The organism is Thermomonas flagellata (genome assembly GCF_022419185.1).
GTDB lineage: Bacteria > Pseudomonadota > Gammaproteobacteria > Xanthomonadales > Xanthomonadaceae > Thermomonas > Thermomonas flagellata.
This window is the reverse complement of record NZ_JAJOZK010000010.1, coordinates 56,539-111,431: the sequence shown is the minus strand read 5'-3', so window position 1 is coordinate 111,431 and position 54,893 is coordinate 56,539. Positions and strand designations below refer to the sequence as shown.

The 54,893-nt window shown below is 72.3% G+C and carries 51 protein-coding genes, 2 tRNA genes and 1 riboswitch (1 of these 54 running past the window's edge); of the genes, 37 read left to right on the top strand and 16 right to left on the bottom strand.

Going from position 1 to position 54,893, the window contains the following annotated elements:
* The first annotated feature begins 103 nt into the window (after window positions 1-103).
* The 4 genes from ML340_RS10330 to ML340_RS10315 all read left to right on the top strand — a co-directional run bounded on the left by ML340_RS10330 (window position 104) and on the right by ML340_RS10315 (window position 4,540).
* Window positions 104-1,906 (top strand): D-(-)-3-hydroxybutyrate oligomer hydrolase, encoded by a 1,803-nt coding sequence (locus tag ML340_RS10330; protein ID WP_240099337.1) that lies wholly within the window; start codon window positions 104-106, stop codon window positions 1,904-1,906.
* Window positions 1,907-1,973: 67 nt separating this feature from the next.
* On the top strand, window positions 1,974-3,026 hold the full coding sequence (gene phaE, locus ML340_RS10325; RefSeq protein ID WP_240099335.1) for a class III poly(R)-hydroxyalkanoic acid synthase subunit PhaE: 1,053 nt from the start codon (window positions 1,974-1,976) through the stop codon (window positions 3,024-3,026).
* The gene (phaC, locus tag ML340_RS10320; protein WP_240099333.1) at window positions 3,023-4,090 is read left to right on the top strand and encodes a class III poly(R)-hydroxyalkanoic acid synthase subunit PhaC; all 1,068 of its coding nucleotides are present in this window, start codon (window positions 3,023-3,025) and stop codon (window positions 4,088-4,090) included. Before phaE ends, phaC begins: the two co-directional genes overlap by 4 nt.
* A 6-nt stretch (window positions 4,091-4,096) precedes the next feature.
* Entirely contained in the window at window positions 4,097-4,540 is a 444-nt protein-coding gene (locus ML340_RS10315; RefSeq protein ID WP_240099331.1) for a hypothetical protein, read from the top strand.
* Window positions 4,541-4,812: 272 nt separating this feature from the next.
* Here the strand turns inward: ML340_RS10315 and ML340_RS10310 are convergent, their stop codons facing one another.
* A complete protein-coding gene (locus tag ML340_RS10310) occupies window positions 4,813-5,265 on the bottom strand; it encodes a c-type cytochrome (protein ID WP_240099329.1) in 453 nt (150 codons plus the stop codon).
* The gene (locus tag ML340_RS10305) at window positions 5,262-5,657 is read right to left on the bottom strand and encodes a c-type cytochrome (RefSeq protein ID WP_240099327.1); all 396 of its coding nucleotides are present in this window, start codon (window positions 5,655-5,657) and stop codon (window positions 5,262-5,264) included. The genes ML340_RS10310 and ML340_RS10305 overlap by 4 nt, the downstream gene beginning before the upstream one ends.
* Before the next feature lie 305 nt (window positions 5,658-5,962).
* Between ML340_RS10305 and ML340_RS10300 the strand changes: the two genes are divergently transcribed.
* The 4 genes from ML340_RS10300 to ML340_RS10285 all read left to right on the top strand — a co-directional run bounded on the left by ML340_RS10300 (window position 5,963) and on the right by ML340_RS10285 (window position 14,097).
* Complete coding sequence (locus tag ML340_RS10300; protein WP_240099359.1) at window positions 5,963-7,012, top strand: efflux RND transporter periplasmic adaptor subunit; 1,050 nt, start codon at window positions 5,963-5,965, stop codon at window positions 7,010-7,012.
* Entirely contained in the window at window positions 7,009-10,485 is a 3,477-nt protein-coding gene (locus ML340_RS10295) for an efflux RND transporter permease subunit (protein WP_240099325.1), read from the top strand. The genes ML340_RS10300 and ML340_RS10295 overlap by 4 nt, the downstream gene beginning before the upstream one ends.
* Window positions 10,482-13,550, top strand: a complete 3,069-nt coding sequence (locus ML340_RS10290) for an efflux RND transporter permease subunit (protein WP_240099323.1) — start codon at window positions 10,482-10,484, stop codon at window positions 13,548-13,550. Before ML340_RS10295 ends, ML340_RS10290 begins: the two co-directional genes overlap by 4 nt.
* 115 nt (window positions 13,551-13,665) lie before the next feature.
* A complete protein-coding gene (locus ML340_RS10285) occupies window positions 13,666-14,097 on the top strand; it encodes a DUF6326 family protein (RefSeq protein ID WP_240099321.1) in 432 nt (143 codons plus the stop codon).
* Between the two features lie 6 nt (window positions 14,098-14,103).
* On the opposite strand, the gene ML340_RS10280 is transcribed toward ML340_RS10285, so the two are convergent.
* The 5 genes from ML340_RS10280 to ykgO form a co-directional block, all read right to left on the bottom strand.
* The gene (locus tag ML340_RS10280) at window positions 14,104-15,318 is read right to left on the bottom strand and encodes a TraB/GumN family protein (protein ID WP_240099320.1); all 1,215 of its coding nucleotides are present in this window, start codon (window positions 15,316-15,318) and stop codon (window positions 14,104-14,106) included.
* Window positions 15,311-16,198 carry a carbon-nitrogen hydrolase gene (locus ML340_RS10275; protein WP_240099318.1) on the bottom strand — a complete coding sequence of 296 codons (888 nt, stop codon included), beginning with the start codon at window positions 16,196-16,198 and terminating at the stop codon, window positions 15,311-15,313. The genes ML340_RS10280 and ML340_RS10275 overlap by 8 nt, the downstream gene beginning before the upstream one ends.
* Window positions 16,198-17,229 (bottom strand): agmatine deiminase family protein, encoded by a 1,032-nt coding sequence (locus ML340_RS10270; RefSeq protein ID WP_240099316.1) that lies wholly within the window; start codon window positions 17,227-17,229, stop codon window positions 16,198-16,200. Before ML340_RS10270 ends, ML340_RS10275 begins: the two co-directional genes overlap by 1 nt.
* Before the next feature lie 3 nt (window positions 17,230-17,232).
* A complete protein-coding gene (locus tag ML340_RS10265) occupies window positions 17,233-17,574 on the bottom strand; it encodes a hypothetical protein (RefSeq protein ID WP_240099314.1) in 342 nt (113 codons plus the stop codon).
* 130 nt (window positions 17,575-17,704) lie between these two features.
* Window positions 17,705-17,830, bottom strand: coding sequence for a type B 50S ribosomal protein L36 (gene ykgO / locus ML340_RS10260; RefSeq protein ID WP_010342887.1), 126 nt, complete (start codon window positions 17,828-17,830; stop codon window positions 17,705-17,707).
* Between the two features lie 162 nt (window positions 17,831-17,992).
* Between ykgO and cmk the strand changes: the two genes are divergently transcribed.
* From cmk to galU, 7 genes are all read left to right on the top strand, one after another.
* The gene (cmk, locus tag ML340_RS10255) at window positions 17,993-18,688 is read left to right on the top strand and encodes a (d)CMP kinase (protein ID WP_240099312.1); all 696 of its coding nucleotides are present in this window, start codon (window positions 17,993-17,995) and stop codon (window positions 18,686-18,688) included.
* Window positions 18,689-18,849: 161 nt separating this feature from the next.
* On the top strand, window positions 18,850-20,550 hold the full coding sequence (gene rpsA, locus ML340_RS10250; protein ID WP_240099311.1) for a 30S ribosomal protein S1: 1,701 nt from the start codon (window positions 18,850-18,852) through the stop codon (window positions 20,548-20,550).
* A 72-nt stretch (window positions 20,551-20,622) separates the two neighbouring features.
* The gene (locus ML340_RS10245; protein WP_240099309.1) at window positions 20,623-20,925 is read left to right on the top strand and encodes an integration host factor subunit beta; all 303 of its coding nucleotides are present in this window, start codon (window positions 20,623-20,625) and stop codon (window positions 20,923-20,925) included.
* Window positions 20,926-21,010: 85 nt separating this feature from the next.
* Window positions 21,011-22,189: a lipopolysaccharide assembly protein LapB gene (gene lapB / locus ML340_RS10240; protein ID WP_240099307.1), complete on the top strand. Its 1,179-nt coding sequence runs from the start codon at window positions 21,011-21,013 to the stop codon at window positions 22,187-22,189.
* The gene (locus ML340_RS10235) at window positions 22,176-23,165 is read left to right on the top strand and encodes an MraY family glycosyltransferase (protein ID WP_240099305.1); all 990 of its coding nucleotides are present in this window, start codon (window positions 22,176-22,178) and stop codon (window positions 23,163-23,165) included. The genes lapB and ML340_RS10235 overlap by 14 nt, the downstream gene beginning before the upstream one ends.
* On the top strand, window positions 23,162-25,066 hold the full coding sequence (locus ML340_RS10230; RefSeq protein ID WP_240099303.1) for a polysaccharide biosynthesis protein: 1,905 nt from the start codon (window positions 23,162-23,164) through the stop codon (window positions 25,064-25,066). The genes ML340_RS10235 and ML340_RS10230 overlap by 4 nt, the downstream gene beginning before the upstream one ends.
* 27 nt (window positions 25,067-25,093) lie before the next feature.
* Window positions 25,094-26,005: a UTP--glucose-1-phosphate uridylyltransferase GalU gene (gene galU, locus ML340_RS10225; RefSeq protein WP_240099301.1), complete on the top strand. Its 912-nt coding sequence runs from the start codon at window positions 25,094-25,096 to the stop codon at window positions 26,003-26,005.
* Between the two features lie 200 nt (window positions 26,006-26,205).
* Here galU and ML340_RS10220 read toward each other — a convergent pair whose 3' ends face one another.
* The 3 genes from ML340_RS10220 to ML340_RS10210 are packed head-to-tail and all read right to left on the bottom strand — an operon-like array spanning window position 26,206 to window position 30,452.
* Window positions 26,206-27,411 (bottom strand): acetyl-CoA C-acyltransferase, encoded by a 1,206-nt coding sequence (locus ML340_RS10220; protein ID WP_240099300.1) that lies wholly within the window; start codon window positions 27,409-27,411, stop codon window positions 26,206-26,208.
* A 20-nt stretch (window positions 27,412-27,431) separates the two neighbouring features.
* Window positions 27,432-29,804 carry a 3-hydroxyacyl-CoA dehydrogenase/enoyl-CoA hydratase family protein gene (locus tag ML340_RS10215; protein ID WP_240099298.1) on the bottom strand — a complete coding sequence of 791 codons (2,373 nt, stop codon included), beginning with the start codon at window positions 29,802-29,804 and terminating at the stop codon, window positions 27,432-27,434.
* A 21-nt stretch (window positions 29,805-29,825) separates the two neighbouring features.
* Window positions 29,826-30,452, bottom strand: coding sequence for a TetR/AcrR family transcriptional regulator (locus ML340_RS10210; protein WP_240099296.1), 627 nt, complete (start codon window positions 30,450-30,452; stop codon window positions 29,826-29,828).
* Window positions 30,453-30,683: 231 nt separating this feature from the next.
* On the opposite strand from ML340_RS10210, the gene ndk reads away from it, so the two are divergent.
* From ndk to ML340_RS10160, 10 genes are all read left to right on the top strand, one after another.
* Window positions 30,684-31,109 carry a nucleoside-diphosphate kinase gene (gene ndk / locus ML340_RS10205; RefSeq protein WP_240099294.1) on the top strand — a complete coding sequence of 142 codons (426 nt, stop codon included), beginning with the start codon at window positions 30,684-30,686 and terminating at the stop codon, window positions 31,107-31,109.
* Window positions 31,110-31,116: 7 nt separating this feature from the next.
* Complete coding sequence (rlmN, locus tag ML340_RS10200) at window positions 31,117-32,376, top strand: dual-specificity RNA methyltransferase RlmN (RefSeq protein WP_240099292.1); 1,260 nt, start codon at window positions 31,117-31,119, stop codon at window positions 32,374-32,376.
* Window positions 32,366-33,181, top strand: a complete 816-nt coding sequence (locus tag ML340_RS10195) for a tetratricopeptide repeat protein (RefSeq protein WP_240099290.1) — start codon at window positions 32,366-32,368, stop codon at window positions 33,179-33,181. The genes rlmN and ML340_RS10195 overlap by 11 nt, the downstream gene beginning before the upstream one ends.
* Window positions 33,178-33,981 carry a helix-turn-helix domain-containing protein gene (locus ML340_RS10190; protein WP_240099288.1) on the top strand — a complete coding sequence of 268 codons (804 nt, stop codon included), beginning with the start codon at window positions 33,178-33,180 and terminating at the stop codon, window positions 33,979-33,981. Before ML340_RS10195 ends, ML340_RS10190 begins: the two co-directional genes overlap by 4 nt.
* A 75-nt stretch (window positions 33,982-34,056) precedes the next feature.
* A complete protein-coding gene (locus ML340_RS10185) occupies window positions 34,057-34,701 on the top strand; it encodes a YfgM family protein (protein ID WP_240099286.1) in 645 nt (214 codons plus the stop codon).
* Complete coding sequence (gene bamB, locus ML340_RS10180) at window positions 34,701-35,882, top strand: outer membrane protein assembly factor BamB (RefSeq protein WP_275672707.1); 1,182 nt, start codon at window positions 34,701-34,703, stop codon at window positions 35,880-35,882. Before ML340_RS10185 ends, bamB begins: the two co-directional genes overlap by 1 nt.
* Before the next feature lie 114 nt (window positions 35,883-35,996).
* Window positions 35,997-37,394, top strand: a complete 1,398-nt coding sequence (gene der / locus ML340_RS10175; RefSeq protein WP_240099284.1) for a ribosome biogenesis GTPase Der — start codon at window positions 35,997-35,999, stop codon at window positions 37,392-37,394.
* Between the two features lie 13 nt (window positions 37,395-37,407).
* Window positions 37,408-38,628, top strand: coding sequence for a molybdopterin molybdotransferase MoeA (locus ML340_RS10170; RefSeq protein WP_240099282.1), 1,221 nt, complete (start codon window positions 37,408-37,410; stop codon window positions 38,626-38,628).
* 33 nt (window positions 38,629-38,661) lie between these two features.
* Complete coding sequence (moeB, locus tag ML340_RS10165; RefSeq protein ID WP_240099280.1) at window positions 38,662-39,789, top strand: molybdopterin-synthase adenylyltransferase MoeB; 1,128 nt, start codon at window positions 38,662-38,664, stop codon at window positions 39,787-39,789.
* 10 nt (window positions 39,790-39,799) lie between these two features.
* Complete coding sequence (locus tag ML340_RS10160) at window positions 39,800-40,843, top strand: DUF2272 domain-containing protein (protein WP_240099278.1); 1,044 nt, start codon at window positions 39,800-39,802, stop codon at window positions 40,841-40,843.
* A gap of 22 nt (window positions 40,844-40,865) precedes the next feature.
* Here ML340_RS10160 and ML340_RS10155 read toward each other — a convergent pair whose 3' ends face one another.
* Window positions 40,866-41,069, bottom strand: coding sequence for a hypothetical protein (locus ML340_RS10155; RefSeq protein WP_240099276.1), 204 nt, complete (start codon window positions 41,067-41,069; stop codon window positions 40,866-40,868).
* 23 nt (window positions 41,070-41,092) lie between these two features.
* Window positions 41,093-41,401 carry a DUF1244 domain-containing protein gene (locus ML340_RS10150; RefSeq protein WP_240099274.1) on the bottom strand — a complete coding sequence of 103 codons (309 nt, stop codon included), beginning with the start codon at window positions 41,399-41,401 and terminating at the stop codon, window positions 41,093-41,095.
* Between the two features lie 74 nt (window positions 41,402-41,475).
* On the opposite strand from ML340_RS10150, the gene folD reads away from it, so the two are divergent.
* The 4 genes from folD (at window position 41,476) to tadA (ending at window position 46,235) form a co-directional block, all read left to right on the top strand.
* On the top strand, window positions 41,476-42,345 hold the full coding sequence (folD, locus tag ML340_RS10145; protein ID WP_240099273.1) for a bifunctional methylenetetrahydrofolate dehydrogenase/methenyltetrahydrofolate cyclohydrolase FolD: 870 nt from the start codon (window positions 41,476-41,478) through the stop codon (window positions 42,343-42,345).
* A gap of 74 nt (window positions 42,346-42,419) precedes the next feature.
* On the top strand, window positions 42,420-43,880 hold the full coding sequence (gene guaB, locus ML340_RS10140) for an IMP dehydrogenase (RefSeq protein ID WP_240099355.1): 1,461 nt from the start codon (window positions 42,420-42,422) through the stop codon (window positions 43,878-43,880).
* A 115-nt stretch (window positions 43,881-43,995) separates the two neighbouring features.
* Window positions 43,996-45,555: a glutamine-hydrolyzing GMP synthase gene (guaA, locus tag ML340_RS10135; RefSeq protein WP_240099271.1), complete on the top strand. Its 1,560-nt coding sequence runs from the start codon at window positions 43,996-43,998 to the stop codon at window positions 45,553-45,555.
* 203 nt (window positions 45,556-45,758) lie between these two features.
* Window positions 45,759-46,235 carry a tRNA adenosine(34) deaminase TadA gene (tadA, locus tag ML340_RS10130; protein ID WP_240099269.1) on the top strand — a complete coding sequence of 159 codons (477 nt, stop codon included), beginning with the start codon at window positions 45,759-45,761 and terminating at the stop codon, window positions 46,233-46,235.
* A gap of 26 nt (window positions 46,236-46,261) precedes the next feature.
* Here the strand turns inward: tadA and ML340_RS10125 are convergent, their stop codons facing one another.
* On the bottom strand, window positions 46,262-46,723 hold the full coding sequence (locus tag ML340_RS10125; protein ID WP_240099267.1) for a DUF2721 domain-containing protein: 462 nt from the start codon (window positions 46,721-46,723) through the stop codon (window positions 46,262-46,264).
* A 54-nt stretch (window positions 46,724-46,777) separates the two neighbouring features.
* On the opposite strand from ML340_RS10125, the gene orn reads away from it, so the two are divergent.
* Complete coding sequence (gene orn / locus ML340_RS10120) at window positions 46,778-47,347, top strand: oligoribonuclease (protein ID WP_240099265.1); 570 nt, start codon at window positions 46,778-46,780, stop codon at window positions 47,345-47,347.
* 14 nt (window positions 47,348-47,361) lie between these two features.
* Here the strand turns inward: orn and ML340_RS10115 are convergent, their stop codons facing one another.
* Window positions 47,362-48,342: a mechanosensitive ion channel family protein gene (locus tag ML340_RS10115; protein ID WP_240099263.1), complete on the bottom strand. Its 981-nt coding sequence runs from the start codon at window positions 48,340-48,342 to the stop codon at window positions 47,362-47,364.
* An 82-nt stretch (window positions 48,343-48,424) separates the two neighbouring features.
* The gene (gene ppsA, locus ML340_RS10110) at window positions 48,425-50,803 is read right to left on the bottom strand and encodes a phosphoenolpyruvate synthase (RefSeq protein ID WP_240099261.1); all 2,379 of its coding nucleotides are present in this window, start codon (window positions 50,801-50,803) and stop codon (window positions 48,425-48,427) included.
* An 85-nt stretch (window positions 50,804-50,888) separates the two neighbouring features.
* On the opposite strand from ppsA, the gene ppsR reads away from it, so the two are divergent.
* The 7 genes from ppsR to ML340_RS10075 all read left to right on the top strand — a co-directional run bounded on the left by ppsR (window position 50,889) and on the right by ML340_RS10075 (window position 54,304).
* Window positions 50,889-51,710 (top strand): posphoenolpyruvate synthetase regulatory kinase/phosphorylase PpsR, encoded by an 822-nt coding sequence (gene ppsR / locus ML340_RS10105; RefSeq protein ID WP_240099260.1) that lies wholly within the window; start codon window positions 50,889-50,891, stop codon window positions 51,708-51,710.
* Between the two features lie 93 nt (window positions 51,711-51,803).
* Complete coding sequence (locus ML340_RS10100) at window positions 51,804-52,277, top strand: DUF1249 domain-containing protein (RefSeq protein WP_240099258.1); 474 nt, start codon at window positions 51,804-51,806, stop codon at window positions 52,275-52,277.
* A 69-nt stretch (window positions 52,278-52,346) separates the two neighbouring features.
* Window positions 52,347-52,422: transfer RNA gene (locus ML340_RS10095), tRNA-Ala, on the top strand.
* Window positions 52,423-52,446: 24 nt separating this feature from the next.
* A tRNA-Glu gene (locus tag ML340_RS10090) sits at window positions 52,447-52,522 on the top strand.
* Window positions 52,523-52,693: 171 nt separating this feature from the next.
* Window positions 52,694-53,140, top strand: coding sequence for a DUF4124 domain-containing protein (locus tag ML340_RS10085; RefSeq protein ID WP_240099256.1), 447 nt, complete (start codon window positions 52,694-52,696; stop codon window positions 53,138-53,140).
* 314 nt (window positions 53,141-53,454) lie between these two features.
* Window positions 53,455-53,530: riboswitch (Fluoride riboswitch) on the top strand.
* Between the two features lie 56 nt (window positions 53,531-53,586).
* Complete coding sequence (gene crcB / locus ML340_RS10080; RefSeq protein WP_240099353.1) at window positions 53,587-53,964, top strand: fluoride efflux transporter CrcB; 378 nt, start codon at window positions 53,587-53,589, stop codon at window positions 53,962-53,964.
* Between the two features lie 19 nt (window positions 53,965-53,983).
* Window positions 53,984-54,304 carry a DUF190 domain-containing protein gene (locus ML340_RS10075; protein WP_240099254.1) on the top strand — a complete coding sequence of 107 codons (321 nt, stop codon included), beginning with the start codon at window positions 53,984-53,986 and terminating at the stop codon, window positions 54,302-54,304.
* Window positions 54,305-54,317: 13 nt separating this feature from the next.
* On the opposite strand, the gene ML340_RS10070 is transcribed toward ML340_RS10075, so the two are convergent.
* Window positions 54,318-54,893, bottom strand: partial view of a replication-associated recombination protein A gene (locus ML340_RS10070; RefSeq protein WP_240099252.1) — the final stretch only. 750 nt of this gene lie beyond the right edge of the window; only the last 576 of its 1,326 coding nucleotides appear in the window; its start codon lies beyond the right edge, outside the window — the gene reads right to left on this strand; its stop codon occupies window positions 54,318-54,320.

Sequence of the window (54,893 nt, the reverse complement as noted above, 5' to 3'; positions counted from 1 at the left end):
GGGGGTCGGCATACGCTAGCAGCCGCTGCTGGCCGCCGGCATGACCGCGCGCTGGTACCAAAGTACGATGCGGCCGAGCGCATCCCCGGCTAAGGTCCGCCGCATGCCCATTGCCAGCCCGCGCCCGTTGCTTGCCGCCGCCGCGCTGCTACTGGCCGGCTGCGCCGCGCTGCCGGCCGCGCGCGCGCCTTCCGCCCAGGAGCTTGCGATGTTCCAGCCGCTGCAGGCCAGCCTCCACCGCGACCACGACGACCTGCTCACCGCGGGGCTGGGCCTGGAGGGCCTGCGCAATCCGCTGCCGCCGGCGTTCGCGGACCCGGCGCATCCGACCGCGGCCGAGCTGCGCCGGCGCGCGATCTGGTCGAACTGGCGCGGGATCGCCGATCTCGCGCCGGGCGGCGGCTACGACGAGGTGTACGGCAGCACCGCGGCGGTGCCGGGGCGCGAGTTCAGCGCCTATGCCCGGCTGCCCGGCGCGACCCAGCCGCACCGGGTGCTGGTGCAACTGCCGGATCATTTCGATCCGCGCAAGCGCTGCGTGGTGGTGAGCGCGTCCTCGGGGTCGCGCGGCATCTACGGCGCGATCGCGGTGGCCGGGGCCTGGGGTCTGCCGCGCGGCTGCGCGGTGGCCTATACCGACAAGGGCGCCGGCAGCGACTATTTCGACCTGGATGCCGGGCAGGGCGTCGCGCTGGATGGCCGCGTTACCGCCGCGGGGGGCGATGCCGCGCTGGCCTTCACGCCGGAACCGGCCGCCGGCCACGGCGTGGCCTTCAAGCATGCGCACTCGCTGGACAATCCCGAGGCCGACTGGGGCCGCCACCTCAAGCAGGCGGCGCAGTTCGCGCTGGCAGTGCTGGATGCGCAGTACCCGCAGCAGGCGCCGTTCACCTTCGCCAACACCCGCGTGATCGCCGTCGGCATCTCCAACGGCGGCGGCGCGGTGCTACGCGCGGCGGAAGACCCGGAGCCGTGGCTGGACGCCGCGGTCGCCGGCGAGCCCAACGTCTACGTGGACGGCCACGGCGGCCGCGCGCTGTACGACTATGCGACCGAGGCCGCGTTGCTGATGCCGTGCGCGCTGCCGGCGCTGGGCCTGCCGCCGCTGCCGGGCGTGGAGGCGCGCTGTGCGGCGCTGGCCGCGGCCGGCCTCCTATCCGGCACCACCCTGCTGGCGCAGCAGCAGGATGCGCTGGCGCGCCTGCGCGCCGCCGGCTGGAGCGACGCCGCGCTGCGCGCCGGGGCCACCAGCACCGGCTTCGACCTGTGGCGCGCGGTGGCGGTGGCCTATGCCTCGGCCTACGGACGCTATCCGCACGGTGCGCATCCCTGCGGCTACCGCTACGCCGCGCTCGGCGCCGACCTCGCGCCGCGCCCGGCCACCGCCGCCGAGCGCGCCGCCTGGTGGGCCGATGCCAGCGGCATCCCGCCCGGGGCGGGCGTGGCCATCGTCGATCCGCAGCCGCCGGTCGATCTCGGCCTGACCGGCCTGCGCTGCCTGCGCGGGCTGTGGACGGGCGAGGGCGCGGACGCGCGGCGCGTGCGCCAGGGCATCGCCGACACCCGCGCCGCGCCGCCGCGCGCGGGCCTGCCGATGGTCGTTGTGCACGGCGAGGACGACGGGCTGATCCCGCCCGCGTTCTCCAGCGCGCCTTACGTGGCGATGGCGCGCGCCGCCGGGCGCGACGTGCGCCACTGGCAGGTCGCGCACGTGCAGCACTTCGATGCGTTCCTCGGCCTGCCGGGCCTGCGCGCGTTCTACGTGCCGCTGCTGCCCTATGTCTATGCGGCGCTGGACCGGGTCGACGCCGCGCTCGACGCGCGCGCGCCGCTGCCGGCGGATGCGCGCATCGCGCCGCGCCCGGCCGCGGTGCTCGACGCCGAGGCGCTGGCGATCCCGCGCTGAGCGCGGCGGCCGCGTCATGGCGGCGTCTCCCCCGCGTTGCTAGCATGCCGCCGACAGCGGAGGAGCCATGGCCCAGGACACGCAGGATTTCGCGGCGCTCGCACGCCGGTATTGGGAGGCGTGGGGCGAGGCCTTGCGCGGCGCGGCGCCGCCGGCGCCCACGGCCGGCGACGGATTTGCCGGCCTGCTGCAGCAGTGGCAGCGCCAGCTCGCCGGGCTCGGCTGGCAGGATCCGTTCGCCAGCACCGCGCACGCTGCGGCCCAGGGCGGGGACTGGCTGGCGCGCATGCAGCAGGTGGCCGCGCAGTTCGCCGGCCGCGATCCGGGCGCCGACGAGGTGGCCGCGGCTTGGCGGCGCGCGCTCGGCGATCCCATGCGCGAGCTGCTGCAAGGCATGCGCGGGCCCGGGCTGGCCGACTGGCAGGGCTGGAACGAGGCGCTGGCGCCGTGGCTGCAGGGCCTGGGCCGCGAGGCGCAGGCATGGCTGGCGCTGCCGGCGTTCGGCTTCACCCGCGAGCACCAGGAGCGGCTGCAGGCGCTGGCGCGCGCCCAGCTGCAGTGGCAGGACGCGCTGCGGGCCTGGCAGGGGCTGCTCGGGCAGGCTTCGGAGGACGCGTTCGCGCGGTTCGAGGCCAAGCTGCGCGAGCACGCGGCGCCCGGCCGCCAGCTGACCCGCGCGCGCGAGCTGTTCGACCTGTGGGTGGATGCCGCGGAGGAGGCCTATGCGCAGATGGCGCTCTCGCCCGAGTACCGCGACGCCTACGGCGCGCTGGTGAACGCGCAGATGGAGCTGCGCAGCCGCGCGCAGGCGATCGCGGAGGCGCAGGCCAACCTGCTCGGGCTGCCGACCCGCACCGAACTGGACGCCGCGCACCGCAAGATCGCCGAGTTGCAGCGCGCCGTGCGGGCGCTGCAGGCGCAGCGGGGGGAGGCGGCGACGCCCACCGCGGCACCGACTGCGTCATCTCGCCGTGCGCCATCCTCGCCGTCCGCGCAGGCCGAGCCTGCGCCGGCCAAGCCGCGCAAGGTGGCCAAGGCGGCCCCGGCGGCCAAGCCGAAGCGTCCGGCGCGGGCGCCTGTGCCCACCGCCTCCCGTCGCCGTCGGAGCCCGCGCGCATGACCGGCCCGCTCGCTATCACCCCCGAATCCCTGGCCGCCGAGGCGCTGCAGCTGCAGCGCAAGCTGCAGGCCGGGCTGTCCACCCTGCGCGACCTCGGCGACGTGCACGTGGGCGCGACCCCGCGAGTGCCGGTCTGGCGGTGCGACAAGACCGTGCTCTACCGCTACCGCGGCGAGCGGCCGCCGACCGCGCGGGTGCCGATCCTGATCGCGTACGCGCTGGTCAACCGCCCGTACATGGTGGACCTGCAGGAGGACCGCTCGCTGGTGAAGGGCCTGCTGGCGCGCGGCGAGGACGTCTACATCCTCGACTGGGGCTACCCGGACCGCTCCGACCGCTTCCTCACCCTCGAGGACTACGTCGAGCGCTACCTCGGCGGTGCCCTGGAGTACCTGTGCCGCGCGCACGGCCTGCCGGCGGTCAATCTGCTCGGCATCTGCCAGGGCGGGGTGTTCTCGCTGTGCCAGGCTGCGCTGCATCCGGAACGGGTGCAGAACCTGATCACCATGGTCACCCCGGTGGACTTCCACACCGCGGACAACATGCTGTCCAACTGGAACCGCCGGATCGACGTGGACCGGCTGGTCGACACCCTGGGCAACATCCCGGCCGACCTGATGAACCTGACCTACCTGATGCTCAAGCCGTGGCGGCTGTTCGCGCAGAAGTACGTCGGCCTGCTCGACCTGCTGGACGACCGCAAGGCGCTGCAGGACTTCCTGCGCATGGAGCAGTGGATCTTCGATTCGCCCGACCAGGCCGGCGAGGCGTTCCGCGAGTTCGACCGCCAGTTCTTCCAGGACAATGCGTTCGTCGCCGGCAGCGCCCGCATCGGCGAGGCCGCGGTCGACCTCGGCATGGTCGGCATGCCGGTGCTCAACATCTACGCCGAGCAGGACCACCTGGTGCCGCCGGACGCCTCGCGCGCGCTGCGCCGGCTGGTCGGCAGCGAGGACTACACCGAGCTGTCCTTCCCCGGTGGGCACATCGGCATCTACGTGTCCGGGCGCGCCCAGAGCCTGGTGCCGCAGACCATCCACGACTGGCTGGCCGCGCGCGGCTGAGGCGGCATGCGCCGGGCGCACGCGCCGCTGCGGCTGCTGGGCATGCTGTGGACGCTGCCCAACAGCCTGCTCGGGCTGCTGGCGGGGCTGGCGGCGCTGCCGTTCGGGGCGCGGCCCTACCTGCTGCGGCGCGAGCCCGCGCTGGCCTTCGCGCGCATGCCGTGGGGGCCGGGCGGGGCGCTGACCCTGGGCAACGTGATCCTGCACACCGGCGACGGCCTGGACGTGGCCTGCCGCACCTATGCCTGCCACGCCGGGCTGTCCGCGGATCCGCCGATCCGCCTGCGCGACCACGAGCGCGCGCACGTGTGGCAGGCGATGCTGCTGGGGCCGTTGTTCCTGCCGCTGTATTTCCTGTGCGGCGGCATCCACGTGCGCAACCGCTTCGAGCGCGCGGCCGACCGCTATGCCCTGACCGGCCGCGGCTGGTGGCCGTGGCCGCGCCCGTGAGCAGGGCGGACGCCGCCGGCGACAGGCCGACGTGCACAGAGATCCGGCCCGCCGTGCCGTGCCAGTCCGCCTGTTCGCGGGTTTAGCAAATCGCTAACCCGTCCCTAACTCATCCCTAATCCGAAGGCTGCCAGGGTACGCGCGTCCGGGAACAATTCCGCCGGACGGCGCGAAAATCGCCCGGACCTGGACCCGGCCGCCGACAGGCACCCGCCTGCGCGACCGGGTCTTTTCGCATGGGCCGGCGGTAGGCGGGCGATCGCCCCGCGCCGTCAGTTCGCGTCGTGCAGGTCGTGCAGCTTGCCCGGCACGCTGGCGAAGTAGGCGGCCACGTCGGCGATCTGCTGGTCGGTCAGGTTGGCCGCCTGGCTGGCCATGATCGCGGCATTGCCGCCGCTGCGCGCGCCGGAGCGGTAGGCGACCAGCGCGTGCGCGAGGTAGTCGGCGTACTGGCCGCCGAGCTTGGGGTAGGTGTCCACGATCGGCGCGTTGCCTTCCTCGCCGTGGCAGGAGGTGCAACTCGCGCCGCCCGCGCCCTGGGTCGCGATCAGCTTGCCGGCGGCGGCGTCGCCGGCCGGCAGGCCGGCGGAGGACGAGGTGTGCGGCGCGGCGGCCGCTTCGGCGGCGGCCTCGGCCGGGGTTTCGTGCTTGGCGCAGGCGGTCAGGGCCAGCAGGGCCGCGGCGAGGACGAGGGACTGACGGGTCTGGGTCATGGCGCGGCTCACTTGATGCTGGACAGGTAGGCGGCGATGTCGGCGATGTCCTGCTCGGAGAAGCTCTGCGCCTGCGCCTGCATGGTCGGGTGCTTGCGGTTGCCGCTGCGGTATTCGTTGAGCGCCGCGCTCAGGTAGGCCGCCGACTGCCCGCCGATCTTCGGTACGTGGTAGCTCGGATAGGCGTTCTTGTAGCCGGGGATGCCGTGGCAGCCCTTGCAGGTGTAGACCAGGCCCTTGCCGCGCATCGGGTCGCCCTTGAGTTCGCCGGGCGCGGCGTCGGCGGCGGGGGCGGCCTGCGCGTCCGTGGCCGGGGCAGCGGGGGCGGCGGCGTCCTGCGCGGTCACCGCGAACGCGGCGAGGGCCAGGCTGAGGCTGGCGGCGATCGGCAACAGTAGCTTCATGGATGAACGGTCCGTCCTGTCAGGGGCTTGAGGGGAGTGCCGCGAACGACACGCATTTGGCCGAGTATATCGGCCCCGTCCGCCGCTGCGGGAATCCACGCGTGCCGCGGGCGCGCGCGGCATCGGCGAGTCCAAGCATCGTCTGGCTGCGTAGCGGCATGACCTTCGGCGCATGTCGGGCGTCGGAGGCGGGTGACATACTTGACTACAACACCAATAAGGCTGCCCCCATGCCCTGCCACGCCGCCCTTCGCTCCGCTGTCCGCCCGCTCCACCGTTGGCCCTGGTTGACGCTGCCGCTGGCCATGGCGCTGGCGCTGGGTGCGTGCCAGGGCCGCCCCGGCACAGCGGAGGCCGGCGGCAAGCCGGGCGCGGCCGCCAAGGCCGCGGAGGCGGTGCCGGTGGAGGTGGCGCGCGCCGAGCGCCGCCCGATCGCCGCCAGCTACGCCGGGACCGCGCCGCTGGAAGCGCAGGCGGAGGCCCAGGTCGTGGCCAAGACCTCCGGCATCGCGCTGCAGGTGCTGGCCGACGTCGGCGATCGCGTGCGCGCCGGGCAGCCGCTGGTGCGGATCGACCGCGACCGCGCCGCGCTGCAGGCGGCGCAGGCCGAGGCCCAGCTGCGCAAGCTGGAGGCCAACTACCGCCGCGCGACCCAGCTCGCGGCGCAGCAGCTGGTCAGCGCCAACGACCTCGACCAGCTCAAGTTCGACCTCGAGAACGCGCGCGCGGCCTACCGCCTGGCCACCCTCGAGCTGTCCTACGGCACCGTCACCGCGCCGATCGCGGGCGTGGTCGCCAGCCGCAGCATCAAGCCCGGCAACCTGGTGCAGATCAACACCCCGATCATGACCATCGTGGACACGAGCCGCCTGCAGGCCACCCTCAACGTGCCGGAGCGGGAACTGGAAGTGCTGCGCCCCGGCCAGGCGGTGCAGCTGCAGGTGGACGCGCTGCCCGGGCGCAGCTTCGCCGGCCGCATCGAGCGGGTCGCGCCGGTGGTGGACGCCGGCAGCGGCACCTTCCGGGTGGTAGTCGGCGTCGACGGCGAGGGGGAATTGCAGCCGGGCATGTTCGGCCGCATCCGGATCGAATACGACCGCCGCGCGGATGCGCTGGTGATCCCGCGCAGCGCGTTGCTGGACGATGGCGGCACGCCCGCGGTGTACGTGGTGGAGGGCGGCAAGGCGCGCCGGGTCGAACTGCAGACCGGCTACATCGACGGCCCGTGGGTGGAAGTGCGGCGCGGGCTGGCGCCCGGCGCGCAGGTGGTGGTCGCCGGCAAGTCCGCGCTGCGCGACGGCAGCCCGGTGCAGGTGATCGGCACCTCCGCCGCGCGCGCGCAGGGCGCACCATGAGCACGCCGCTGCCGCCGGTGTCCGGCCGCGGGTTCAGCCTGGTCGAATTCGCCACCCGCCGGCGGGTCACGGTGGCGATGTTCACCCTGACCCTGGTGCTGTTCGGCCTGATCGCGCTGTCCGAGCTCAAGGTCAACCTGCTGCCGGACCTCAGCTACCCGACCCTGACCGTGCGCACGGACTATCCCGGCGCCGCGCCGGCCGAGGTCGAGACCCTGATCACCAGGCCCGCTGAGGAGGCGCTCGGCGTGGTGAAGGGCCTGCGCCGGATGAAGTCGGTCTCGCGCGCCGGGCAGTCGGACGTGGTGCTCGAATTCGCCTGGGGCACCAACATGGACCAGGCCAGCCTGGACGTGCGCGACAAGATGGAGTCGCTGCAGTTCCCGCTGGACGCCAAGCCGCCGGTGCTGCTGCGCTTCAACCCCTCGACCCAGCCGATCATGCGCCTGGCGCTGTCGGCGCGCGCGGCGGCCGACGGCGAGGCCGCGATTCGCCAGCTGACCGAACTGCGCCGCTATGCCGAGGACGACCTCAAGCGCCGGCTGGAGCCGGTGGACGGGGTCGCGGCGGTCAAGGTCGGCGGCGGCCTCGAGGACGAGATCCAGGTCGATGTCGACCAGCGCAAGCTGGCGCAGTACGGGCTGTCGCTGGACAGCGTGGTGCAGCGGCTGCAGCAGGAGAACGTCAACGTGTCCGCCGGGCGCCTGGAGGAGGGCAGCCAGCGCTACCTGGTGCGCACGGTCAACCAGTTCGCCGGGATCGACGAGATCCGCAACCTGCTGCTGACCCCGCGCCCCGCGGCCAATGCCGGCAACAGTGCCGCCGACCAGGCGATGCGGCTGGCCGCCGCCAGCGGCGACGCGCGGGTGATGGCCGCGCTGGCGCAGGGCGGGCAGGACCAGGCGCAGGCCCCGGCGCAGGCGGTGCGCCTGCGCGACGTGGCCGAGGTACGCCAGGGCCACAAGGAGCGCGAGTCGATCATCCGCCTCGACGGCCGCGAGGCGGTGGAGCTGGCGATCTACAAGGAAGGCGACGCCAACACCGTGGCCACCGCCGACGCCCTGCAGAAGCGGCTGGCGCAGATCCGCGAGCGCCTGCCGCGCGACATGCAGCTGGACGTGATCGAGGACCAGTCGGTCTTCATCCGCCACGCGATCGCCGACGTCAAGCTGGACGCGCTGATCGGCGGCGTGCTGGCGGTGCTGGTGATCTTCCTGTTCCTGCGCGACGGCTGGAGCACCTTCGTGATCAGCCTGTCCTTGCCGGTGTCGATCGTCGCCACTTTCTTCTTCATGGGCCAGCTCGGGCTGTCGCTGAACGTGATGTCGCTCGGCGGCCTCGCGCTTGCGACCGGGCTGGTGGTGGACGACTCGATCGTGGTGCTCGAATCCATCGCCAAGGCGCGCGAGCGCGGCTTGGGCATCCTCGAGGCCGCGATCAGCGGCACCCGCGAGGTGAGCATGGCGGTGGTCGCCTCGACCCTGACCACGATCGCGGTGTTCCTGCCGCTGGTGTTCGTGCAGGGCATCGCCGGCCAGCTGTTCCGCGACCAGGCGCTGACGGTGGCGATCGCGATCGCGGTCTCGCTCTTGGTGGCGATGACCCTGATCCCGATGCTCAGCTCGCTCAAGGGGCGCGCGCCGCTGGCCTTCCCGGAGGAGCCGCCGCGCCCGCGCTGGCAGCCGACCCATGCCTGGCAGCGGCCCGCGGTCGCCGTCTGGCGCGGGCTGGGCGCGTTGCTGCGCTATGCCTTCTTCGGCCTGGTGTGGGCGCTGGTGCGCGCCTGGCGCCTGCTGGCCGCGCTGGTCGGGCCGGTGATGGGCAAGGCCAGCGACCTGGCGATGGCGCCCTACGCGCGCGCCGAGCGCGCCTACCTGCGCCTGCTGCCGAAGGCGCTGGCGCGGCCGGCGCCGGTGCTGGCGGTGGCGGGGCTCGCGTTCGCGGCGACCCTGGCGGCGCTGCCGCTGCTGGGCACCGACCTCATCCCGCAGCTGGCGCAGGACCGCTTCGAGATGACCGCGAAGCTCGCGCCCGGCACCCCGCTGGCGCGCACCGACGCGGTGCTGCGCGAGGTGCAGGCCGCGCATGCCAAGGATGCCGGGGTGCGCCTGCTGTACGGCGTGTCCGGCAGCGGCACCCGGCTGGATGCCAGCCCCAGCGAGAGCGGCGAGAACATCGGCCGCCTGACCGTGGTGATGCAGGACCGCAGCGCGGAGGCGCCGCTGACCGAGGCCCTGCGCCGCAGCGTGCAGCGCATCCCCGGGGTGCAGGTCGATTTCAGCCGGCCGGAGCTGTTCAGCCTGTCGCCGCCGCTGGAGATCGAGGTCGAGGGCAACGACCTCGACACCATTCGCGCCGCCGGCAGCAAGCTCGCCGCGCTGCTGCGCGCCAACCCGCACTACGCCGACGTCAAGTCCAGCGTGGAGCAGGGCTTCCCCGAGATCCAGATCCGCTTCGACCAAGAGCGCGCGGCCGCGCTCGGCCTGACCACCCGCCAGATTGCCGACGCCGTGGTCAACAAGGTGCGCGGCGAGGTCGCCACCCGCTACGGCGTGCGCGACCGCAAGATCGACGTGCTGGTACGCGCGCGCGCCGCCGACCGCGCCTCGCTGGAGGACATCCGCCGGCTGATCGTGAACCCCGGGCGCGGCGCGCCGGTCGAGCTGGCCGAGGTGGCCGACGTGGTCGCCACCACCGGCCCCAGCGAGATCCACCGCGCCGACCAGCGCCGGGTCGCGATCGTGTCCGCCAACCTGCGCGGTATCGACCTCGGCAGCGCGATCGCCGAGGTCGAGCGCATGGTCGCCCGCGACCCGCTCGGCACCGACATCGCGGTGCGCATCGGCGGCCAGGGCCAGGAGCTCGGCGAATCCCTGCGCTCGCTGCTGTTCGCGTTCGCGCTGGCGGTGTTCCTGGTCTACCTGGTGATGGCCTCGCAGTTCGAGTCGCTGCTGCATCCGTTCGTGATCCTGTTCACCATCCCGCTGGCGCTGGTCGGCGCGGTCGCGGCGCTGCTGCTGACGCGCTCGCCGGTGTCGGTGGTGGTGTTCATCGGCCTGATCCTGCTGGTCGGGCTGGTGGTCAAGAACGCGATCATCCTGATCGACAAGGTCAACCAGCTGCGCGAGGCGGGGATGCCCAAGCGCGAGGCGCTGGTGGAGGGCGCGCGCTCGCGCCTGCGCCCGATCATGATGACCACCCTGACCGCGGTGTTTGGCTTCCTGCCGCTGGCGCTGGCCTTCGGCGAGGGCGCGGAGGTGCGCAGCCCGATGGCGATCACCGTGATCGGTGGCCTGCTGGTGTCCACCCTGCTGACCCTGGTGGTGATCCCGGTGGTGTACGACCTGCTCGACCGCCGCTCCGACGCGGCCTATGCCGAGCGCGGCCGGCGCGCGCGGCGCGAGGCACAGGCGCTGGCGGAGGCGCTGGCGCACGAGGACGACCCGCTCGCGGGGGGCGCGCCGCGGCCATGAACATCACCGAACTGTCGATCCGCCGCCCGGTCACCACGGTGATGCTGTTCGTCTCGCTGGTGGTGATCGGGCTGATCGCCGCGTTCCGGCTGCCGCTGGAGGCCCAGCCGGAGGCCACCGCGCCCTTCATCTTCGTGCAGCTGCCCTATCCCGGCTCCACCCCCGAGGAGGTCGAGCGCAACCTGGTGCGCCCGGTGGAGGAGGCGATCGCCACCATGCCCGGGATCAAGAGCCTCAGCGCGAACGCGACCGCCGACGGCGGCGGCGTGTTCGTGCAGTTCTCCGACTGGGGCCGCGACGTGGCGATCGCGGCCTCCGAGGCGCGCCAGCGGATCGATGCCATCCGCGACCAGCTGCCGGACGACTTCCGCCGCTACTTCGTGCGGCGCTGGAGCACCGGCGACCAGGAGGCGATCAGCCTGCGCCTGACCAGCGCGCAGGACTTGACCGCGCGCGGCGAGCTGATCGAGCGCAGCTTGAAGCAGCGGCTGGAGCGCCTGCCCGGCGTCGCCCGGGTGGAGGTGGAGGGCATCCCGACCCGCGAGGTGCTGGTCGCGATCGATCCCGACCGCCTGAGCGCCAACGGGATCGCGCTCGACGACCTGGTGCGCCGGCTGCAGGCGGCGAACTTCGCGGTGTCCGCCGGCGAGATCAGCGACGGCGGGCGGCGCCTGCGGATCCAGCCCAAGGGCGAGCTGACCGACCTGCAGCAGCTGCGCGACCTGCCGGTCTCCGCGCGCGGGGTGCGCCTCGGCGACATCGCCGAGGTGCGCCTGCAGCCGCAGCGGATGACCTACGTGCGCCAGGTCAACGGCAGGCCGGCGGTCGGCGTGGACATCTACAAGGAGCGCGCGGCCAACCTGGTCGACCTGTCGCGCGCGGTGCAGGCGGAGCTGGACGCGCTGCGCCAGGACCCGGCGATGGCCGGGATCGCGATCGAGGTGACCGAGGACCAGGGCCAGCAGGTGGTCAGCTCGCTGGCGGCGCTGGCCGAGGCCGGCGCGATCGGCCTGCTGCTGTCGGTCGCGGTGCTGTGGTTCTTCCTGCGCCACTGGCCGTCGGTGCTGATGGTCAGCACCGCGATCCCGATCTGCTTCATCATCACCCTGGGCTTCATGCACTTCGCCGGGATCACCCTCAACATCCTGTCGATGATGGGCCTGCTGCTGGCGGTCGGCATGCTGGTCGACAACGCGGTGGTGGTGGTCGAGAGCATCTACCAGGAGCGCGAGCGCTACCCCGACCAGCCGCGGCTGGCCTCGATCGTCGGCACCCGCCACGTCGCGATCGCGCTGTCCGCCGGCACCCTGAGCCACTGCATCGTGTTCCTGCCGATGATCTTCGGCCAGAAGAACATGCTGACCATCTACCTGACCCAGCTGGCGGTGACCATCTCGGTCTCGCTGCTGGCCTCGTGGCTGGTCGCGATCAGCCTGATCCCGATGCTGTCGGCCTACCTGCGCACGCCGCCGGCGGTGAAGTCGCCGCTGATCGCGCGCCTGCAGGCCGGCTATGCGCGCGTGCTGCGCTGGACGCTGGAGCACCGCGGCTGGAGCGTGGCCGGGATCGTGCTGGTGTGCGCGCTCAGCATCGTGCCGATCAAGTACACCAAGGGCGACGAGGGCGACGGCAGCGACGTGTCGCAGGTCGCGCTGTTCTACCAGTGGCGCGGTGCTTATTCGAAGGAGGAGATGGCGCGCGAGGTGGCGCGGGTGGAGGCCTTCCTCGAGGTGCACCGCCGCCAGTTCCACATCCAGCGCATCTACAGCCGCTTCGGCGAACAGGGCTGGGCGATGACCCGCGCCGACCTCGACGTGAAGACCCAGGAGGAGACTTCGCGCATCCAGGAGCAGATCCGCGCCGGCCTGCCCAAGTCCGCGCGCGCCAACATCGGCTTCGGGCGCCAGGGCGGGATGGGCGGCGACCAGAACGGCATCCAGTTCAACCTCACCGGCGACTCCACCCAGACCCTGAAGGAGCTGGCCGCGGACGTGGTGCCGATCCTCGCGCGCAGCAAGCTGCTGCGCGACGTGCGGGTGGATACCGGCGACGTCAACGGCGAGCTGGCGGTGCGGGTGGACCGCGAGCGCGCCGCCGCCTACGGGTTCTCGGCGCAGCAGGTCGCGCAGTTCGTCGGCATGGCCCTGCGCGGCTCCTCGCTGCGCGACTTCCACCGCGACCAGCTGGAGATCCCGGTGAACGTGCGCTTCGCCGGCGCCGACCGCTACGGCGCGGCCGACTTGCAGGCGTTCACCGTGCGCGCGCCGGACGGCCGCGAGGTGCCGCTGCTGGCGCTGGTGGACGTGCAGGCGCGCCCGGCCGCCAACACCATCCAGCGCCTGAACCGGCAGACCACCCTCAAGGTGCAGGCGAACCTGGCCCCGGGCGCGACCCTGCCGGAGGCGCGCAAGGCGATCGAGGACACCCTCAAGGCGGTCGACTTTCCGCCCGGCTACGGCTACACCTTCGAGGGCGGCGGGTTCGGCATGAACATCGACATGAACCAGCAGATGCTGCGCAACGTGCTGATCGCGCTGGTGCTGATCTTCATCGTGATGGCGGCGGTGTTCGAGTCGCTGCTGTTCCCGCTGGCGATCATGAGCGGGGTGCTGTTCTCCGTGCTGGGCGTGTTCTGGCTGTTCTGGCTGACCGGGACCTCGTTCAACATCATGGCCTTCATCGGCATCCTGGTGCTGATGGGGGTGGTGGTGAACAACGGCATCGTGATGATCGAGCACATCAACACCCTGCGCAGGCGCGGCCTGTCGCGCACCGACGCGCTGGTGGAGGGCAGCCGCGAGCGCCTGCGCCCGATCCTGATGACGATGGGCACCGCGATCCTGGCGATGGTGCCGATCGCGCTGTCGGATACCCGCATCGCCGGCGAGGGGCCGCCGTACTATCCGATGGCGCGCGCGATCGCCGGCGGGCTGGCGTTCTCGACCGTGGTCAGCCTGCTGTTCCTGCCGACCATCTACGCCCTGCTGGACGACCTGCGCGCCGGCACCGCCCGCATCATCGCCCGCGCGCGCATGAGCCGTATGCAGCGACAGGCTGCCGCATGAGGGCGTCGCCGTTCGCTCGCACGCAAACAAGCGCGATTCGGGCATGGTGAGGGGCGTTCGTTCGCCAGCAGTGCCCAGGCAGTGAATCCACCTCTCCCGGCTGAAGGCCCCACGCATGCAAGCCGACGCCACCACGCCTGCTTCGTCGCAATACGCGGACCCGCCGATCCCACGGCGGGTGCAGTTGGCGGCCCTCTGGGCCAGCCTGACGTTTTGCTACCTCTACGGGGATTATTTCGGCCTTTACAAGCCAGGAAAACTGGAGCGCATGCTGCAAGGGGCCGGCCCGATGGGGCCCACCAGTCAGGGCTCGCTGCTGGTGGTGTCGCTGTTGCTGGTCGTTCCCGGGCTGATGAGCATCCTGTCCTTGTTGCTGCCGGTCCGCGCGACCCGTTGGCTCTGCATCGGGCTTGCCGTGTTTTATGCCCTGTTCGTCGCCATCACCATGCCGGGAGCCTGGTGGTTCTATCTGGCCTATGGCGGCATCGAAATCCTGCTGTGCGCGTGCATCGCATGGATGGCGTGGTGCTGGCCACGCATCGCTTGAGCATGCTCAGCCGAGCAGCTTGCCGAAGATGCGCGCGCCGGCCACCCATTCGCCGGCGACGGTGCCGAGGTTGGTGAGCAGGAACACCAGCACCACCCGGGTCACGCGGTTGCGGTACCAGCCGCGCAGGCTCTGGGCGTCGTCGCGCAGGGCGAGGAAGTCCGGATAGGCCGGCTTGCGCAGGCGCACCTCGACCAGCGCGCTGAACATGCCCGACGGCAGCCCGGGGCGGAACGGCTTGAACGGCGCGACCAGCGCGCCGACCAGCACGCTCAGCGGGTTGGCGCCGGCCAGCACGGCGCCGAGCGCGGTCAGGCCGCAGGTCCACGCGACCCACTGCAGCAGCAGGTCGCGGCCGAGCGCGTGCCCGCCGTGGTACCAGCCCCAGGCGATGCCGCCGGCGATCAGCGCCAGCAGGGTCAGGGTGATCCACGGCACTTTGCGCTTGCGCGGCACCGCGGCCAGCGCCGCGGTCACGTCGGCCGGCGTGCGCATGTCCTCCCGCAGGTAGCGCGCCATGCCCTGCAGGTGGCCGGCGCCGACCACCGCCAGCACCCGCCGGGCGCCGTCGCCGCGCTCGCGCAGCCGCGCGGCCATGTACTGGTCGCGCTCGTCGATCAGGGTGGCGTACAGCGAGGGCGTGTCGCGCGCGAACTCGCCGAAGCTCGATTCGAGCATGTCGCCTTCCTTCAGGCGCTCGATGTCCTCGGCGGAGACGTCCTCGCGCGCGAACAGGCTGCCGGCGAGGCCGCCGATCAGCTGCAGGCGGTCCCAGAAGCGCAGCCCGTGCAGGATGCGGCGAAAGGTGATGCCGACGTCGCGGTCGATCAGCTGCAACGGCAGGCCGCGCGCGGCGGCCTCGGTCGCGGCCGCCTTCAGCTCGGCGCCGGGCTCGATCCCGAGCTGCTCGGCCAGCCGCCGCTGGTAGGCGGCCAGCGCCAGGTTGGCGGCGAACGGCGCGACCTTGCGCTCGCGGATGACCTTGACCAGGTTCAGCTCGGCCAGGGCCTGCGGCTGGGTCAGCGCCTGGTGGCGCTGCGCGTCCAGCTCGACCGCCACCGCGTCGAAGCGGCCGCTGTCGATCGCCGCCTGCACCGCCGCGATGCTGGCGCGAGAGACGTGCGCGGTGCCGAGCAGGGTGTAGTGCACGCCGTCGCGCTCGACCTCGACGACCGGCTGGCCGGCATAGCCGGCGGCGTGCTGCGCGGGCGCGTCAGTCACGGTAGCGCTTCACGAGATCGCCATAGGCGTCGATCCGGCGGTCGCGCAGGAACGGCCAGATCCGGCGCACGTGCTCGCTGCGCTGCATGTCCACCTCGGCCAGCAGCAGGGTCGGCTCGGTGCCGGCCTCGGCCACGATCTCGCCCTGCGGGCCCAGCACCAGCGAGTTGCCCCAGAAATCGATCCCGGAGGCGCCGAGCGGCGAGGGCTCGTGGCCGACGCGGTTGCAGGCCAGCACCGGCAGGCCGTTGGCGACCGCGTGGCCGCGGTGCGACAGCACCCAGGCGTCGCGCTGGCGGGTCTTCTCGTCCTGCGCATCGTCCGGGTCCCAGCCGATCGCGGTGGGGTACAGCAGCAGCTCGGCGCCGGCCAGCGCCATCAGGCGCGCGGCTTCCGGATACCACTGGTCCCAGCACACCAGCACGCCCAGCCGGCCCACCGCGGTGTCGATCGGCGTGAAGCCGAGGTCGCCCGGGGTGAAGTAGAACTTCTCGTAGAAGCCGGGGTCGTCCGGGATGTGCATCTTGCGGTACTTGCCCGCGGTGCTCCCGTCGGCGTCGAACACCACCGCGGTGTTGTGGTACAGCCCGGTGGCGCGCTTCTCGAACAGCGAGGACACCAGCACCACGCCGTGGCGCCGGGCCAATGCCGCCAGGCGCTCGCTGCTGGGGCCGGGGATCGGCTCGGCGCGGTCGAACTCGTGCACCGACTCGTGCTGGCAGAAATACGCGCCGTTGTGCAGTTCCTGCAGCAGGACGAGCTTGGCGCCGGCGGCCGCGGCCGCGGCGACGCGCGTTTCGATCACCGCGAGGTTGGCCTCGGCATCGCCGTGGTTGCGCTCCTGCACCAGCGCGACGGGGAGCTTGCTGTGCTTGGACATCAGACCAGTCCCTCGGGCAATTGCATGGTGATGCAGTGCAGGCTGCCGTTCTGCCAGATCAGCGGCCGGCACGGCACCGGCACGATCTCGCGTCCCGGGAACGCCTGCGCCAGCACGGCGGCGGCGGCGGCGTCCGCGGGATCGCCGTAGGCCGGCATCAGCACTGCGCCGTTGACGATCAGGAAGTTGGCGTAGCTGGCGGCCAGCCGGCGGCCCTCGTCGATCACGGGCCGGGCCCAGGGCAGCGGGAACAGGCGGTACGGCCGGCCGTCGCGGGTGCGCAGGGCGGCGATCTCGTCGGCCATCGCCTTGAGGTCGGCGTAATGCGCGTCCGCCGCGTCGTCACAGGCCTGGAACACGATGGCGTCATCCGGCGCGAAGCGGGCGAGGGTGTCGATGTGGGCGTCGGTGTCGTCGCCTTCCAGCGCGCCATGCTCCAGCCACAGCACGCGCTGCTGGTGCAGCCAGCCCGCCAGTCGCGCGCCGAGATCCTCGCGAGTCAGGCCGGGATGGCGCGCATGCAGGCAGTGCCAGGTGGTGAGCAGGGTGCCGGCGCCGTCGGTCTCGATCGCGCCGCCTTCCAGCGCGAAGTCGATGCGCTCGCGCGCGGCATCGCGGAACAGGCCCTGCGCGTGCAGGCGTTCGACCAGGCGGTCGTCGCGGCCGGCGTCGAACTTGCCGCCCCAGGCGGTGAAGCGGAAGTCCAGCAGGCGGAAGCCGTCGCCGGCACGCAGCGTGATCGGGCCGGAATCGCGCAGCCAGGTGTCGTCGTAGTCGACCTGCACGAACCGCACCTGCGCCGGATCCACCCGGTTGCTGCGCAGGCGCAGGTCGGCGTAGGTCTCCACGTCGTCGTCGGGCACGCAGACCACCACCGGTTGGAAGCGGGTGATCGCCGCCACCAGCGCGATGTAGGTCTCCTCCACCTCGCCCAGGCGCGCGGCCCAGTCGGTGCCGGCATGCGGCCAGGCGATCAGCACCGCCGCCTGGGGTTCCCACTCGGCGGGGAAGCGCACGTCAGCGTTCGGCATGGGTCAGCGCGTGGCCGGGCGCGGGCCGGTCTCGTCGGGGCTGGCCCGGTTGGCGACTGCGTCCACCACCCGGCCATGCGCGAAGTACACCGTGAACTCGGGATAGACCCAGCGCTGGATGGCCGGCCAGGCGCGCTTCTGGCCGCCGACCGGGGCCAGCCGCTCCTGCGGCGCGCCGTGGCGGGCCTCGACCTGGGCCATGGTCAGGCCGTGCGCCGGCAGGCCGGCCGGTTCCTGGCGGATGCGGTCGATCAGCAGGGTCTCGGTCTGCGCCTGGCCGGCGGCCAAGGCCGGGGCCAGGGGCGAGAGCAGCAGCACGGCGGCGCACAGGGAATGGCGGAGCATGGCGGGCCTCCTCGGGTCAGGGTCGCCTGATTGTATGCAGCTTGCATGCAGCGCGCCGGCCAGGCGCAGGCGCGGATGCGACGAGGCCGCCCGGAGGCGGCCTCGTCGGAACCGGCGGTCGCGGCGGCGCTCAGCGCTGGCGCGCCTTGAACCGCGGGTTGGACTTGCAGATCACGAAGACCTTGCCGCGGCGGCGAACCACCTTGCAGTCGCGGTGACGGGCCTTCGCCGACTTCAGGGAGGACAGGACCTTCATGACGGAACCTCGGCAATGGGCGAAAACAGTTGAGCCGGCGAGTATAGCGGCTTTTGCGTTGTGGGATCAACGGCTTGTCGCGGCTTTTGCAACGAGCGCGCGCAAGCCGGCCTGCCGGCGAGGGGGCGTGGGCGCTGGCCGGCAGCAGGCGATAATGCGCGCATGCCGACCACCGCCGATCCCAGCGTCCCCGTCCTCACCCTCGATGGTCCCTCCGGCTCCGGCAAGGGCACGGTGAGCCGCCTGGTCGCCGCCCGCCTGGGCTGGCACTACCTCGATTCCGGCGCGCTCTACCGCGCGGTCGGGATCGCCGCCGGCTGGTCCGCGGTGGACCTGTCCGATGCCTCCGCGCTGGTGCGCTGCGCCTTCGATACCCACGTCGAGTTCCGCGAGGACGGCGCGCGCGAGCCGCGGGTGATCGTGAACGGGGCGGACGCCACCGATGAGCTGCGCACCGAGGCCGCCGGCGCGGCCGCCTCCGCGATCGCCGCGATCCCCGAGGTTCGGGCTGCCCTGAAGGAGCGCCAGCGCGCGTTCCGGCGGCCACCGGGGCTGGTCGCGGACGGCCGCGACATGGGCACGGTGATCTTCCCGGATGCGCCGTTCAAGGTGTTCTTGACCGCCAGCGCCGAGGAGCGCGCCCAGCGCCGCTATAAGCAGTTGAAGGATAAAGGGGTTTCGGTTACATTGGATGGTCTGCTACGGGAGATTCTCGCCCGCGACGCCCGCGATGCCAGCCGCGCGGTGGCGCCGCTGCGGCCGGCCGACGACGCCGTCCGCATCGATACCACCGGGCTGCCGATCGCGGACGTGGTCGACCGGGTCCTGGCGGTGGTCACCGCCGGGGCGCCCGGCTGACCCGCGGCCGGGCCGCGCCCGCGGCAGGCAACGCCCCCGCCGGCCCGGTGCCGGCGGATTCCATCCAACCACACATGGCCGCGCGCCCCCGCGCCCGCGGCCAACCCGCCAGGTGGGCCGATGCAGTGCCGGTCGGTCCGTGTATCCACCCGAGACCTTTCATGAACTCCGCAGCAACCGAATCCTTCGCCGAACTGTTCGAAGCCAGCCAGGCGGCCAATCTCGCCAAGCTCAAGCCCGGCGCCATCGTCAAGGGCGTGGTGGTCGACGTCCGCAACGACGTCGTGGTCATCAACGCCGGCCTGAAGTCCGAGGGCATCGTCCCGATCGAGCAGTTCCGCAACGAGGCCGGCGAGATCGACGTCGGCATCGGCGACGAGGTCAAGGTCGCGCTCGACTCGCTCGAGAACGGCTTCGGCGAGACCGTGCTGTCGCGCGACAAGGCCAAGCGCGCCATGGTGTGGGACGAGCTGGAGGAGGCGCTGGAGAAGGGCACCACCGTGGTCGGCCGCATCAGCGGCAAGGTCAAGGGCGGCTTCACCGTCGACATCAAGGACGTGCGCGCGTTCCTGCCCGGTTCGCTGGTCGACGTGCGCCCGGTGCGCGACCCGGTCTACCTGGAGGGCAAGGAGCTCGAGTTCAAGCTGATCAAGCTCGACCGCAAGCGCAACAACGTGGTGGTCAGCCGCCGCGCGGTGGTCGAGAATGAGCATTCCGAGGAGCGCGAGGCGCTGCTGCAGAAGCTGGTCGAGGGCGCCGTGCTCAAGGGCGTGGTCAAGAACCTCACCGACTACGGCGCATTCGTGGACCTCGGCGGCATCGACGGCCTGCTGCACATCACCGACATGGCGTGGAAGCGCGTGCGCCATCCGTCCGAGGTGGTCGAGGTCGGCCAGGAGCTGGAGGTGCGCGTGCTCAAGTACGACCGCGAGCGCAACCGCGTCAGCCTCGGCCTGAAGCAGCTGGGCGAGGATCCGTGGGACAATATCGGCCGCCGCTACCCGGCCAACAGCCGCGTGTTCGGCAAGGTCTCCAACGTCACCGACTACGGCGCGTTCGTCGAGATTGAGCCGGGCGTCGAGGGCCTGGTGCACGTCTCCGAGATGGATTGGACCAACAAGAACGTCAACCCGGCCAAGATCGTGCAGGTCGGCGACGAGGTCGAGGTGATGATCCTCGACGTGGACGAGGAGCGCCGCCGCATCTCGCTGGGCATGAAGCAGTGCACCCAGAACCCGTGGGAGGTGTTCGCCGCCACCCACAAGAAGGGCGACCGCGTGTCCGGCCAGATCAAGTCGATCACCGACTTCGGCATCTTCATCGGCCTGGAGGGCGGCATCGACGGCCTGATCCACCTGTCCGACATCAGCTGGAACTCGACCGGCGAGGAGATCGCCCGCAACTACAAGAAGGGCGACACGCTGGAGGCGGTGGTGCTGGCGGTGGACCCGGAGCGCGAGCGCATCAGCCTCGGCGTGAAGCAGCTCGAGCAGGATCCGCTGGGCCAGTTCGTCGCCGCTCATCCGCGCGGCAGCAAGGTCGCCGGCACGGTGAAGGACGTGGACGCGCGCGGCGCGACCATCGACCTCGGCGACGGCGTGGAAGGCTACGTCGCCGCGCGCGACATCAGCGACGAGCGGGTCGAGGACGCCAGCCAGGTGCTCAAGGTCGGGCAGAAGATCGAGGCCAAGTTCGTCGGCATGGACCGCAAGGGCCGCAGCCTGCAGCTGTCGATCAAGGCCAAGGACGAGGCCGAGACCGCCGAGGCGATCGCCGAGTACAACAAGGCCAACGCCGAGGCCGCCAGCGGCACCACCAAGCTCGGCGCGCTGCTGCGCGAGCAGCTGAACAAGGCCGACTGACGCGCCCGGCGCGGCGCACGCGCGGCGGCCCGGCCTTCTGCCGGGCCGCCGCCGGCCACGCCAACGTCCGCCATGACCAAGTCCGAACTGATCGAACTGCTGGCCCGCCGCCAGCCGCACCTGAAGGCCGACGACGTCGACCTCGCGGTGAAGGCGCTGCTGCAGATGATGACCGCCGCGCTGGCGCGCGGGCAGCGCATCGAGGTGCGCGGGTTCGGCAGCTTCTCGCTGCATTTCCGGCCGCCGCGCACCGGCCGCAATCCCAAGACCGGCGAGGCGGTGGCCTTGCCCGGCAAGCATGTGCCGCACTTCAAGCCCGGCAAGGAGCTGCGTGAGGGCGTCGCCGACGTGCAGCCGTTGCCGCACGACGACTGAACCACTCCGGTAAGCTACGCGGGTTCGTACGGCCCGCCGCGGCCGCGCCCGGGCGACCCCCGGCGTCCAGGCGAGAGGACACAGGATGGATCTGCTCGAGCAATGGTGGCCGCTGTTCGTGTTCGTGCCGCTCGCCGCCGTGCTCGGCTGGGTGATCGGGCGCCGCGGCGGCGAGCACCACCGCGACCGCCAGGTCAGCAAGCTGTCCACCACCTACTTCCGCGGCCTGAACTACCTGCTCAACGAGCAGCCGGACAAGGCGATCGAGCTGTTCCTGCATGTCGCCGAACTGGACAAGGACACCTTCGAGACCCAGGTCGCGCTCGGCCACCTGTTCCGCCGGCGCGGCGAGGTCGACCGCGCGATCCGGCTGCACCAGGCGCTGGCGCAACGCCCGGACCTGTCGGACACCCAGAAGATCCAGGCGCTGTCCGCGCTCGGCGAGGACTACATGCGCGCCGGCCTGCTCGACCGCGCCGAGACCGTGTTCAACGACCTCGCCCAGCTTGACCAGCGCGCGCCGCAGGCGCTGCGCCACCTGATCGCCATCTACCAGGCCGAGCGCGACTGGGAGAAGGCGATCGCCAATGCGCGCCGCTACGAGCAGGCGACCGGCGAGCCGATGGGGCGGCTGATCGCGCACTTCGAATGCGAACTGGCCGACCGCCACCGCAGCAACGGCGACGCCGCCGCGGCGCGCGCGGCGGTCGCGCGCGCCTACGCCGCCGACCCGGTGTCGGTGCGTGCCGGCATCATCGAAGGCCGGCTCGACGCCGAGGCCGGCAACACCCAGGCCGCGATCCGCGCGCTCGAGCGCGCCGCCCGCCACGACCCGGAGTTCCTGCCGGTGATCCTGCCGCTCCTGCTGGAGAACTACGAGCAGACCGGCGACCGCAGCGGCGCGCGCGCGTTCCTGTCGGAAATGTGCGAGCACTACCGCGGGATCGCGCCGGTGCTGGCGCTGACCCGGATGCTGGAGGCGGAGGAGGGTGTGGGCGCCGCGCGCCGCTACCTCGGCCAGCAGCTCAAGGACCGGCCCTCGGTGCGCGGCGAGGCGGCGCTGATCGACCTCACCCTGGCCGAGGGCGCGGACGCCCGGGCGACCCTGCACGACCTCAAGCACATCACCGACCAACTGCTGGTGCGCAACCCGAGCTACCGCTGCAACCGCTGCGGCTTCGGGGCGCGCAGCCACCACTGGCAGTGCCCGAGTTGCAAGGAGTGGGGCACGGTCAAGCCGCTGCTGAACTATGCCGTGGTCTGAGGCCGCGGCCGGCGCGTTGGCGGTCGCGGCGGTGGCCTGGGCGGGCGCGCGCTGGGCGATCGTGCACGCGCATGCCCGCGGACTGCTGGATCTGCCCGGGGATCGCCGCAGCCACGCGGTGCCGACCCCGCGCGGCGGCGGCATCGGGATCGCGCTGGCCCTGGTCGGCACGCTCGTGGTGCTGGGGCTGCGCGCGCCGGATCCGCTGCCCTGGGGCCTGCTCGCCGCGGGCCTGGCGCTGGTCGCGCTGGCCGGCGGCTGGGACGACCACCGCCCGCTGCCCGCCTGGCCGCGCCTGCTGGCGCACGCCGCGGCCGCGTTGCTGCTGGCACTCGCGCTGCACCGGCTGGGCGGCGGGCTGCCGTTGGCGGCGCTCGCGGCGGGGATGGCGCTGGGGCTGGTGAACGCCTGGAACTTCATGGACGGCATCGACGGCTTGGCCGCAAGCCAGGCCCTGCTGTGCGGCCTGGCGCTGGCGCTGCTCGCGCCTGCCACCGCGGGTGCGGCCGGGATCGCCCTGGCCGCCGCCTGCGCCGGCTTCCTGCCGTGGAACCTGCCGCGCGCGCGGGTCTTTCTCGGCGATGTCGGCAGCGGCAGCCTCGGCTATGCGGTCGCGCTCCTGCTCGGCCTGGCCGCGCTGGCGCTGCCGCCGGCGGAGTGGCCCTGGCTGCTGTTGCCGCCGCTGGCGATGCTGGCCGACAGCGGCCTGACCCTGGCCGACCGCATCCGCCGTGGCGAGCGCTGGTGGCAGCCGCACGTGCAGCATGCCTACCAGTGCTGGAGCCGGCGTCGCGGCCACCACGTCGTGACCCTCGCATATGCGGGGTGGACGGCGCTGGCCTGCGCGGTCATGCTGTACGCGGCGCCGCGCCTGCCGGCGCAGGCCGCATGGCAGGTGCCGACGGCGGCCGCGCTGCTGGCCGGCGGCCTGTGGGGCTGGCTGCGCCGCGGCAGTGGCGAGGGACGCACGGCATGAGCACATGGAAGGACAGGCTGAAGTACCGGCTGCCGCGACTGGCGGTGGCCACCCACGACCTGGCGATGGTGTGGGTGTGCTGGCAGGGCCTGCATTACCTGCGCTACGCGCTGCAGCCGACGCCGCTGGACCTCGATCCGTTCTCGCCCACGGTGCTGATCGTGATGCTGGCCCAGGGGCTGGTGTTCTGGAAGGTCGGCCTGTACCGCGGGCTGTGGCGCTTCGCCAGCGTCCCGGACCTGCTCAACATCTTCAAGGCCAGCCTGCTGGGGCTGCTGGGCCTGGTGATCGGGCTGTTCTTCTACAGCCGGCTGGATCTGGTTTCGCGCGCGGCGCTGCTGCTGTATCCGTTCGTGCTGACCCTGCTGCTGGGCATCCCGCGCCTGCTGTTCCGGGCCTGGAAGGACCAGCGCATGCTGCGCACCGACGAAGGCGCCGAGCGCGTCCTGATCCTGGGCGCGGGGCAGGCGGGCGAGGCGCTGGTGCGCGACCTGCGCCGGACCGGCCGCTACGACCCGGTGGGCTTCCTCGACGATGCCACCGCGCTGCGCGGGGCGCGCCTGCAGGGCCTGCCGGTGCTGGGGCGGATCGACGACGTCGCCCGCATCGCGCGCGAGACCGCGGCGCAGCTGCTGGTGATCGCCATCCCCTCGCTGGATGCCGCGGGCATGCGCCGGGTGGTCGGCCTGTGCGAGGACAGCGGGGTGCCGTTCCGGACCGTGCCGCGGCTGGACGACATCCTCGAGGGCCGCTTCCTGCCCGGGCAACTGAAGGAGGTGGCGATCGAGGATCTGCTCGGGCGCCAGCCGGTGACCCCGGACTGGAAGGCGATCCGCGCCTGGCTGGGCGGGCGTGCGGTGCTGGTGACCGGCGCCGGCGGCTCGATCGGCGCCGAGCTGTGCCGCCAATGCGCCCGCCATGGCGCGCGCCGGATCGTGCTGCTGGAGATCGACGAGCTGGCGCTGCTCACCGTGCATGCCGGCCTGCGCCGCGATTTCCCGGACATCGCCTGCGTGCCGGTGCTCGGCGACTGCGGCGATCCGGCCACCATCCGCCATGCGCTCGGCGCGGAGCCGCCGGATGCGGTGTTCCACGCCGCGGCCTACAAGCAGGTCCCGCTCCTCCAGCAACAGCTGCGCGAGGCGGTGCGCAACAACGTGCTGGCCTCCGAGGTGGTGGCGCGCGCCAGCCGCGCCGCCGGGGTGGGCACCTTCGTGCTGATCTCCACCGACAAGGCGGTGGATCCGGTGAACGTGCTGGGCGCCACCAAGCGGCTGGCCGAGATGGTCTGCCAGGCGCTGGTGGACGCGCGCTCGACGCGGTTCGTGACGGTACGCTTCGGCAACGTGCTGGATTCGGCCGGCAGCGTGGTGCCGCTGTTCCGCGAGCAGATCCGCCGCGGCGGCCCGGTCACGGTCACCGATCCGGAGGTCACCCGCTATTTCATGACCATTCCCGAGGCCTGCCAGCTGATCCTGCAGGCCGCCGCGATCGGTGCGCAGCAGGCGATCTACACCCTCGACATGGGCGAGCCGGTGTCGATCCGGATGCTGGCCGAGCAGATGATCCGGCTGGCCGGCAAGCAGCCCGGGCGCGACATCGCGATCGAATACACCGGGTTGCGCCCGGGCGAGAAGCTGCACGAGACGCTGTTCCACAGCGACGAGCGCTACAGCCCGACCCAGCATCCCAAGATCCTGCAGGCGACCGCGCGCAGCGTCAGCCCGGAGCGGGTCGAGCAGGCGCTGGAGGCACTGCGCCAGGGCGTGCGCGACTACGACCTGGAGCAGCTGGCGGCCGCGCTGCGCTCGGCGGTGCCGGACTTCGTCCCGGTCGGCGACGATGCCGGCGGCGCCGCCACCGTGCTCGCCTTCCCCGCGCGCCGCGCGCGCCAGCCCTGACCCCCTGCCATCGCCGTACGTCCCCGCATGCACCAGACCTCCGACTCCCCGCGCGTGCGCATCGCCGTGTTCCCGGTCGCCGGGCTCGGCACCCGCTTTCTGCCGGCGACCAAGACCGTGCCCAAGGAGATGCTGCCGATCGTGGACCGGCCGCTGATCCAGTACGCGGTGGACGAGGCGATCGCCGCCGGCTGCGACACCCTGGTGTTCATCACCAACCGCTACAAGCACGCGGTCGCCGACTACTTCGACAAGGCCTACGAGCTGGAGCAGAAGCTCGAGCGCGCCGGCAAGGCCGAGCAGCTGCGGCTGGTGCGCAACGTGCTGCCGGAGGGCGTGCGCGCGGTGTTCGTGACCCAGGCGGAGGCGCTCGGGCTCGGGCATGCGGTGCTGTGCGCGCGCCCGGTGGTCGGCGCGCAGCCGTTCGCGGTGCTGCTGCCGGACGATCTGATCTGGAGCCGCGGGCCGGGCGCGCTGGCGCAGATGGCCGCGCACGCGCAGGCGACCGGCGCCAGCGTGGTCGCGGTGCAGGACGTGCCGCGCGCGCAGACCGGCAGCTACGGCATCGTCGCCACCGATATTTTCGACGGCCAGGCCGGGCGGATCCGCCAGATCGTCGAGAAGCCCGCGCCGGAGGCCGCGCCGAGCACGCTGGCGGTGGTCGGCCGCTACATCCTGAGCCCGGCGATCTTCGACCTGCTCGAGCGCACGCCCAAGGGCGCCGGCGGCGAGATCCAGCTCACCGACGCGATCGCGGCGCTGCTCGCGCGCGAGCGGGTGGACGCGTTCCGCTTCCACGGCACCCGCTTCGACTGCGGCACCCATCTCGGCCTGGTCGAGGCCACCATCCGCTACGCGCTCGACCACGAGACCCTCAGCGAGGCCGCGCGCGGGCTGATGCAACACGCGCTGGACGCGATGGGCGTGGTCGAGACCTGACCCGCGGCCTGCTCGGCCGACGGTGATGCGGTCAGACCGTGTCGCTGCCGGAGGCCGTGGTGCCGGCGGCGCTGCGGCGGTTGGTTTGCGAGAAGTCTCAGTAGCGAGAAGCCCCGTTCGAACCACGGGCGGGGCCGCCGGCGTGCCCAACGCAAACGGCGCCTTGCGGCGCCGTTTGCCTGTGCTCGGAACGCTGCGGGTCAGAGGGATTCGAAGATTCCCGCCGCCCCCATCCCGGTGCCGATGCACATGGTCACCATGCCGTACTTGAGCTTGCGCCGGCGCAGGCCGTGCACCACGGTCGCGGTCAGCTTGGCACCGGTGGTGCCCAGCGGGTGGCCGAGCGCGATTGCGCCGCCGAGCGGGTTGACCTTGCCCGGATCGAGCTTGCAGTCGCGGATTACCGCCAGCGACTGCGCGGCGAACGCCTCGTTCAGCTCGATCCAGTCGATCCGGTCCAGGCCGAGGCCGGCCCGCTGCAGCGCCTTGGGGATGGCGGCGATCGGGCCGATGCCCATGATCTCCGGCGGCACCCCGGCCACCGCGAAGCTGACGAAGCGCGCCAGCGGGGTCAGGCCGTAGTCCTTGATCGCCTGCTCGGAGGCCAGCAGCACCGCGGCGGCGCCGTCGCTCATCTGCGAGCTGTTGCCGGCGGTCACGGTGCCGCCGGCCTGGCCGTTGCGGAACACCGGGCGCAGGCGCGCCAGGCCCTCCAGCGAGGTGTCGGCGCGCGGGCCCTCGTCCTGTTCCACCAGGCGCTTCTTGAGCTGGATGGTGTTGCCGGCGAGGTCGGGCAGCCGCGCCACGACCTCGTACGGGGTGATCTCGTCGCGGAACTCGCCGGCGGCCTGCGCCGCCAGCGCCTTCTGGTGCGAGGCCAGCGCGAACGCGTCCTGGTCCTCGCGGCTGACCTGCCAGCGCTCGGCGACCTTTTCGGCGGTGATGCCCATGCCGTAGGCGATCGCCACGTGGTCGTCGCGGAACACCGCCGGCGACAGCGCGACCTTGTTGCCCATCATCGGCACCATGCTCATCGACTCGGTGCCGCCGGCCAGCACCAGGTCGGCGTTGCCGAGCTGGATCTGCTGCGCGGCCAGCGCCACCGCCTGCAGCCCGGAGGAGCAGAAGCGATTGATGGTCTGCCCGCCGACGCTCTCCGGCAGGCCGGCCAGCAGCACGCCGATGCGCGCCACGTTCATGCCTTGCTCGGCCTCGGGCATGGCGCAGCCGATGATGGCATCGTCGATACGTGCCGGGTCGATGCCCGGTGCCTGCGCGACCACGGCCTTGAGCACGTGCGCCAGCATGTCGTCGGGGCGGGTGTTGCGGAACACGCCGCGCGGCGCCTTGCCGACCGGGGTGCGGGTCGCGGCGACGATGTAGGCGTCCTGGATCTGCTTGCTCATGGGGTTGTCCTCGTCGTCGCTCAGTTGCGCAGGGGCTTGCCGGTCTTGAGCATGTGCGCGATGCGCTCCTGGGTCTTGGGCTGCTGCGCCAGCTCCACGAAGTGCTTGCGCTCAAGCCGGATCAGCCAGTCCTCGTCCACCAGCGCACCGCGCTCGACCTCGCCGCCGCACAGCACGGTGGCGATGCGGGTGGCGATCTCGTTGTCGTAGTCGCTGATGAAGCGGCCTTCGAGCATGTTCACCAGCAGCATGCGGAAGGTCGCGATGCCGATCTCGCCGGCGACCTGCACCCGCCGTGCCGGCAGCGGCGGGCGATAGCCGGCCTCGTGCAGCGCCAAGGCCTGCTGGCGCGCGACGTGCAGCAGCTCGTAGGCGTTGAACGCGACCTTGTCGCTGGCGCGGAGCAGGCCAAGCTCCTTGGCCTCCGCGGCGGAGGAGGAGACCTTGGCCATCGCCACCGTCTCGAACACTTTCTTGAGCTCGGCGAATACGTCGCCGCCCGGGCCGGCCGCGGCCGAGGCGCGCACCGCCAGCTCCTTCAGGCCACCGCCGGCCGGCAGCAGGCCGACCCCGGCCTCGACCAGGCCGATGTAGCTCTCCAGGTGGGCCACGGTCAGCGCGCTGTGCATCTGGAATTCGCAGCCGCCGCCGAGCGCCAGCCCCCGGACCGCCGCGACCACCGGCACCAGCGCGTACTTGATGCGCTGGCTGGTGGCCTGGAAGCGGGCGACCATCGCCTCGAACGCATCGAGCTTGCCGGCCTGCAGCAGCCCGAGCGCGCCGGCGAGGTCGGCCCCGGCCGAGAACGGCTCGCGCGGCTGCCACAGGACCACGCCCTTGAGGTCGCGCTCGGCGCGCTCGATCACCTCGTGCAGGCCGTCCAGCACCGCGTCGGATACGGTGTTCATCTTGGTCTTGAAGCCGACCACGCCGATCCCGTCGCCGTCGGTCCACAGGCGCACGCCGTCGTTCTCGTACAGGGTCTCGCCGGGCGGGAAGCGCTCGCCGAGCAGCGGGTCGGGGAAGCGCTGGCGGCGGTACACCGGCAGCGACGACCGCGGCAGCAGCGCATCCTTGGCCGGGCTGTAGCTGCCGCCGGCGGCGTGCACCCCGTCGCGGCCGTCGAACACCCAGTCGGGCAGGGGAGCCGTGCTCATCGCGCGCCCGGCGCGGATGTCCTCGGCGATCCACTGCGCCACCGCCTTCCAGCCGGCCGACTGCCAGGTCTCGAACGGCCCCTGCAGCCAGCCATAGCCCCAGCGGATCGCAAAATCCACGTCGCGCGCGGTGTCGGCGATCGCCTGCAGGTGGTAGGCGGTGTAGTGGAACAGGTCGCGCAGGGTGGCCCACAGGAACTGCGCCTGCGGGTGCTGGCTGGCGCGCAGGCGGGCGAACTTCTCGGCCGGGTCCTTCAGCTTGAGGATCTCGACCACCTCCGGCGCCGCGCCGCGGTCGGCCGGGCGGTAGTCCTGCTTGTCCACGTCGAGGACCACGATGTCCTTGCCGACCTTGCGGTAGATCCCGGCCCCGGTCTTCTGGCCGAGCGCGCCCTTGGCGATCAGCGCCTGCAGCCAGTCGGGGGACTGGAAGTAACCATGCCAGGGGTCGTCCGGCAGGGTGTCGGCCATGGTCTGGATGACGTGCGCCATGGTGTCCAGGCCGACCACGTCCGAGGTGCGGTAGGTCGCCGATTTCGGCCGCCCCAGCAGCGGCCCGGTCAGCGCGTCCACCTCGTCGAAGCCGAGGCCGAAGGCGCGGGTGTGGTGGGCGACGGCGAGGATCGAGAACACCCCGATCCGGTTGCCGATGAAGTTCGGGGTGTCCTTGGCCCGCACCACGCCCTTGCCGAGCTGGGTGGTGAGGAAGGTCTCCAGCCCGTCGAGCACCGCCGGGTCGGTGGTCTGCGCCGGGATCAACTCGGCCAGGTGCATGTAGCGCGGCGGGTTGAAGAAGTGCACGCCGCAGAAGCGATGCTTGAGTTCTTCCGGAAGAACACCCGCCAACGTATTGATTCCCAAGCCAGACGTGTTGCTGGCGAGGATCGCATGCGCCGGCACGTACGGGGCGATCCGGCGGTACAGGTCCTGCTTCCAGTCCATCCGCTCGGCGATCGCCTCGATCACCAGGTCGCAGCCGCGCAGTAACTCGAGGCCGGTGTCGTAGGTCGCCGGCACCAGGGCGTCCGCCACCGACTTGACCGCCAGCGGGCTGGGCGAGAGCTTGCCGAGGTTGGCGATCGCCTTCAGCACGATGCCCTCGGCCGGGCCGTCCTTGGCGGCCAGGTCGAACAGCACGGTGTCCACCCCGGCGTTGACCAGGTGCGCGGCGATCTGCGCACCCATCACCCCGGCACCGAGCACGGCGGCGCGGCGCACGAGCAGTTTCTCAGACATGGGTCGTCTCTCCTTGCAGGATCAGGGGCCGGCGGCGCGGAAGCCGGCGGCGGCGAACTGGATCAGGGACTGCGCCAGGCGCTGCCGGTGGGCGGCCTCGCTGGTCCCCGGCGGGCACTTGATCAGGCCGAAGTCGGCCATCGCATAGGTCAGCGCGCCGGCCAAGAAGTCCAGCCGGCGGTACAACTCGTCCTTGCCCAGCTCGGGCAGGCAGCCGGCGATCGCCTTGGCGAAGCTGCGCAGCACGTGGCCGTAGCGTTCCGACAGGAACTTGCGCAGCCCGGCGTTGCTCTCGGCATAGGCGCGGGCGATCACCCGGATGAAGGCGCCGCCGCCATGGCGGTCGCGCGCCATCGCCAGCGCCGGCTCGATGAAGGCGGCCAGGATCGGCTCCAGCTCGCCCGGGTGCTGCGCGCGCGCCTGGTCGAGAGCGGCCAGGCGCTGCGCGCTCATCTCGTCCATGCGCCGGCGGAACACCTCGTTGATCAGGTTGTCCTTGCTGCCGAAGTGGTAGTTGACCGCGGCGATGTTGACGTCGGCGCGGCTGGTGACCTGGCGCAGCGAAGTGGTGGCGAAGCCCTGCTCGGCGAAAAGCTCCTCCGCCGCATGCAGGATGCGGTCCTTGGTGGAGAAGTGCTGCAGTGCCATCCGCGCCTCCCGCTCAAACGAGCGTTTGAGGCTACGCCGTACGCCGGCGTACGTCAATCGCGCGCGGGCCCGCGGCCACGGCCGGCGCCGCGCGCGGGGTGCGGAGGGCGTGGGAGATGCGCTAGAATCCGCCGCAGCCATATCGGCCAAACCCGCGCCCCATCGCGGGTTTTCTGTTATCGTCCCGGGCCCGCGAGGCGATCGCCGGCCCGCCCACCGGAGAGCATGCCCATGGCGCTGGAGCGCACCCTTTCGATCATCAAGCCCGATGCCGTCGCCAAGAACGTCATCGGCCAGATCTACACCCGTTTCGAGCAGGCCGGCCTGAAGATCGTGGCCGCCAAGATGAAGCACCTCTCGCGCGCCGAGGCCGAGGGCTTCTACGCCGTGCACCGCGAGCGCCCGTTCTTCAACGCGCTGGTCGAGTTCATGATCTCCGGCCCGGTGATGATCCAGGTGCTGGAAGGCGAGGGCGCGGTGCTGAAGAACCGCGAGCTGATGGGCGCCACCAACCCGAAGGACGCCGCTCCGGGCACCATCCGCGCCGACTTCGCCGACAGCATCGACGCCAACGCCGTGCACGGCTCGGACTCGCTGGAGAACGCCGCGATCGAGATCGCCTACTTCTTCCCGGCCACCGACGTCTACGCGCGCTGAGCCGGCGATGAGCGATCCGCGCGCCCCGTCCGCCGCGACCGCCCTGCCGGGCGGGGACGGGGCTGTGCCTGCCGCCGCGCCGGCCCCTGCCGGCGCGGACGGCCGCGGCACCGAGGCGGCGATCCCGGCCGATGCCGGGAAAACCAATATCTTCGACTTCGACCGCGCCCGCCTGGAGCGCTTCTTCCAGGACGAACTGGGCGAGAAGAAATTCCGCGCCCACCAGGTGATGAAGTGGATCCACCACCGCTACGTCACCGACTTCGCGGCCATGACCGATCTCGGCAAGGCGCTGCGCGCCAAGCTCGAGGCGCGCGCCGTGGTGCGCGCCCCGCAGGTTCTGTTCGACAAGGCCTCCGCCGACGGCACCCACAAGTGGCTGCTGGGCATGGACGCCCAGAACGCGATCGAGACGGTCTACATCCCGGACAAGGGGCGCGGCACGCTGTGCGTCTCCTCGCAGGTGGGCTGCGCGCTCAACTGCACCTTCTGCTCCACCGCCACCCAGGGCTTCAACCGCAACCTGTCCACCGCCGAGATCATCGGCCAGGTGTGGGTGGCGGCGCGCCACCTCGGCAACGTGCCGCACCAGCAGCGCAAGCTCACCAACGTGGTGATGATGGGCATGGGCGAGCCGTTGGCCAACTTCGACAACGTCGTGCGCGCGATGAGCATCATGCGCGACGACCTCGGCTACGGCCTGGCCAACAAGCGCGTCACCCTCTCCACCGCGGGCATGGTGCCGATGATCGACCGCCTGGCACAGGAGAGCGACGTGTCGCTGGCGGTGTCGCTGCACGCGCCGTTCGACGAGCTGCGCGACCAGCTGGTGCCGCTCAACCGCAAGTACCCGATCGCCGAGCTGATGGACGCCTGCGTGCGCTACGCGCTGCGCAAGAAGGGCGAATCGGTCACCTTCGAGTACACCCTCATCCAGGGCGTCAACGACCAGCCGGAGCACGCGCGCGCGCTGGTCGCGCTGCTGCGCGACTTCGACCGCCGGGTGCAGATGAAGGACGCGGCCAAGGTCAACCTGATCCCGTTCAATCCCTTCCCCGGTACCCGTTTCGCGCGCCCGGACGAGGCGGCGATCCGCGCGTTCCAGAAGCGCCTCAACGAGGCCGGCCTGATCGCGCCGGTGCGCCGCACCCGCGGCGACGACATCGATGCCGCCTGCGGCCAGCTGAAGGGGCAGGTGCTGGACCGCACCCGGCGCTCGGCGCAGTTCCGCCGCGCGCAGGCGGCCGGAGTCGGCGATGCGGCCTGAGCGCGTCGCGCGCATGATGCTGCTGGCAGCGCTGATCGCGCTGACCGGCTGCCGCGCGATGGATCGGCTCACCTTCATCCGCCCCTCGGCCGAGCGCGGGGCCTACACCAAGGTCGCCCCGACCTACGACGTCGGCGGCAAGCCCGGTCGCCGCGACGAGGATCCGGTCCTGCTCCTGCAGAATGCCGGCGATGCGTACCGCCTCGGCGACCTGGCGCGTGCGCAGCGCCTGGCCGAGCAGGCGCGCAAGGCCGGTGCCGACGGCAACGACGTCGCCACTTTGCTCGGCGCGATCGCGGACGCGCGCGGCGACCATGCCGCCGCCGGGCGCTACTACAAGGCCGCCGCCGGCGCGATGCCGGACAACGGTATCTACGCCAACAACTACGGCACCTGGCTGTGCGCGAACGGCCAGCCCGGCGAGTCCCTGGGCTGGTTCGAGCGCGCGGTCGCCGACCCGAGCTATCCGACCCCGGCGATCGCGCTGGCCAACGCCGGGGACTGCGCGCTGCAGGCCGGGCAGCCGACCCGCGCCGAGGCCAGTTGGCGGCTGGCGCTGGCGGCCGACCCGCGCAATCTCATCGCGCTGGCCGGGATGGCCCGGCTGGAAGCCGGGCGCGATCGCCTGCTGGAGGCGCGCGCATTCCTCGAGCGCTGGCTGGAGCAGGCCCCGCAGGACGCCGAGGCCCTGCGCCTGGCGGCCACGGTCGAGTCGCGCTTGGGCGACAACGCGGCCGCTTCGCGCTATCTTTCCCGTTTGAACGCGCTTCCCCCGGCCGCCCCTGTTCCGCCGCGCAACCCATGAGCCAGCGATCTGACGCCTCGCAGCACCTGCCTCCCGGATGCGGTGACCGCCTGCGGGCGGCGCGCGAGGCCGCCGGCCTGAGCATCGACGACGTCGCCGCGCGCCTGCGCATGCCGGCGCGGGTGGTGCGCTCGCTGGAGGCCGAGGACTGGTCGCGCCTGGGCGCGCCGGTGTTCGTGCGCGGCCAGGTGCGCAGCTACGCGCGCCTGCTCGGGCTGACCACCGCGCCGATGATGCAGGCCCTGGACGTCGGCCCGGTCGAGCCGACCCGGCTGGTGAGCCGGGTGCACACGCCGAAGTGGCAGTGGTGGGCGGAGCAACTCGGCCGGCGCCTGATCTACATCGTGCTGACCCTCTCGCTGGCGATCCCGGCTTGGATCGCCACCCGCCAGCACCTGGCCGCCCCGGGCGGCGGCAGCGCGCCGCTGGACGTGCCGCTCGGCGCCGCGGACGCGCCGGCCGGGGCGGCGCCGGTGCCGCCGGCCGCGGGGCGCACGGTGGTCGCCTCGATGGCGCCGGTGGTGCTGCCGGCGCCGCGCGCCGCGATCGAACTGCAGCTGCGCGCGCCGAGCTGGGTCGAGGCGGTCGCTGCGGACGGCAGCGTGGTCGAACGCGGCGTGCTGCCGGCCGGCAGCGAGCGCCGTTACGCACCCGGTCAGCTGGCGCGCCTGACCATCGGCAACGCGTCCGCCGCGGTACTGCGCAATCGCGGCGAGGACGTGGATGTGCAGGCGCATGCGCGCGCGAACGTGGCGCGCTTTGCGGTATCCTCCGACGGCACGTTGGCCGCGTCCGACTGACCGGCCCGCCGGCCGCCGGCGCATCCCCTCCCATCCCCAGACCGCCCGCGGCCGGGCCGCGGGCCCAGGAACAGCATGGCGATCGACGAGCTGCTCGACGAACACGAACAAGGCGAACGCGTCCGCCGCTGGCTGCGCAGCAATGCCCCCGGCCTGATCGGCGGGGTGCTGCTCGGGCTGGCCGCGATCGGCGGCTGGCATTGGTGGCAGGGCCGCCAGCAGCAGGCGGCGATGGCGGTCAACGCGCGCTACGCGCAGGCGGTGGCGGCGTTTTCCGCGGGGCGGCTGCCGGCGGACCAGGGGCGCGCCGAGCTTGCCGCGATCGCCAAGGGCAACCCCACCCTCGGCGCGCTGGCGGCGCTGGAACTGGCGCATGCGCAGGTCGCGGCGGGCAAGCGCGACGACGCGATCGCCACCCTGCGCGGGTTGCACGACCTCGACCCGGCGCTGCGCGCACTCGTGCGCGAACGCCTGGCGCGCCTGCTGGTGGACGCCGGCAAGGGCCGCGAGGCGCTGGCGCAGTTGGCGCAGCAGGACGATGCCGGCGCGTGGGCGGTGCGCGGCGATGCCTACCTCGCGCTCGGCCAGCGCGAGCAGGCGCGCGAGGCCTACCGCAAGGCGCTGGGCAAGCTCGACGTGGGCGACCCGCAGTACCGCCTGGTCGAGTTCAAACTGATCGATGCCGGCGGCCAGCCGCCGCATGCCGGAGAGCAGAGCTGATGTCCCATCCCATCCGCCATTTCGCCCGCAGCGGGCTGGTCCTGCTGCTCGCCGCCGGGATGCTGGCCGGCTGCAGCACGGTCAAGAACGTGTTCGCCGGCCGCGGCCAGGACAAGGCGCTGGAGCCGACCCCGCTGGCCCAGATCGCTCCGACCATCACCGCGACCCGGCTGTGGGACGTCAAGATTGGCAAGGGCGAGAAGGACCTCGGCCTCGGCCAGCATCCGGCCATCCTCGACGGGCGGGTGTATGCCGCCGCGGTCGACGGCGGGGTGTACGCGCTCGACCTCAAGACCGGGCAGACCCTGTGGCACACCCCGTCCAAGCTGGCCCTGTCCGGCGGCCCGGGCGTGGGCGAGGGGCTGGTGGTGGTCGGCAGCCTGAAGGGCGACGTGGTGGCCTACGACGCCCAGACCGGCGCCGAGAAGTGGACCGCCAAGGTCGGCAACGAGGTGATCGCCGCGCCGGCGATCGGCGGCGGGCTGGTGTTCGTGCACTCCAACGACGACCGCGTGACCGCGTTCGACGCCGCCAGCGGCGAGCGCCGCTGGTTCTACACCGTGGACCAGCCGGCGCTGACCGTGCGCGGCACCGGCCCGGTCACCCTCGGCCCCGGGATCGTGTTCGTCGGCCACGACAACGGCACCGTCACCGCGCTGTCGCCCAACGACGGCAGCGTGCTGTGGTCGGCCGCGGTGGCCGAGCCGGACGGCCGCAGCGAGCTGGAGCGGATGGCCGACGTGGACGGCCCGGTGGTGCTCAACGGCCGCGTGCTCTACGCCACCAGCTACAAGAACCACACGGTCGCGATCGACGGGCCGTCCGGGCAGGTGCTGTGGGACCGCGACACCGGCGGCCCGCGCGGGCTGGGGCTGAGTAATTCCGCGGTGGTGGTGACGGATCCTGCGGGCAAGGTCTGGGCGCTGGACCGCAACACCGGCGGCAGCCTGTGGCAGCAGGAAGGCCTGGCCCACCGCAACACCACCGCGCCCGCCGTGCAGGGCGACCATGCCCTGGTCGGCGACCTCGAGGGCTACGTGCACTGGCTGCAGCTGAAGGACGGCGCGTTCGCCGCGCGCGCCAAGCTCGGTGCGCCGATCGTGGCGCAGCCGGTGGTCGCCGACGACATCGCCGTGATCCAGACCCGGGACGGCGAGCTGGCGGCGTTCCGCCTGCAGTGACGCCGGTGTCGGCGCGCTGCGCGCCGGCCCGATCGGGCGGCTCCGGCACGGGTGCCGGGGCCGCCGCCATTTCCGGCGGGGCTACGCAACCCGCCTCCGACAGGAGCCTAGGCCATGCTTCCGCTCGTCGCCCTGGTCGGGCGCCCCAACGTCGGCAAGTCGACCCTGTTCAACGCACTGACGCGCAGCCGCGATGCGCTGGTGCACGACGAACCGGGCGTGACCCGCGACCGCCACTACGGCGTCTGCCGGCTGCTGCCGGAGCGCCCGTTCGTGCTGGTGGACACCGGCGGCATCGCCGGCGAGGACAGCGGCCTGGCCGGCGCGACCGCGCGCCAGGCGCGCGCGGCCGCGGAGGAGGCCGACGTGGTCCTGTTCGTGGTCGACGGCCGCGAGGGCCCCTCGGCTCTGGACGACGACATCCTGGCCTGGCTGCGCAAGCTGGCCAAGCCGACCGTGCTGGTGGTCAACAAGGCCGACGGCATCGACGCGCGCGCCGCGCAGGCGGAGTTCGCCCGCTACGGGATCGCCGCGGTGCAGGCGGTGTCCTCCGCCCACCGCACCGGGCTGGACGCGCTGCTGGCGCAGGTGCAGGCGCGGCTGCCGGAGGCGGGCGCGGCGCAGGCCCTCGACGACGATCCCGAGCGCATCCGGATCGCGTTCGTGGGCCGCCCGAACGTGGGCAAGTCCACTCTAGTCAACCGCCTGCTCGGCGAGGAGCGGATGATCGCCTCGGAGGTGCCCGGCACCACCCGCGATGCGATCGCGGTCGATCTGGAGCGCGACGGCCGCAAGTACCGCCTGGTCGATACCGCCGGCCTGCGCCGGCGCGCGCGGGTGGAGGAGGCGGTCGAGAAGTTCTCGGTGGTCAAGACCCTGCAGGCGATTGAGGACTGCCAGGTGGCGGTGCTGCTGCTGGACGCCAGCGAGGGCGTGACCGACCAGGACGCGACCGTGCTCGGCGCAGTGCTGGACGCCGGGCGCGCGCTGGTGATCGCCCTCAACAAATGGGACGGCCGCAGCGATTACGAGCGCCAGCAGGCGGAGGCGCTGGCGGCGCGCAAGCTCGCGTTCGTGGACTGGGCCGAGCGCGTGCGCATCTCCGCGTTGCACGGCTCCGGGCTGCGCGAGCTGTTCCGCGCCATCCATCGCGCGCATGCCTCCGCCACCCGCGCGTTCGGCACCGCGGAGGCGACCCGCGCGCTGGAGGCGGCGTACGCCGCCAACCCGCCGCCGGTGGTGCGCGGGCACGTGGCCAAGCTGCGCTTCTGCCATCCGGGCGGCGAGAGTCCGCCGACCTTCGTGGTCCACGGCAACCGCCTGCGCACCCTGAGCCCGGCCTACCAGCGCTACTTGGAGAACTTCTTCCGCAAGCGCTTCAAGCTGGTCGGCACCCCGATCCGGTTCGTGTTCAAGGAAGGCAGCAACCCCTACGAGGGTCGCCGCAACGAACTGACCGAACGCCAGCAGGCGAAGCGGCGCCGCCTGCTGCGCCACGTCAAGCGCGGCTGACGGAGGGCAGGGCATGCAGGAAACCCCGTTCCCGGTCGGGCTGGCGTTCGCGCAGGCGCAGGCGCGGCTGGCGCAGGTCGCGGCGGCCGCGCGCCTGGCGGAGGAATCCCTGCCGCTCGCGCGCTGCCACGGCCGGGTGCTGGCGCGCGACGTGCATGCGCTGCAACCGCTGCCGCCGTTCGACAATAGCGCGATGGACGGCTATGCCTGCCGGCATGCGGACCTCGCCACGGCCGCCGACGGCCTGCACCTGGTCGGCGAGCAGTTCGCAGGCCCCGCGCGCGGGCTGCGCCTCGGGCCCGGCGAGTGCGTGCGCATCACCACCGGCGCACCGCTGCCGGAGGGCGCCGACACCATCGCCATCCGCGAACAGGCGCAGGTCGTGGGCGAGCGGGTGCAGGTGCCGCCGGATCTGCCGCCCGGGCAGTACGTGCGCCGCGCCGGCGACGACTGCGCGGCCGGCGCGCGCCTGCTCGAAGCCGGCACCGCGCTGTCGCCGGCGCAGGTCGCGCTCGCCGCCGCCGCCGGGCATGCGCAGCTGCCGATGCGGCAGCGGCCCACGGTCGCTGTGTTCACCGGCGGCGACGAGCTGGTCAGCCCCGGCCTGCCGCTGCAGCCGGGACAGATCTACGACAGCAACCGCGAGCTGCTGCTCGGGCTGCTGCGTGCGGACGGCCTGGATCCGGTCGCCTGGCCGCCACTGCCGGACGATCCGGCGCGGATCGCCAGCGCGCTGGCGGATGCCGCGTCCGCCTTCGACGTGATCCTGACCTGTGGCGGCGCCTCGGTCGGCGAGAAGGACCTGCTGCCGGCGCACCTGCGCACGCACGGCCAGGTGCATTTCTGGAAGGTGATGATGAAGCCCGGCATGCCGGTGCTGGCCGGCCTCCTCGGCCGCGCGCAGTTCCTCGGCCTGCCGGGCAATCCGGTGGCGGTGCTGGCGACCTACCTCACCCTCGGCCGGACCCTGCTCGACGGCCTGCAGGGGCGCGCGCCGCGCCCACGCTGGTCGGCACGGCTGGCGGCGCCCGCGGGCAAGGACCATGCGCGCCGCGAGTTCCTGCGCGGCACCCTGGCCTGCGCCGCCGACGGCCGGCTGGAGATCGTGCCGGACACCGCGGCCACCAGTTCGCACCGCCTGCGCGCCGCGGCCGCGGCCAACGCGTTGCTGGTGCTGCCGGAGGGGCCGCAGCAGCTGCCCGCCGGCGCGGTGGTCGAGGTGCTGCCGTACTGACGCGCCGCGCGCCGGCTCGGGCACAATCCGCGCATGCCGATCCTCGAACTGACCCCGGAACAGGCGGCGCAGCGGCTGCGTGCCGGCGCCTGCCTGGTCGACGTGCGCGCCGCGCACGAGCGCGCCCTCGGGATGGCCGCTGGCGCGCTCGGGATCGAACGTGCGCAGTTGGAGGCCGCCCCGGAGGCCCACCTGCCGGACCGCGACGCCGAGGTGCTGCTGATCTGCCAGAGCGGCGTGCGCTCGCGGCAGGCCGCGGAGGCACTGGCCGCACGCGGCTACCGGCGGCTGGCCTCGGTCGCCGGCGGCACCCAGGCCTGGGCCGCGGCCGGGCTGCCGCTGCAGGCGCCGCAGGAGGATGCCGATTTCCTCGAGCGCTACAGCCGCCACCTGCGCCTGCCGGAAGTCGGCCTGGACGGCCAGCGGCGGCTGGCGGCCGCGCGGGTGCTGCTGGTCGGGGCCGGCGGACTGGGCTCGCCGGCCGCTTTCTACCTGGCCGCGGCCGGGGTCGGCCACCTGCGCCTGGCGGACGACGACCGGGTCGAGCGCAGCAATCTGCAGCGCCAGATCCTGCACGGGGAGGACCGCATCGGCCAGCCCAAGGTCGATTCGGCCACGCGCACGCTCGCGGCGCTCAACCCGCGCACGGCGGTCGAGGCGGTGCCGGCACGGGTCACCGCCGCCAACGTCGAGGCGCTGCTGGACGGCGTGGACGTGGTGGTGGACGGCGCCGACAACTTCGCCGCGCGCTACCTGCTCAACGACGCCTGCGTGCATCTGCGCAAGCCGCTGGTGTACGGCGCGGTGCACCGCTTCGAGGGCCAGCTGAGCGTGTTCGACGCCGGCCGCCGGCGCGGGCAGGCGCCGTGCTACCGCTGCCTGTTCCCGGAGCCGCCGCCCCCGGAGGCCGCACCCAACTGCGCCGAGGCCGGGGTGCTCGGGGTGCTGCCGGGCGTGATCGGGCTGCTGCAGGCGACCGAGGCGCTCAAGCTGCTGTTGGGCATCGGCCAGCCGCTCATCGGTCGCCTGCTGCACGTGGATGCCTTGGCGATGCGCTTTCGCGACATCGGCTTCGGGCCGGACCCGGCGTGTCCGGTCTGCGCCCCGGATCGCGCTTTCCGGGGATATGCCGAGATCGCCGTGCACTGCGCCGGCGGCTGAGGGAGGGGCGATGCGAGGGATCGCCGTCGGGATCTGCGTCTTGCTGCTGGCCGGATTGAGCCTGCTGCCGGCCCCTGCGCAGGCGCGCGATCCGTGCCCGGCGCTGCGCGCGCAGGAATCGGCGGGCGAGGTCGCCACCCGGATCGCCGCGATCGCCTGCGCCGAATGGCAGCGCTGGCAGCAGCCTTTCATCACCCCCGACGGGCGCCTGGCCAGCGCCAGCGTGTGGGAGGGCGAGGCGCGTGGGATGGCGGACGGCGGCGCCCCGTGGCGGCGGGTGGCGCAGTACTGGATCGATACCGGCCTGGCCGAGCGCGAGGGCGGCGCGGCCTGCCGCATGGCGCTGGCCGACCCGCGCGACCCCGGGCTGGCCTGCCGTGCGTTCGTGATCGACGTGCCGTGGTCGGCCGCGTTCGTGTCGTGGGTGCTGCAGCGCGCCGGGGTGCCCGGCTTCCGCCCGGCTGCCGCGCATTTCGACTATGTGCGCGCTGCCCTGCGCGACCCCGACGGCAGCCCCTACCGCTTCCGCGATCCGCGCAGCACGCCGCCGGCCCCCGGCGACCTGCTGTGCTACGTGCGCACCCGCCAGCTGCGCGGCATGGACGGGCTGGCCGCGCTGATCGCCCGCGGCGAGCGCGGGCTGGCCATGCATTGCGACATCGTGGTGTCCACCGCCACCCCGGGCGACGCCCGCGCCTGGCTGGTCGGCGGCAACCTGCTGCAGGCGGTGACCCTGCGCCTGCTGCCGCTGAACGCGGCCGGCCGCTTCTGGGGCCTGCCGCAGCGCGGGGGCGACGATCCGGCGTGCAGCCCGGACGCCCTGGCCTTCTGCGACTTCAACCGCCAGGACTGGGCCGTGCTGCTGCAGCTGCGCCCGCAGGACGAGCTGGCGCGCCTGGGCCCGGTGGCGCCGCCTGCGGACGCGACGGTCCCGGCCGACGTCGCGCCGGAGGCGGCCACGCCCTGCTGCGTGGAATGCGTGCTCGGCAGCGGGATCCGCCGCTGCCGCGCGGACGAGACGCCGACGCCCACAGAGCCGCCGGCCCAGGATTGAAGCGGCCGCGGCGCGCGTTGGCTCAGGCCGGGGCGGGCGCCGGCGTGCGCCGCGGCCGCACCTGGCGGCGGTGGTCGATCTGCACCCCGAGCACGCTGCGGCAATGGATGCAGCTGTAGCTCAGGCAGCGCGCCTTGCTCTGGCCATCGACCACGCCGACGATGCTCTCGACCTGCACGTGCAGGACGCGCTTGCCGCACTTGGGACATACGCCCTGGATCGCCATCGCCGCCTCCGCTGCGGCCGGGGTTACTCCTGCGAACGCGGGCGGGCCGCGAACGCGGCCAGCTGCTCGGGCGTGGCCTCGGCTTGATAGCGCGCCTTGAATTCGGCGTAGGGCATGCCGTAGATGCGCTCGCGCGCCTGCTCGCGGGTCAGCTCCAGCCCGCGTTCGGCCGCGGCCTCGCGGTACCAGTCGGCCAGGCAATTGCGGCAGAAGCCGGCCAGGTTCATCAGGGCGATGTTCTGCACGTCCGGGCGGCGCTCCATCAGGTGCGCGCGCAGGCGGCGGAACACCGCGGCTTCCAGTTCGGTCTCGCTGGGCGGATCGATCGCCATTGGCAGGCTCCGGCAGGACGCAGCGGGTGGGAGAGGGGATAATGCAGGCCCGTCATTGTCTCCCATCCGCGCGCATGACCGCACGCATCCTCGATGGCAAACGCATCGCCGACGCCCTGCTGGACGCGCTCAAGGCGCGGGTCGAGGCCCGCGTCGCCGCCGGCAGGCCGCGGCCGGGGCTGGCGGTGGTGCTGGTCGGCAACGACCCGGCCAGCCAGAGCTACGTGCGCAACAAGCGCCGCGCCGCGGAGAAGGTGGGCATCCAAGCCTTCGACTTCGACCTGCCGTCGGGCACCGGCGAGGCCGAACTGCTGGCGCTGATCGACCGCCTGAACGCCGATCCGCGGGTGCACGGCATCCTCGTCCAGCTGCCGCTGCCGGGGATCGCCGATCCCAGCCGCCTGCTGGAGCGGATCGACCCGCGCAAGGACGTGGACGGCTTCCACCCGGCCAACGTCGGCCACCTGGCCCTGCGCCAGTTCGGCCTGCGCCCGTGCACCCCGCGCGGGATCACCACCCTGCTGGCCTGGACCGACCGCCCGGTGCGCGGGCAGAGCGCGACCATCGTCGGCGTGTCCAACCATGTCGGCCGGCCGATGGCGCTGGAGCTGTTGATCGCCGGCTGCACCGTGACCTGCTGCCACAAGTTCACGCCGCCGGAGGTGCTGCGCCGCCACGTCGGCGAGGCCGACCTGCTGGTGGTCGCGGTCGGCCGCCCGGGGCTGATCCCGGGCGAATGGGTGAAGCCGGGCGCGGTGGTGATCGACGTGGGCATCAACCGCCTCGAGGACGGCCGCCTGGTCGGCGACGTCGGCTTCGACGAAGCCGCCAAGCGCGCCAGCTGGATCACCCCGGTGCCGGGCGGGGTGGGGCCGATGACCGTGGCCACCCTGATGCAGAACACGCTGGAGGCGGCGGAACTGGCCGAAGCCGCGGCCGGCTGACCGGCCCGGCGGCGCGCGGGGCGCCCGCCAAACCGGCTACAATGGCGCGCTTCCGCACCTGCCAGGGACCGCCGATGCTGCGCATCCAGGCCGAAGCACTGACGTACGACGACGTCTCCCTCGTCCCCGCGCATTCCCGCGTCCTGCCCAAGGACGTCGCGCTGGACACCCGCCTGACCCGCGACCTGCGCATCCGCCTGCCGATCGTCTCGGCGGCGATGGACACGGTCAGCGAGGCGCGCCTGGCGGTCGCCCTGGCCCAGCTCGGCGGCATCTCGATCCTGCACAAGAACATGAGCGTGCAGGCGCAGGCGGCGGAGGTCGCCAAGGTCAAGACCTTCGAGGCCGGCGTGATCAAGGACCCGTTCACGGTCGGGCCCGACACCACCATCGGCGAGGTCCTGCGCCTGACCCGCGCGCGCAACATCTCCGGAGTGCCGGTGGTGGACGATGCGGGCCAGCTGGTCGGCATCGTCACCGGGCGCGACATGCGCTTCGAGAAGAAGCTCGACGACCCGGTGCGCCACATCATGACCAAGCGCGACAAGCTGGTCACGGTGAAGGAGGGCGCCAGCGACGACGAGGTGCTGGGCCTGCTGCACAAGCACCGGATCGAGAAGGTGTTGGTCGTCAACGACGCGTTCGCCCTGCGCGGGCTGATCACGGTCAAGGACATCCAGAAGAAGTCCGACAACCCGAACGCGGCCTACGACGCCAGCGGGCGCCTGCTGGTCGGCGCCGCGGTGGGCGTGGGCGGCGACACCGAGGCGCGGGTCGAGGCGCTGGTCGAGGCCGGGGTGGACGTGGTGGTGGTGGACACCGCGCACGGCCACGCCCAGGGCGTGCTGGACCGGGTGGCCTGGATCAAGCGCCACTTCCCGGCGCTGCAGGTGATCGGCGGCAACATCGTGACCGGCGATGCGGCGCTGGCGCTGCTGGACGCCGGCGCGGACGCGGTCAAGGTCGGCGTCGGGCCCGGCTCGATCTGCACCACCCGGATCGTGGCCGGCGTCGGCGTGCCGCAGATCACCGCGATCGACCTGGTGGCCGAAGCCCTACAGGACCGCATCCCGCTGATCGCCGACGGCGGCATCCGCTATTCCGGCGACATCGGCAAGGCGATCGCGGCCGGTGCCTCCAGCGTGATGATCGGCGGCCTGTTCGCCGGCACCGAGGAGAGCCCCGGCGAGACCGAGCTGTTCCAGGGCCGCAGCTACAAGAGCTACCGCGGCATGGGCTCGCTCGGCGCGATGGAGAAGGGCAGCAAGGACCGCTATTTCCAGGACGCTTCCGACGCCGACAAGCTGGTGCCGGAGGGCATCGAGGGCCGGGTGCCGTACCGCGGCCCGCTGCGCGGCGTGGTCCACCAGCTGGTGGGCGGGCTGCGCGCGACCATGGGCTACGTCGGCTGCGCCACCATCGAGGAGATGCGCAAGCGCCCGGTGTTCGTCAAGGTCACCGGCGCCGGCCAGCGCGAGAGCCACGTGCACGACGTGCAGATCACCAAGGAACCGCCGAACTACCGCGCGGGGTAAGGCGGCGCGCCCGCCAGCCACGGGGTCGCGCCCGACCCGGCGCCCGGCCATGGAGGGCCGCGCAGGACGCCGCCGCGCCGCCGGCGGCGATGCCCACTCCCACGATGCCAAGCCGATGACCGACATCCACGCCGACAAGCTGCTGATCCTCGACTTCGGCGCCCAGTACACCCAGCTGATCGCGCGCCGCATCCGCGAGATCGGCGTGTACTGCGAGATCTGGGCCTGGGACCACGACCCGGCCGAGATCGCGGCGTTCGGCGCCAAGGGCATCATCCTCTCGGGCGGGCCGGAATCGACCACCCAGCCCGGCTGTCCGGCCGCGCCGCAGGCGGTGTTCGACGCCGGCGTGCCGATCCTCGGCATCTGCTACGGCATGCAGACGCTGGCGGTGCAGCTGGGCGGCGCGACCGAGGCCGGCGACCAGCGCGAATTCGGCCACGCCGTGCTCGAGATCGTCGCCGAGGACGCGCTGCTGGCCCCGGTGGCCACCACCGACGCCCTGCGCAACGTGTGGATGAGCCACGGCGACCACGTCGCCCGCGCGCCGGAGGGCTTCACCGTCACCGCCCGCACCGACCGCCTCGGCATCGCCGCCTTCGCCGACGACGCCAGGAAAATCTATGGCGTGCAGTTCCACCCGGAGGTGACCCATACCGCCGCCGGCGCGGCGCTGCTGCGCCGCTTCGCGGTCGACATCTGCGGCTGCGCCACGCTGTGGACGCCGGCCAACATCATCGAGGACCAGATCGCCCGCGTGCGCGCGCAGGTGGGCGCCGACGAAGTGATCCTCGGCCTGTCCGGCGGCGTGGATTCCTCGGTGGTCGCCGCGCTGCTGCACCGCGCAATCGGCGACCAGCTGACCTGCGTGTTCGTGGACACCGGCCTGCTGCGCTGGCAGGAAGGCGATGCGGTGATGGCGATGTTCGCCGAGCACATGGGCGTGAAGGTCGTGCGCGTCAATGCCGCCGCGCGCTACTTCAAGGCGCTGGAAGGCGTGTCCGATCCCGAGGCCAAGCGCAAGATCATCGGCAACCTGTTCGTCGAGATCTTCGACGAGGAATCGGCCAAGCTGAAGAACGCCAAGTGGCTGGCGCAGGGCACCATCTACCCGGACGTGATCGAGTCGGCCGGCAGCAAGACCGGCAAGGCCCACGTCATCAAGAGCCACCACAACGTCGGCGGCCTGCCCGAGCAGATGAAGCTGGGGCTGGTGGAGCCGCTGCGCGAGTTGTTCAAGGACGAAGTGCGTCGCCTCGGCCTCGAACTCGGCCTGCCGCGCGAGATGGTCTACCGCCACCCGTTCCCCGGCCCGGGCCTGGGCGTGCGCATCCTCGGCGAGGTGAAGCCCGAGTACGCCGAGCTGCTGGCGCGCGCGGATGCCATCTTCATCGACGAACTGCGCAAGGCTGGCCTGTATGACAAGACCAGCCAGGCCTTCGCGGTGTTCCTGCCGGTCAAGTCGGTGGGCGTGGTCGGCGACGCCCGCGCCTACGAGTGGGTGATCGCCCTGCGCGCGGTGGAGACCATCGACTTCATGACCGCGCACTGGGCGCACCTGCCGTACGACTTCCTCGGCCGTGTGAGCAACCGCATCATCAACGAACTGCGCGGCGTCTCCCGCGTGGTGTACGACATTTCCGGCAAGCCCCCGGCGACGATCGAGTGGGAATGAAGCGACCGCTCGCGCGCCATTGGCGCGCGGTCGCTTCATTGCCCCGCCGAGTAGGCGGGGCCGGGGCGAAGCGACCGCTCGCGCGCCATGGGCGCGCGGTCGCTTCATTGCCCCGCCGTAATGAACGGGGCCGGGATGGCCGCTGCGCCGGGCTGCCGCGATTTCCTCTTCCATCCATCCGCATCCAACCCATCGATCATCGGATGAGCGACCTGCAGACCACCGACGAACGCTGGATGCGCCACGCGCTGGCGCTGGCCGCGCGCGCGCGCGACGAGGACGACGAGATCCCGGTGGGCGCGGTGGTCGTCTCCGCCGCGGGCGAGGTGCTGGGCGAGGGCTGGAACCGCAACATCGGCGAGCACGATCCCAGCGCGCATGCCGAGATCGTCGCTCTGCGCGAAGCCGGACGTCGGCTGGGCAACCATCGCCTGCTCGGTACGACCCTGTACGTGACCCTGGAGCCGTGCGCGATGTGCGCGATGGCGATGGTGCATGCGCGGGTGTCGCGTGTGGTGTTCGGTGCGTTCGACCCCAAGACCGGCGCCGCCGGCAGCATGTTCGACCTGCTCGCCGATCCGCGCCACAACCACCGCGTGCAGGTGCAGGGCGGGGTGCTGGCCGAGCTCGCCGGGCCCATGCTGACGGCCTATTTCCGCGGCAAGCGCGGCAAAGCCTGAGCGCGGGCGGCGAGGCGCGCTGGCGTTCAGCGCCGCCGCGCCAGCTCGTGCTCGAGCTCGAGGTCGAAGCTGGTGACCGCCAGGCTCACCTCGCGCCCGAGCGCGATGCTGGCGGCCAGCAGGCACAGCACGCCGGCGACCGCCAGCAGGGTCGGCAATTCGCCGAGGCGGAAGCCGAGCAGGGCGTCCATCGCCAGCGCCAGGCTGGTGCCGACGAACGCGGCCAGCCCCGCATACAGCAGCCGGCAGGCGCGCAGGACGAGGTGCGCGCGCTGGCGGTGGCGGCGGATCTGGGCGTCGCGCTCGGCGCGGTCCGGGGCGTCGCGCTCCCAGGCCACGATCAGCGCGCGCAGGCGGTCTACCACCCGCGCCAGCCGCGCATTCGCGGAGGCCAGCAGGCCGGCGGTCGCGGTCAGAAAGAACGCGGGCGCCAGCATCGCGGTGAGGATGGCGTGGTGGCCGGCGGGGTCGGGGGTGAACAGGGGCATGCGGGGCTCCGGGCGGCGCGGCTATCATGCCGCATCGTCCGACGCGGAGCAGGCATGGGTAGCAGCGATTCGCCGCAGGAGCGCTTGATCTGGATCGACTTGGAGATGACCGGGCTGGACACCCAGCGCGACGGCATCCTCGAGATCGCCACGGTGGTGACCGACGCCCAACTCAACGTGCTCGCCGAGGGGCCGGAACTGGCGATCGCGCATCCGCTCGCCACGCTCGAGGCGATGGACGACTGGAACCGCACCCAGCACCGCAAGTCGGGGCTGTGGCAGCGGGTGCTGGAGCAGGGCGTGCCGCTGGCGGAGGCGGAGGCGCGCACGCTGGCCTTCCTGCGCGAATGGGTGCCGGCCGGCGCCTCGCCGATGTGCGGCAACTCGATCTGCCAGGACCGCCGCTTCCTGCACCGGCTGATGCCGGCGCTGGAGGCGCATTTCCACTACCGCAACCTGGACGTGAGCACGCTCAAGGAACTGGCGCGGCGCTGGGCCCCGCAGGTGCTGGCCGGGTTCCAGAAGGAGTCCGCGCACACCGCGCTCAGCGACGTGCGCGATTCGATCGCGGAGCTGGCCTACTACCGCGCCCATCTGGGCGCGCTGGCCGCGCCCGCTGCCTGAAAGGCAGGCGTGGCTCAGCCTGCCGCTGGCGGCGGCGCCTGCGGCCGGGTGGGCGCCACGGGATCGCCGTCGTCCGCCGCGGCCTTGAGCAGGATGTCCGCGATCGGCTTGCCGCTGGCGTCGCTGTGGTACACGTGCAGGTCGCGCTGGGGGTAGGGGATGGTGATGCCGCTGGCGATCAGCCCGTCGCGCACGGCCTCGGTCAGGCGGCTGCGCGCCTCCACCACGTCGGCGGTGCGGCAGAACGCGTGCAGCAGCAGGTCCACGCTGCTCTCGCCGAGGTTGGCCACCCGCACCACCGGCGCGGGATCGGCCAGCACCAGCGGCTCCGCCGCCGCCAGCTGCAGCAGCACCCGCCGTGCCAGCGCCAGGTCGTCGCCGTAGTCCACCCCGACCTTGATCTCGATCCGCCGGGTCGGCATCGCCGTGTAGTTGATGATCGGCGCGGTGGTCACCTGGCTGTTGGGCAGGATGATCACCCGCTGGTCGAAGGCGCGCAGGCGGGTCTGGAACACCCGCACTTCCATCACCACGCCCTCCTGCCCCGCGGCGATCACGTGGTCGCCGGCGCGGAACGGGCGCAGCACGATCAGCATCACCCCGGAGGCGATGTTCGACAGCGAATCCTTGAGGGCCAGGCCGACCGCGAGGCCGGCGGCGCCGAGGATGGCGAACATCGAGGTGGTCGGCACCCCGATCGCGGTCAGCGCGGTGGCGATCACCAGCACCACCATCACCGCGTAGGCGATGTTGCGCAGGAAGCCGGTCAGGGTCGGGTCCACCCCGGCGCGGTCCATCACCTGCTGCAACCCGCGCGCCAGCCGCCGAGCCAGCCAGCGCCCGGCGAGGAAGATCAGCAGCGCGGCCAGCAGGCGCAGGCCCCAGGTCTCCAGCAGCCGCAGCCAGTCGACCCCGCGCAGCTGGTGCACGAGGTCGACCGGGTCCTGGGCCGGGTCGGGGAGGGCGGCGATCAGCGACTGGCGGGCCTGCGGCATGCGGCGGGGGTGGGCAGTGGCGGGACGCGCGCATGTTCGCACGCGGCGCGTGGCCGCGGCGTCGGCATCCGCCGCGGTGGCTTCAGCCCGCGGCGGCGCGCGCGCGCGCCAGCACCAGCCAGGTGTCGACCACGGTGTCGGGGTTCAGCGACACCGACTCGATGCCCTGTTCCATCAGCCACTGCGCGAGGTCGGGGTGGTCGCTCGGGCCCTGGCCGCAGATGCCGATGTACTTGCCCTTCGCGCGCGCGGTGCGGATCGCCATCGCCAGCAACTGCTTGACGGCCGGGTCGCGCTCGTCGAACAGGTGCGCCACCAGCCCGGAGTCGCGGTCCAGGCCGAGGGTGAGCTGGGTGAGGTCGTTGGAACCGATCGAGAAGCCGTCGAAGATGTCCAGGAACTGCTCGGCCAGCAGCGCGTTGGACGGCAGCTCGCACATCATGATGACCTTCAGGCCGTGCTCGCCCTGGACCAGGCCGTTCTCGCGCAGCACCTCGACCACCTTGCGGCCTTCGTCCAGCGTGCGCACGAACGGGATCATCACCCACACGTTGGACAGCCCCATGTCCTCGCGCACGCGCTTGACCGCCCTGCACTCGAGGGCGAACGCGTCGCGGAAGGACGGGTCGATGTAGCGCGAGGCGCCGCGGAACCCGAGCATCGGGTTCTCCTCGTGCGGCTCGTAGCGGCGGCCGCCGATCAGGTTGGCGTATTCGTTGGACTTGAAGTCCGACAGGCGCACGATCACCGGCTTGGGATGGACCGAGGCGGCGATGGTGGCGATGCCTTCCTTCAGGCGCTCGACGTAGAACTCCACCGGGCCGGCGTAGCCGGCCATGCGCTCGTCGATGCGGGCGCGAGTGCCGGCGTCCTGCGCGGCGTACTCCAGCAGCGCCTTGGGATGCACGCCGATGTGGCTGGCGATGATCATCTCCAGCCGCGCCAGGCCGATGCCGGCGTTCGGCAACTGCCCGAAGTCGAACGCGCGCTCGGGGTTGGCCACGTTCATCATGATCTTCAGCGGCGCCTCCGGCATGTTGCCGAGGTCGGTGGTGGTGCGCTCGAAGGGCAGGGCACCGGCGTAGATGTAGCCGGTGTCGCCCTCGGCGCAGCTCACGGTCACCACGTCGCCGTCGCGGACGGTCTCCAGCGCGTTGCCGGTGCCGACCACCGCGGGCACGCCGAGTTCGCGCGCGATGATCGCCGCGTGGCAGGTGCGGCCGCCGCGGTTGGTGACGATCGCGGCGCTGCGCTTCATCACCGGCTCCCAGTCCGGGTCGGTCATGTCGGCCACCAGCACGTCGCCCGGCTGCACCCGCTGCATGTCCTCCAGCGAGCGCACCACGCGCGCGGTGCCGCTGCCGATCTTGTGGCCGATCGCGCGGCCCTCGGCCAGCACCTGCCCGCGGCGACCGAGGGCGTAGCGCTCGATCTGGGTGGCGTGCGCGCGCGACTTCACCGTCTCCGGGCGCGCCTGCAGGATGTAGAGCTTGCCGGTGTGGCCGTCCTTGCCCCATTCGATGTCCATCGGCCGGCCGTAATGCTGCTCGATCACCAGCGCCTGCCGCGCCAGCGCGTGCACGTCCTCGTCGCTGATGCAGAAGCGCCCGCGCAGGTCGGGCGGCACCGGCTCGGTGCGCACCCGCTCGCCGGGGGCGTCCGAATACACCATCCGCTGCTGCTTGCTGCCCAGCGAGCGGCGCAGGATCGCGGGCTTGCCGGCCTCTAGGGTCGGCTTGAACACGTAGAACTCGTCCGGGTTCACCGCGCCCTGCACGACCATCTCGCCGAGGCCGTAGCTGGCGGTGATGAACACCACGTCGCGGAAGCCGGACTCGGTGTCGAGGGTGAACAGCACGCCGGAGGCGCCGACGTCGGAGCGCACCATCAGCTGCACGCCGGCCGAGAGGAACACGTCCTCGTGCTTGAAGCCGTGGTGCACGCGGTAGGCGATCGCGCGGTCGTTGTACAGGCTGGCGAAGACTTCCTTCACCTTGCGCACCACGTCGTCGGCGCCGGTGACGTTGAGGAAGGTCTCCTGCTGGCCGGCGAAGCTGGCGTCGGGCAGGTCCTCGGCGGTGGCCGAGGAGCGCACCGCGACCGCGACGTCCGCGCCCCCCGCCTCGCGGCACAGCTGCGCGTAGGCGGCGCGGATGTCGGCCTCCAGCGACGGTTGCAGCGGGGCGTCGGTCACCCAGCCGCGCACCTGCGCGCCGACCGCGGCCAGCGCGGCCACGTCCTCCACGTCGAGCCCGGCCAGCGCATCGTAGATGCGCGCATGCAGGTCGTTGTGGGCGATGAAGGCGCGGAACGCGTCCGCCGTGGTGGCAAAGCCGCCGGGCACCGACACTCCGAGCCCGGAGAGCTGGCCGATCAGTTCGCCGAGCGAGGCGTTCTTGCCGCCCACCTGGGCGAGGTCGGACAGGCGCAGGTCGTGCAGCCACAGAACGTTGGCGGTCAAGGCAGGCTCCGGAACGGGGCGCGGGCGCGCAATTTCGCTATTTTAGTCGCGCCCATCCCGGCTGACTACGATTGCAGGCGCGCGCATGCCCGAGCCACGGCCCGTGTTCTACGTCTCCGACGGCACCGGCATCACCGCCGAGACCATCGGCCACAGCCTGCTGACCCAGTTCACCGGCACCCGCTTCGCGACCGACCGCCTGCCGTTCGTGGACAGCCCGGACAAGGCGCGCGAGGCCGCCGCGCGCATCCGCCAGGCGGGCGAGGCCGCGGGCGTGCGCCCGATCGTGGTGACCTCGTGCGTGGACCCGGCGCTGGTCGCGCTGCTGGGCGAGAGCGGGGCGCTGATGCTGGACGTGTTCGCGCCCTTCATCGGCCCGCTCGAGCGCGAGCTGGGGCAGACCCGGCAGCCGCGGGTGGGGCAGGCGCACGGCATGGTCGACTTCGAGACCTACCACCGCCGGATCGAGGCCATGAACTACGCGCTCGCGCACGACGACGGCCAGCGCACCGATCTCGGCGAGGCCGACCTGGTGCTGGTCGGGGTCTCGCGCGCGGGCAAGACGCCGACCTGCGTCTACCTCGCCCTGCACCACGGCCTGAAGGCCGCCAACTATCCGCTGACCCCGGAGGACCTGGAGCAGGAGCGCCTGCCGCAGCACCTGCGCCAGTTCCGCCACAAGCTGTTCGGGCTGACCATCGATCCGGTGCGGCTGCAGCAGATCCGGCAGGAGCGCCGCGCCAACTCGCGCTATGCGCAGCTGGACACCTGCCGGCGCGAGGTCGCGCAGGCCGAGGCGATGCTCCGGCGCGAGGGCATCCCGATGCTGAGCACCACCCATGCCTCGATCGAGGAGATCGCCAGCCGCGTGCTGGAGCATCTGGGCATCAACCGCGAGATGTTCTAGAGCGCGGCCATCGCGGCAGGAAGGCCATCCTCCCGCCGTCGCGTGCATCGGTCAATCCTGTCGCGGCCATGCGCGCGCGTGTAGCATCCGGGCATGCACCTCGCCACGCCACGTCCGCTGCGGATGCCGCGCCTGAGCCGCTTCGGCTGGCTGATGGCGCTGTACGCCGAGAACCATGCGCGCATGCAGCGCCTGTTCGCCGCGGGAGACTTGGCGGCGGGCGCCTACGTCTCCAGCATCGGCGACGGCCTGGACGTGCGCCTGGACGTGCTCGAGCGACATGCCTACACCAGCGAGCTGCGCCTGAGCTACGGCCTGCGCGATCCGCACACCGGCCTGCCGGATCCGTCCGCGCACCTGCGCCTGTACCGCGATGCGCGCCAGCTGGAGGCGACCCACTGCTACGCCGGGCGCCGCTGGCAGGACGTGCTGGGGCTGGCACCGCCGCCGGCGCAGGTGCTCGACCACCGCCTGCGCATGAACACGTTCCTCGGCAAGTGGCTCGCCTATCTGGCCGAGCAGGGCCACGGCGTGGCCAGTCTGCGCCCGCTGCCGCAGGCGGCGTGAATTTTTTCCACGACGATGCTTGACGCGCCCCGCGATCATGTCCACAATGCGCGTCTTTCCAGCGCACGTGGGGCCATAGCTCAGCTGGGAGAGCGCCTGCATGGCATGCAGGAGGTCGCCGGTTCGATCCCGGCTGGCTCCACCATCCTTCCCGCCGGAATGCGCATCCGTCCCCATCGTCTAGAGGCCTAGGACATTACCCTTTCACGGTAGCGACCGGGGTTCGAATCCCCGTGGGGACGCCATCTTCCGCATGCTGCAGGCCGCCTTCGGGCGGCCTGCGCGTTATCGCGCGGACGCCGGCACCGACCGCCGGCCACGGCGTTGGCCGACGCCGGCCGCGGGCGGAGTCCGATCGCGCGCCGCCCGCGCATGCCGCACCCTGTCGGCCCGGATCGTCAGGGCAGGGTGGACACATGCTCGTCTCGTGCACGCACATCACTGGCCTGCTGCTTTTACTGGCTGCGGCAGGCGCGAGCCTGTCGGCCCATGCCGGCGAGGCCTATCGCTGCGTCGCCCGCGATGGCAGCGTGCACTGGCAGGATCATGCGTGCCCGCCGGCGTCGCGCCAGGATCGCCTGCACACGTACGCGGACCCTCCCGTCCCCGTAGCACCGACGCAGGCGGCCACTCACGATCGCGCGGCGCCGGCGGCAACGAAGCGGCACGCCCGCCGCGCACACGGGTCCCCGGCACGCATGCTGGTATCGCGACGTACCGCCATGGCGATGACACGCGATGCCCGCTGCCGCGCCGCCAAGGCATGGCGTGCGCAGGAGGCCGAACGTCTCGGTCTGCGGCGCACCTATGCCGATCTCGGACGCTTGGATGCCCCGGTGCGCGCAGCCTGCAATGGGTACTGACCGGACGCGATGGCGCGGCGTGCCATCGCGCCGCGATCCGAGGAACACCCCATGCCTACGTGTGCGCGTGTGCTGCATGGCGTGCACACCAGCGCAGTCCGTGAGGATCCGCCCGACGATCGGCGCGTGCCTGCGCAGGGCAGGCCTGCCATCGCCCGAATGCCCATGGCGCAGCCGCGGATGCTTGCGGTGCCGACGGCGGCGGAACAGCCCAGGGCAGAAGACGCCGAGCGCATCGTCGCGCCCGCCCATAATTTCGCATAATGTATATTATGTAAAAAGCGCAATGCCACCGTTCAGCTTGAACGGCTACCATAGCCACGGGAGATGGCATTCCTCCCGCCGGGTTTCCGGCAAACCGCCGCGTCGGCCGATGATGCCTGCCCCCATGCAAGTCCGTCCGCCCTCGTGCAACGGACCCCTTGAGGAGTGCAGACGTGCAGTGGATGTCGATGCTGGCGATCTTCATCGGCGCGGGCTTGGGCGCGTTGCTGCGCTGGGCCTTGGGCCTTGCGCTCAATCCGGTGTTTCCGACCCTGCCGCTGGGCACGCTGTCGGCCAACCTGATCGGCGGGCTGCTGATGGGCGTGGTGCTCGGCCTGTTCGAGCAGTTCCAGGCGATCCCGCCGGCCGTGCGGCTGCTGCTCGCAACCGGTTTTTTGGGCGGACTGACCACGTTCTCGACCTTCTCGGCCGAAGCGGTCACCCTGATCCTGCGCCAGCAGCCGCTGTGGGCGCTGGCGCATGTGCTGACCCATACCCTGGGCTCGCTGCTGGCGACCCTGCTCGGGTACGGGCTGTTCCGGATGCTGGTCAAAGTGTGAATCGACGAGGGAGCGGACGATGAAAGGCACCCATCTGCGCCTGTATACCTACGAGTCGCGCAAGATCCACGGCAAGCTGGTGTACGAATGGCTGCTCGAGCAGGCGCGCGCGCTCGGCATCCACGGCGGCTCCGCGTTCCGCGCCCTGGCCGGCTACGGCCGCGAAGGCGAGCTGCACGAAATGCACTTCTACGAACTGGCGGGCGAACTGCCGGTGCTGGTCGAGATCATCGCCAGCGACGAGCAGGTGCAGCAGCTGCTGGAGGCGATCGAGCGCGAGGGGCTGCGGATGTTCTATGCGCGGCTGCCGGCCGAGTACGGCACCCTCGGCCCGACCTGAACCCGCACCGCCTTCATTTCCGCGCGGCCCGCGCCTGCGCCCGCGCCGCGCGCAGGGCATCCAGCTTCTCCTTGAGCTTGGCTTCCATGCCACGGCCGACCGGGGCGTAGTACACCCGCTCGCCGATCGCGTCCGGGAACCCGGTCTGCTCCAGCGCGATTCCGCCTTCCACGTCGTGGTCGTACTGGTAGCCGCGACCGTGGCCCAGCGCCTGCATCAGGCCGGTCGGCGCGTTGCGCAGGTGCAGCGGCACCGGTTGGCTGCCGTGCGCCTCGACGTCGGCGCGGGCCGCCTTCCACGCCGTGTAGGCGGCGTTCGACTTGGCGGTGCTGGCCAGGTACAGGGTGAGTTGCGCCAGCGCCAGTTCGCCTTCCGGAGAGCCCAGGCGGTCGTAGGCGTCCCAGGCGTCGATCGCCATCTGCAGCGCACGCGGGTCGGCCAGACCGATGTCCTCCACCGCCATCCGGGCCAGGCGCCGCGCCAGGTAGGCCGGATCCGCGCCGCCGTCCAGCATCCGCGCCAGCCAGTACAGCGCGGCGTCGGGGTTGGAGCTGCGCACGCATTTGTGCAGCGCCGAGATCTGGTCGTA

What these genes read in the sequence shown, in the direction of transcription:
- phaC (WP_240099333.1), top strand. Translation starts at nt 3,023, where the DNA reads ATGACCGGCCCGCTCGCTATCACCCCCGAATCCCTGGCCGCCGAGGCG.
- der (WP_240099284.1), top strand. Translation starts at nt 35,997, where the DNA reads ATGCTTCCGCTCGTCGCCCTGGTCGGGCGCCCCAACGTCGGCAAGTCG.
- moeB (WP_240099280.1), top strand. Translation starts at nt 38,662, where the DNA reads ATGCCGATCCTCGAACTGACCCCGGAACAGGCGGCGCAGCGGCTGCGT.
- phaE (WP_240099335.1), top strand. Translation starts at nt 1,974, where the DNA reads ATGGCCCAGGACACGCAGGATTTCGCGGCGCTCGCACGCCGGTATTGG.
- lapB (WP_240099307.1), top strand. Translation starts at nt 21,011, where the DNA reads ATGGATCTGCTCGAGCAATGGTGGCCGCTGTTCGTGTTCGTGCCGCTC.
- cmk (WP_240099312.1), top strand. Translation starts at nt 17,993, where the DNA reads ATGCCGACCACCGCCGATCCCAGCGTCCCCGTCCTCACCCTCGATGGT.
- ndk (WP_240099294.1), top strand. Translation starts at nt 30,684, where the DNA reads ATGGCGCTGGAGCGCACCCTTTCGATCATCAAGCCCGATGCCGTCGCC.
- ML340_RS10075 (WP_240099254.1), top strand. Translation starts at nt 53,984, where the DNA reads ATGAAAGGCACCCATCTGCGCCTGTATACCTACGAGTCGCGCAAGATC.
- crcB (WP_240099353.1), top strand. Translation starts at nt 53,587, where the DNA reads ATGTCGATGCTGGCGATCTTCATCGGCGCGGGCTTGGGCGCGTTGCTG.
- ML340_RS10210 (WP_240099296.1), bottom strand. Translation starts at nt 30,452, where the DNA reads ATGGCACTGCAGCACTTCTCCACCAAGGACCGCATCCTGCATGCGGCG.
- ML340_RS10290 (WP_240099323.1), top strand. Translation starts at nt 10,482, where the DNA reads ATGAACATCACCGAACTGTCGATCCGCCGCCCGGTCACCACGGTGATG.
- ML340_RS10195 (WP_240099290.1), top strand. Translation starts at nt 32,366, where the DNA reads ATGCGGCCTGAGCGCGTCGCGCGCATGATGCTGCTGGCAGCGCTGATC.
- ykgO (WP_010342887.1), bottom strand. Translation starts at nt 17,830, where the DNA reads ATGAAGGTCCTGTCCTCCCTGAAGTCGGCGAAGGCCCGTCACCGCGAC.
- ML340_RS10155 (WP_240099276.1), bottom strand. Translation starts at nt 41,069, where the DNA reads ATGGCGATCCAGGGCGTATGTCCCAAGTGCGGCAAGCGCGTCCTGCAC.
- rlmN (WP_240099292.1), top strand. Translation starts at nt 31,117, where the DNA reads ATGAGCGATCCGCGCGCCCCGTCCGCCGCGACCGCCCTGCCGGGCGGG.
- ML340_RS10285 (WP_240099321.1), top strand. Translation starts at nt 13,666, where the DNA reads ATGCAAGCCGACGCCACCACGCCTGCTTCGTCGCAATACGCGGACCCG.
- ML340_RS10220 (WP_240099300.1), bottom strand. Translation starts at nt 27,411, where the DNA reads ATGAGCAAGCAGATCCAGGACGCCTACATCGTCGCCGCGACCCGCACC.
- ML340_RS10085 (WP_240099256.1), top strand. Translation starts at nt 52,694, where the DNA reads ATGCTCGTCTCGTGCACGCACATCACTGGCCTGCTGCTTTTACTGGCT.
- ML340_RS10245 (WP_240099309.1), top strand. Translation starts at nt 20,623, where the DNA reads ATGACCAAGTCCGAACTGATCGAACTGCTGGCCCGCCGCCAGCCGCAC.
- folD (WP_240099273.1), top strand. Translation starts at nt 41,476, where the DNA reads ATGACCGCACGCATCCTCGATGGCAAACGCATCGCCGACGCCCTGCTG.
- ML340_RS10115 (WP_240099263.1), bottom strand. Translation starts at nt 48,342, where the DNA reads ATGCCGCAGGCCCGCCAGTCGCTGATCGCCGCCCTCCCCGACCCGGCC.
- ML340_RS10305 (WP_240099327.1), bottom strand. Translation starts at nt 5,657, where the DNA reads ATGAAGCTACTGTTGCCGATCGCCGCCAGCCTCAGCCTGGCCCTCGCC.
- galU (WP_240099301.1), top strand. Translation starts at nt 25,094, where the DNA reads ATGCACCAGACCTCCGACTCCCCGCGCGTGCGCATCGCCGTGTTCCCG.
- ML340_RS10295 (WP_240099325.1), top strand. Translation starts at nt 7,009, where the DNA reads ATGAGCACGCCGCTGCCGCCGGTGTCCGGCCGCGGGTTCAGCCTGGTC.
- ML340_RS10185 (WP_240099286.1), top strand. Translation starts at nt 34,057, where the DNA reads ATGGCGATCGACGAGCTGCTCGACGAACACGAACAAGGCGAACGCGTC.
- ML340_RS10150 (WP_240099274.1), bottom strand. Translation starts at nt 41,401, where the DNA reads ATGGCGATCGATCCGCCCAGCGAGACCGAACTGGAAGCCGCGGTGTTC.
- ML340_RS10315 (WP_240099331.1), top strand. Translation starts at nt 4,097, where the DNA reads ATGCGCCGGGCGCACGCGCCGCTGCGGCTGCTGGGCATGCTGTGGACG.
- rpsA (WP_240099311.1), top strand. Translation starts at nt 18,850, where the DNA reads ATGAACTCCGCAGCAACCGAATCCTTCGCCGAACTGTTCGAAGCCAGC.
- ML340_RS10230 (WP_240099303.1), top strand. Translation starts at nt 23,162, where the DNA reads ATGAGCACATGGAAGGACAGGCTGAAGTACCGGCTGCCGCGACTGGCG.
- ML340_RS10235 (WP_240099305.1), top strand. Translation starts at nt 22,176, where the DNA reads ATGCCGTGGTCTGAGGCCGCGGCCGGCGCGTTGGCGGTCGCGGCGGTG.
- ML340_RS10215 (WP_240099298.1), bottom strand. Translation starts at nt 29,804, where the DNA reads ATGTCTGAGAAACTGCTCGTGCGCCGCGCCGCCGTGCTCGGTGCCGGG.
- guaA (WP_240099271.1), top strand. Translation starts at nt 43,996, where the DNA reads ATGACCGACATCCACGCCGACAAGCTGCTGATCCTCGACTTCGGCGCC.
- ML340_RS10100 (WP_240099258.1), top strand. Translation starts at nt 51,804, where the DNA reads ATGCACCTCGCCACGCCACGTCCGCTGCGGATGCCGCGCCTGAGCCGC.
- ML340_RS10330 (WP_240099337.1), top strand. Translation starts at nt 104, where the DNA reads ATGCCCATTGCCAGCCCGCGCCCGTTGCTTGCCGCCGCCGCGCTGCTA.
- ML340_RS10190 (WP_240099288.1), top strand. Translation starts at nt 33,178, where the DNA reads ATGAGCCAGCGATCTGACGCCTCGCAGCACCTGCCTCCCGGATGCGGT.
- ML340_RS10170 (WP_240099282.1), top strand. Translation starts at nt 37,408, where the DNA reads ATGCAGGAAACCCCGTTCCCGGTCGGGCTGGCGTTCGCGCAGGCGCAG.
- ML340_RS10300 (WP_240099359.1), top strand. Translation starts at nt 5,963, where the DNA reads ATGGCGCTGGCGCTGGGTGCGTGCCAGGGCCGCCCCGGCACAGCGGAG.
- ppsR (WP_240099260.1), top strand. Translation starts at nt 50,889, where the DNA reads ATGCCCGAGCCACGGCCCGTGTTCTACGTCTCCGACGGCACCGGCATC.
- orn (WP_240099265.1), top strand. Translation starts at nt 46,778, where the DNA reads ATGGGTAGCAGCGATTCGCCGCAGGAGCGCTTGATCTGGATCGACTTG.
- tadA (WP_240099269.1), top strand. Translation starts at nt 45,759, where the DNA reads ATGAGCGACCTGCAGACCACCGACGAACGCTGGATGCGCCACGCGCTG.
- ML340_RS10275 (WP_240099318.1), bottom strand. Translation starts at nt 16,198, where the DNA reads ATGTCCAAGCACAGCAAGCTCCCCGTCGCGCTGGTGCAGGAGCGCAAC.
- ML340_RS10270 (WP_240099316.1), bottom strand. Translation starts at nt 17,229, where the DNA reads ATGCCGAACGCTGACGTGCGCTTCCCCGCCGAGTGGGAACCCCAGGCG.
- guaB (WP_240099355.1), top strand. Translation starts at nt 42,420, where the DNA reads ATGCTGCGCATCCAGGCCGAAGCACTGACGTACGACGACGTCTCCCTC.
- ML340_RS10125 (WP_240099267.1), bottom strand. Translation starts at nt 46,723, where the DNA reads ATGCCCCTGTTCACCCCCGACCCCGCCGGCCACCACGCCATCCTCACC.
- ML340_RS10160 (WP_240099278.1), top strand. Translation starts at nt 39,800, where the DNA reads ATGCGAGGGATCGCCGTCGGGATCTGCGTCTTGCTGCTGGCCGGATTG.
- ML340_RS10265 (WP_240099314.1), bottom strand. Translation starts at nt 17,574, where the DNA reads ATGCTCCGCCATTCCCTGTGCGCCGCCGTGCTGCTGCTCTCGCCCCTG.
- bamB (WP_275672707.1), top strand. Translation starts at nt 34,701, where the DNA reads ATGTCCCATCCCATCCGCCATTTCGCCCGCAGCGGGCTGGTCCTGCTG.